The organism is Staphylococcus nepalensis (genome assembly GCF_014635045.1).
GTDB classification, from domain to species: Bacteria; Bacillota; Bacilli; order Staphylococcales; family Staphylococcaceae; genus Staphylococcus; species Staphylococcus nepalensis.
The window spans coordinates 115,344-173,014 of sequence record NZ_BMCF01000007.1; the positions used below are offsets into that span (position 1 = coordinate 115,344).

54 protein-coding genes and 3 pseudogenes (2 of these 57 cut by a window edge) are annotated in these 57,671 nt (G+C 32.1%); 21 read left to right on the forward strand and 36 right to left on the reverse strand.

Annotated elements, in window-relative coordinates; translation table 11 throughout:
• From IEU88_RS10655 to IEU88_RS10745, 16 genes are all read right to left on the reverse strand, one after another.
• Positions 1–165, reverse strand: partial view of an LLM class flavin-dependent oxidoreductase gene (locus tag IEU88_RS10655; RefSeq protein ID WP_103373486.1) — the beginning only. It extends 1,212 nt beyond the left edge of the window; 165 of the gene's 1,377 nt are visible here — the first part of the coding sequence; its start codon is at positions 163–165; the stop codon falls past the left edge of the window.
• 506 nt (positions 166–671) lie between these two features.
• On the reverse strand, positions 672–2,159 hold the full coding sequence (locus IEU88_RS10660; RefSeq protein ID WP_103373653.1) for an aldehyde dehydrogenase family protein: 1,488 nt from the start codon (positions 2,157–2,159) through the stop codon (positions 672–674).
• 117 nt (positions 2,160–2,276) lie between these two features.
• A complete protein-coding gene (locus tag IEU88_RS10665) occupies positions 2,277–3,923 on the reverse strand; it encodes an alpha-keto acid decarboxylase family protein (RefSeq protein ID WP_103373654.1) in 1,647 nt (548 codons plus the stop codon).
• A 153-nt stretch (positions 3,924–4,076) separates the two neighbouring features.
• Complete coding sequence (locus IEU88_RS10670) at positions 4,077–4,532, reverse strand: MarR family winged helix-turn-helix transcriptional regulator (RefSeq protein ID WP_096808075.1); 456 nt, start codon at positions 4,530–4,532, stop codon at positions 4,077–4,079.
• A 614-nt stretch (positions 4,533–5,146) separates the two neighbouring features.
• On the reverse strand, positions 5,147–6,328 hold the full coding sequence (locus IEU88_RS10675) for an NAD(P)-dependent malic enzyme (RefSeq protein ID WP_103373655.1): 1,182 nt from the start codon (positions 6,326–6,328) through the stop codon (positions 5,147–5,149).
• A gap of 29 nt (positions 6,329–6,357) precedes the next feature.
• Positions 6,358–7,710 carry a 2-hydroxycarboxylate transporter family protein gene (locus IEU88_RS10680; protein WP_103373656.1) on the reverse strand — a complete coding sequence of 451 codons (1,353 nt, stop codon included), beginning with the start codon at positions 7,708–7,710 and terminating at the stop codon, positions 6,358–6,360.
• A gap of 140 nt (positions 7,711–7,850) precedes the next feature.
• Positions 7,851–8,564: a response regulator gene (locus IEU88_RS10685; RefSeq protein WP_103373657.1), complete on the reverse strand. Its 714-nt coding sequence runs from the start codon at positions 8,562–8,564 to the stop codon at positions 7,851–7,853.
• Positions 8,558–10,165 carry a DcuS/MalK family sensor histidine kinase gene (gene dcuS / locus IEU88_RS10690; RefSeq protein ID WP_103373658.1) on the reverse strand — a complete coding sequence of 536 codons (1,608 nt, stop codon included), beginning with the start codon at positions 10,163–10,165 and terminating at the stop codon, positions 8,558–8,560. The genes IEU88_RS10685 and dcuS overlap by 7 nt, the downstream gene beginning before the upstream one ends.
• A gap of 488 nt (positions 10,166–10,653) precedes the next feature.
• The gene (locus IEU88_RS13715; protein ID WP_229719072.1) at positions 10,654–14,433 is read right to left on the reverse strand and encodes a Rib/alpha-like domain-containing protein; all 3,780 of its coding nucleotides are present in this window, start codon (positions 14,431–14,433) and stop codon (positions 10,654–10,656) included.
• Between the two features lie 212 nt (positions 14,434–14,645).
• A complete protein-coding gene (locus tag IEU88_RS10715; RefSeq protein WP_096808069.1) occupies positions 14,646–14,876 on the reverse strand; it encodes an HTH domain-containing protein in 231 nt (76 codons plus the stop codon).
• A gap of 438 nt (positions 14,877–15,314) precedes the next feature.
• Positions 15,315–16,745 carry an aldehyde dehydrogenase gene (aldA, locus tag IEU88_RS10720; RefSeq protein ID WP_103372675.1) on the reverse strand — a complete coding sequence of 477 codons (1,431 nt, stop codon included), beginning with the start codon at positions 16,743–16,745 and terminating at the stop codon, positions 15,315–15,317.
• 3 nt (positions 16,746–16,748) lie between these two features.
• The gene (locus tag IEU88_RS10725; RefSeq protein WP_069793342.1) at positions 16,749–18,086 is read right to left on the reverse strand and encodes an MFS transporter; all 1,338 of its coding nucleotides are present in this window, start codon (positions 18,084–18,086) and stop codon (positions 16,749–16,751) included.
• Positions 18,087–18,103: 17 nt separating this feature from the next.
• Positions 18,104–18,418: an L-rhamnose mutarotase gene (gene rhaM / locus IEU88_RS10730; protein WP_103372676.1), complete on the reverse strand. Its 315-nt coding sequence runs from the start codon at positions 18,416–18,418 to the stop codon at positions 18,104–18,106.
• A complete protein-coding gene (gene rhaD / locus IEU88_RS10735; protein ID WP_103372677.1) occupies positions 18,418–19,248 on the reverse strand; it encodes a rhamnulose-1-phosphate aldolase in 831 nt (276 codons plus the stop codon). Before rhaD ends, rhaM begins: the two co-directional genes overlap by 1 nt.
• Complete coding sequence (gene rhaA / locus IEU88_RS10740; protein ID WP_103372678.1) at positions 19,249–20,508, reverse strand: L-rhamnose isomerase; 1,260 nt, start codon at positions 20,506–20,508, stop codon at positions 19,249–19,251. It abuts the gene before it with no gap.
• The gene (locus IEU88_RS10745; protein WP_103372679.1) at positions 20,492–21,961 is read right to left on the reverse strand and encodes a rhamnulokinase; all 1,470 of its coding nucleotides are present in this window, start codon (positions 21,959–21,961) and stop codon (positions 20,492–20,494) included. Before IEU88_RS10745 ends, rhaA begins: the two co-directional genes overlap by 17 nt.
• A gap of 157 nt (positions 21,962–22,118) precedes the next feature.
• Here IEU88_RS10745 and IEU88_RS10750 point away from each other — a divergent pair, with 157 nt between their 5' ends.
• Positions 22,119–22,868, forward strand: a complete 750-nt coding sequence (locus IEU88_RS10750) for a DeoR/GlpR family DNA-binding transcription regulator (protein ID WP_096808063.1) — start codon at positions 22,119–22,121, stop codon at positions 22,866–22,868.
• Positions 22,869–23,379: 511 nt separating this feature from the next.
• Positions 23,380–23,472: a type I toxin-antitoxin system Fst family toxin gene (locus IEU88_RS10755; protein ID WP_107365508.1), complete on the forward strand. Its 93-nt coding sequence runs from the start codon at positions 23,380–23,382 to the stop codon at positions 23,470–23,472.
• 128 nt (positions 23,473–23,600) lie between these two features.
• On the opposite strand, the gene IEU88_RS10760 is transcribed toward IEU88_RS10755, so the two are convergent.
• From IEU88_RS10760 to IEU88_RS10780, 5 genes are all read right to left on the reverse strand, one after another.
• Positions 23,601–24,491 (reverse strand): reverse transcriptase family protein, encoded by an 891-nt coding sequence (locus IEU88_RS10760; protein WP_160148675.1) that lies wholly within the window; start codon positions 24,489–24,491, stop codon positions 23,601–23,603.
• Between the two features lies 1 nt (position 24,492).
• On the reverse strand, positions 24,493–24,792 hold the full coding sequence (locus IEU88_RS10765) for a helix-turn-helix domain-containing protein (RefSeq protein WP_103373675.1): 300 nt from the start codon (positions 24,790–24,792) through the stop codon (positions 24,493–24,495).
• Between the two features lie 756 nt (positions 24,793–25,548).
• Entirely contained in the window at positions 25,549–26,274 is a 726-nt protein-coding gene (locus IEU88_RS10770) for an alanyl-tRNA editing protein (RefSeq protein ID WP_115359548.1), read from the reverse strand.
• A gap of 26 nt (positions 26,275–26,300) precedes the next feature.
• Positions 26,301–27,326, reverse strand: coding sequence for a threonine aldolase family protein (locus IEU88_RS10775; RefSeq protein WP_115359547.1), 1,026 nt, complete (start codon positions 27,324–27,326; stop codon positions 26,301–26,303).
• Positions 27,327–27,770, reverse strand: coding sequence for a MarR family winged helix-turn-helix transcriptional regulator (locus IEU88_RS10780; protein ID WP_103373730.1), 444 nt, complete (start codon positions 27,768–27,770; stop codon positions 27,327–27,329).
• 265 nt (positions 27,771–28,035) lie between these two features.
• Here IEU88_RS10780 and IEU88_RS10785 point away from each other — a divergent pair, with 265 nt between their 5' ends.
• Positions 28,036–28,614 (forward strand): recombinase family protein, encoded by a 579-nt coding sequence (locus IEU88_RS10785; RefSeq protein ID WP_103373731.1) that lies wholly within the window; start codon positions 28,036–28,038, stop codon positions 28,612–28,614.
• A 436-nt stretch (positions 28,615–29,050) separates the two neighbouring features.
• Here the strand turns inward: IEU88_RS10785 and IEU88_RS10790 are convergent, their stop codons facing one another.
• Complete coding sequence (locus tag IEU88_RS10790; protein WP_107644483.1) at positions 29,051–29,986, reverse strand: helix-turn-helix transcriptional regulator; 936 nt, start codon at positions 29,984–29,986, stop codon at positions 29,051–29,053.
• Positions 29,987–30,066: 80 nt separating this feature from the next.
• Here IEU88_RS10790 and IEU88_RS10795 point away from each other — a divergent pair, with 80 nt between their 5' ends.
• Positions 30,067–30,708: an FMN-dependent NADH-azoreductase gene (locus IEU88_RS10795; protein WP_103373693.1), complete on the forward strand. Its 642-nt coding sequence runs from the start codon at positions 30,067–30,069 to the stop codon at positions 30,706–30,708.
• Between the two features lie 249 nt (positions 30,709–30,957).
• Here IEU88_RS10795 and IEU88_RS13785 read toward each other — a convergent pair whose 3' ends face one another.
• From IEU88_RS13785 to IEU88_RS10830, 8 genes are all read right to left on the reverse strand, one after another.
• Positions 30,958–31,083, reverse strand: coding sequence for a hypothetical protein (locus IEU88_RS13785; protein ID WP_255312510.1), 126 nt, complete (start codon positions 31,081–31,083; stop codon positions 30,958–30,960).
• Between the two features lie 23 nt (positions 31,084–31,106).
• The gene (locus tag IEU88_RS10800; RefSeq protein WP_103373694.1) at positions 31,107–31,304 is read right to left on the reverse strand and encodes a M23 family metallopeptidase; all 198 of its coding nucleotides are present in this window, start codon (positions 31,302–31,304) and stop codon (positions 31,107–31,109) included.
• Complete coding sequence (gene yidC, locus IEU88_RS10805; RefSeq protein ID WP_103373695.1) at positions 31,297–32,145, reverse strand: membrane protein insertase YidC; 849 nt, start codon at positions 32,143–32,145, stop codon at positions 31,297–31,299. Before yidC ends, IEU88_RS10800 begins: the two co-directional genes overlap by 8 nt.
• Positions 32,146–33,246, reverse strand: a complete 1,101-nt coding sequence (locus IEU88_RS10810) for a helix-turn-helix domain-containing protein (RefSeq protein WP_107644482.1) — start codon at positions 33,244–33,246, stop codon at positions 32,146–32,148.
• A 377-nt stretch (positions 33,247–33,623) separates the two neighbouring features.
• The gene (locus tag IEU88_RS10815) at positions 33,624–34,295 is read right to left on the reverse strand and encodes a hypothetical protein (protein WP_103373696.1); all 672 of its coding nucleotides are present in this window, start codon (positions 34,293–34,295) and stop codon (positions 33,624–33,626) included.
• 299 nt (positions 34,296–34,594) lie between these two features.
• The gene (locus IEU88_RS10820) at positions 34,595–35,140 is read right to left on the reverse strand and encodes a hypothetical protein (RefSeq protein ID WP_103373697.1); all 546 of its coding nucleotides are present in this window, start codon (positions 35,138–35,140) and stop codon (positions 34,595–34,597) included.
• 680 nt (positions 35,141–35,820) lie between these two features.
• On the reverse strand, positions 35,821–36,528 hold the full coding sequence (locus IEU88_RS10825; RefSeq protein ID WP_229719074.1) for a GntR family transcriptional regulator: 708 nt from the start codon (positions 36,526–36,528) through the stop codon (positions 35,821–35,823).
• Positions 36,529–36,599: 71 nt separating this feature from the next.
• On the reverse strand, positions 36,600–37,697 hold the full coding sequence (locus tag IEU88_RS10830) for a tartrate dehydrogenase (RefSeq protein WP_103373490.1): 1,098 nt from the start codon (positions 37,695–37,697) through the stop codon (positions 36,600–36,602).
• A 184-nt stretch (positions 37,698–37,881) separates the two neighbouring features.
• On the opposite strand from IEU88_RS10830, the gene IEU88_RS10835 reads away from it, so the two are divergent.
• Both IEU88_RS10835 and IEU88_RS10840 read left to right on the forward strand, forming a co-directional pair.
• On the forward strand, positions 37,882–39,156 hold the full coding sequence (locus tag IEU88_RS10835; protein ID WP_103373489.1) for an SLC13 family permease: 1,275 nt from the start codon (positions 37,882–37,884) through the stop codon (positions 39,154–39,156).
• 15 nt (positions 39,157–39,171) lie between these two features.
• Positions 39,172–40,311 carry a glycerate kinase gene (locus tag IEU88_RS10840; protein WP_103373488.1) on the forward strand — a complete coding sequence of 380 codons (1,140 nt, stop codon included), beginning with the start codon at positions 39,172–39,174 and terminating at the stop codon, positions 40,309–40,311.
• A 214-nt stretch (positions 40,312–40,525) separates the two neighbouring features.
• Here IEU88_RS10840 and IEU88_RS10845 read toward each other — a convergent pair.
• A pseudogene (locus tag IEU88_RS10845) lies at positions 40,526–41,195 on the reverse strand (RraA family protein).
• Between the two features lie 459 nt (positions 41,196–41,654).
• Between IEU88_RS10845 and IEU88_RS10850 the strand changes: the two are divergent.
• From IEU88_RS10850 to IEU88_RS10890, 9 genes are all read left to right on the forward strand, one after another.
• Positions 41,655–43,109: a BglG family transcription antiterminator gene (locus IEU88_RS10850; RefSeq protein ID WP_115359545.1), complete on the forward strand. Its 1,455-nt coding sequence runs from the start codon at positions 41,655–41,657 to the stop codon at positions 43,107–43,109.
• 30 nt (positions 43,110–43,139) lie between these two features.
• On the forward strand, positions 43,140–43,508 hold the full coding sequence (locus tag IEU88_RS10855) for a PTS sugar transporter subunit IIA (protein WP_229719076.1): 369 nt from the start codon (positions 43,140–43,142) through the stop codon (positions 43,506–43,508).
• A gap of 7 nt (positions 43,509–43,515) precedes the next feature.
• On the forward strand, positions 43,516–43,833 hold the full coding sequence (locus IEU88_RS10860) for a PTS fructose transporter subunit IIB (protein WP_103373513.1): 318 nt from the start codon (positions 43,516–43,518) through the stop codon (positions 43,831–43,833).
• 12 nt (positions 43,834–43,845) lie between these two features.
• The gene (locus IEU88_RS10865) at positions 43,846–44,292 is read left to right on the forward strand and encodes a PTS sugar transporter subunit IIA (protein ID WP_103373514.1); all 447 of its coding nucleotides are present in this window, start codon (positions 43,846–43,848) and stop codon (positions 44,290–44,292) included.
• A gap of 14 nt (positions 44,293–44,306) precedes the next feature.
• A complete protein-coding gene (locus IEU88_RS10870; protein WP_103373515.1) occupies positions 44,307–45,407 on the forward strand; it encodes a PTS fructose transporter subunit IIC in 1,101 nt (366 codons plus the stop codon).
• Positions 45,408–45,419: 12 nt separating this feature from the next.
• Entirely contained in the window at positions 45,420–46,106 is a 687-nt protein-coding gene (gene alsE / locus IEU88_RS10875; RefSeq protein WP_103373516.1) for a D-allulose 6-phosphate 3-epimerase, read from the forward strand.
• 212 nt (positions 46,107–46,318) lie between these two features.
• On the forward strand, positions 46,319–46,885 hold the full coding sequence (locus IEU88_RS10880; RefSeq protein ID WP_103373517.1) for a GNAT family N-acetyltransferase: 567 nt from the start codon (positions 46,319–46,321) through the stop codon (positions 46,883–46,885).
• 372 nt (positions 46,886–47,257) lie between these two features.
• Entirely contained in the window at positions 47,258–47,644 is a 387-nt protein-coding gene (locus IEU88_RS10885; RefSeq protein WP_229719077.1) for a hypothetical protein, read from the forward strand.
• Between the two features lie 21 nt (positions 47,645–47,665).
• The gene (locus IEU88_RS10890) at positions 47,666–47,863 is read left to right on the forward strand and encodes a hypothetical protein (protein WP_069802794.1); all 198 of its coding nucleotides are present in this window, start codon (positions 47,666–47,668) and stop codon (positions 47,861–47,863) included.
• Between the two features lie 126 nt (positions 47,864–47,989).
• Here IEU88_RS10890 and IEU88_RS13890 read toward each other — a convergent pair.
• A pseudogene (locus tag IEU88_RS13890) lies at positions 47,990–48,111 on the reverse strand (protein rep); the annotation flags it as partial.
• A 19-nt stretch (positions 48,112–48,130) separates the two neighbouring features.
• Positions 48,131–48,610 (reverse strand): annotated as a pseudogene (locus IEU88_RS10895) (replication initiator protein A); the annotation flags it as partial.
• A gap of 496 nt (positions 48,611–49,106) precedes the next feature.
• On the opposite strand from IEU88_RS10895, the gene IEU88_RS10900 reads away from it, so the two are divergent.
• Together IEU88_RS10900 and IEU88_RS10905 are read left to right on the forward strand one after the other, a co-directional pair.
• On the forward strand, positions 49,107–49,781 hold the full coding sequence (locus IEU88_RS10900) for an IS6-like element IS257 family transposase (RefSeq protein ID WP_001105987.1): 675 nt from the start codon (positions 49,107–49,109) through the stop codon (positions 49,779–49,781).
• Positions 49,782–49,980: 199 nt separating this feature from the next.
• A complete protein-coding gene (locus IEU88_RS10905; protein WP_103373051.1) occupies positions 49,981–50,880 on the forward strand; it encodes an Mph(C) family macrolide 2'-phosphotransferase in 900 nt (299 codons plus the stop codon).
• 391 nt (positions 50,881–51,271) lie between these two features.
• On the opposite strand, the gene IEU88_RS10910 is transcribed toward IEU88_RS10905, so the two are convergent.
• The 3 genes from IEU88_RS10910 to IEU88_RS10920 form a co-directional block, all read right to left on the reverse strand.
• Complete coding sequence (locus tag IEU88_RS10910) at positions 51,272–51,664, reverse strand: VOC family protein (RefSeq protein WP_103373050.1); 393 nt, start codon at positions 51,662–51,664, stop codon at positions 51,272–51,274.
• Positions 51,665–52,079: 415 nt separating this feature from the next.
• Positions 52,080–52,910 carry a nucleotidyltransferase domain-containing protein gene (locus IEU88_RS10915; RefSeq protein ID WP_103373404.1) on the reverse strand — a complete coding sequence of 277 codons (831 nt, stop codon included), beginning with the start codon at positions 52,908–52,910 and terminating at the stop codon, positions 52,080–52,082.
• A gap of 153 nt (positions 52,911–53,063) precedes the next feature.
• Positions 53,064–55,496 (reverse strand): ATP-binding cassette domain-containing protein, encoded by a 2,433-nt coding sequence (locus tag IEU88_RS10920; RefSeq protein WP_103373405.1) that lies wholly within the window; start codon positions 55,494–55,496, stop codon positions 53,064–53,066.
• A 148-nt stretch (positions 55,497–55,644) separates the two neighbouring features.
• On the opposite strand from IEU88_RS10920, the gene IEU88_RS10925 reads away from it, so the two are divergent.
• The 4 genes from IEU88_RS10925 to IEU88_RS10940 all read left to right on the forward strand — a co-directional run.
• Positions 55,645–56,331 carry a MerR family transcriptional regulator gene (locus IEU88_RS10925; protein WP_160148674.1) on the forward strand — a complete coding sequence of 229 codons (687 nt, stop codon included), beginning with the start codon at positions 55,645–55,647 and terminating at the stop codon, positions 56,329–56,331.
• Between the two features lie 184 nt (positions 56,332–56,515).
• Positions 56,516–56,962, forward strand: a complete 447-nt coding sequence (locus IEU88_RS10930; RefSeq protein ID WP_103373407.1) for a helix-turn-helix domain-containing protein — start codon at positions 56,516–56,518, stop codon at positions 56,960–56,962.
• 103 nt (positions 56,963–57,065) lie between these two features.
• Positions 57,066–57,422 (forward strand): nuclear transport factor 2 family protein, encoded by a 357-nt coding sequence (locus tag IEU88_RS10935; protein WP_103373408.1) that lies wholly within the window; start codon positions 57,066–57,068, stop codon positions 57,420–57,422.
• 82 nt (positions 57,423–57,504) lie between these two features.
• Positions 57,505–57,671: the 5' portion of an alpha/beta fold hydrolase gene (locus IEU88_RS10940; protein WP_103373409.1), read on the forward strand. It continues 799 nt past the right edge of the window; only the first 167 of its 966 coding nucleotides appear in the window; its start codon is at positions 57,505–57,507; its stop codon lies beyond the right edge, outside the window.

A 57,671-nucleotide genomic window follows, 5' to 3' on the forward strand; every position in this document is an offset into this window, starting at 1 on the left:
TATAGAATCAAATTTACCTCTTTCTAATGTTTGTGCAATATCTGTCCAATAATCTAATTGATTATGATTCGCGCCTTGATCTTTTTCATGTTTCCATAATCCAGATGAATGTGGAGACGGCGAGTTTTGCACGAATCCGTTAAAATGTATCTGCTTGTTTGGCATATGTTATTCCTCCTATATTGTAGTTGTTTTTATCATTTATACTCATTGTTGAGGGGATATAAAGATCAGGAATGACTTTATTCATTTTCTATAACAAATTTTTAATAAATAGAATTTTCTGAAAATATCTATGCTAGTTAATATAGCTAAAATTATATACGACGTCAATATTAAAATTATAATTTCTATAAGAATAGTCGGGTTTTATGGTATATGACTTTTATTTTAATAACAGATAATGAAAGTTAATAAGCGCATCATACTTACTGAAGCGATGCCCATTACAGGAAGTGATTCCTTGGTTGATAGCAACCATATATAAACATTAAAATTCGTGAAAATAAATTTTTAATTTGAAATGATGAGCGCCCGCTTTTATAAAAATTTTTAGCTATTAAAAAGGAGGGACCGCAATACGGCCCCTCCTTTTAATTGTATTTATCACAATAAACACCCATATTAAATTTATCTAGATATACATATGTGTGGTATAAGTTTTGGTCATTTTAATATAAGCCTTTAAGTTCATTGCTTGTATCAATAAATATATTTTTAACTTGTTGATAATTACTCAATGCTTCTTTATATGTTTCACGCCCGATTCCTGATTTTTTATAACCACCAAATGGTGCACCTTCAGGCACTTGGTTATACGTATTAATCCAGATTCGACCTGTTTTTACAGCTTTCGCAATATTTAATGCACGGTTAATATTTTGTGAAAACACGCCTCCTGCTAGACCGTAATCAGAATCGTTAGCGATTTTAATTGCTTCTTGGTCGTCTTTCACTTTGATAATCGTTAACACTGGTCCAAATATTTCTTCTTGTGCCAATTTATGATCATTATCGTTAACTGCTATTAATGTCGGTTCTAAGAAATAACCTTTATCTAAACCATTACGCGTTATACGTTTACCGCCAGTTAAAATGTCAGCGTTAGATTTTTCTGCATAGTCAATATAAGACTGGATTTTTTCCAATTGCTCTTGGCTCGTTTGACTGCCCATTTGCGTATTTTCATCTAATGGGTCGCCAACCTTAATATTTGAAAATGCTTCTTTCAGTCTTGAAATTAATTCATCATAGATGCCTTCTTGGACGAGTAAGCGTGATCCAGCACTACATACTTCTCCTTGGTTAAATAAAATGCCTAGTTGTATACCTTCAACCGCTAAATCTAAGTTTGCGTCATCCAGAATCATGTTGGCACTCTTACCACCGAGTTCTAACGTTGCAGGAACAATACGTTTTGCCCCAGCTTCAGCTACTTGATATCCCACATTGGTTGAGCCAGTAAATGATAATTTATCCACACCTTCATGGTTGAAAATGGCATTTCCTGATTCTGAACCTTTACCCGTTACGATATTAACGACGCCTTTAGGTAAAATCTCTTGGAAAATCTTACCTACCGCTAATAAGCTTAAAGGTGTAGAGGAAGACGGTTGAATCACAATTGTATTACCTGCTGCAATAGCTGGCGCAATCTTCCACGCTGCTAATAACATTGGGAAGTTCCAAGCTACAACGGCACCTACCACACCTATAGGTTCATGACGTACAATACTCATTGTATCTTTATCAATATCATTAACTGAACCTTCATGTGTCTCGATAACGCTTGCAAAGTAATTAAAATGTTTTGCAGCATACGGTATATCAATGCCTGCCGTTTCACGAATCGGTTTACCGTTATTTAACGTTTCAATCGTAGCAATTTTGTCTTTGTTTTCCATTATTTTATCGCTAATTTTTCTTAATAAATTAGCGCGTTCTGTTTTAGATGTTAAACGCCAAGATTCAAATGCTTCCTGTGCTGCTGCCACAGCTTTATCTATGTCTGCGTCATTAGCTTTTGCAATACTTGATAGTGTTTCCCCTGTGGCTGGATTTACAACTTCCAACGTTTCACCACTGTCACTATTAACAAACTCGCCATTTATAAATAAACCATAAGTCTCATCAATATAATCTTTACTATTTACTGTCATTAAAATCTCTCCTTTGTTTAAATGCTTTTTGCAGTAATACTTATTTAGACTACTATGATACTAATGATGTCATATTATTATAACTTAAAAGAAAGCGCTTATTAAATTTTTAAATTCTTAATTATTTTGGTTTGCAAAAGCTTTAGCAATTTCATTGAGTTTTGCTGGTGCATCGTGTACATCCATATGAACTTCTACAAAGTGCATAATATTCGGAGTGTCATCAATATCTTTTAATGTTTTTTCTAATTCAATACTTGTTGTTACATTGTGTATTTTGACATCATCTTCTTTCATACCAAATACAAATGGTAACATTTTATAATCCCACATATTTATATCATTGTATGATGCTGTTTCGCCATGAATTTTACGCTCAACGGTGTAACCATCATTATTCACTACAAATATAACTGGTTTTAAGCCTTCACGAATCATTGTTGATAATGCTTGAACCGTTAATTGTAACGAGCCATCACCAATTAACAACAAATTTCGGCGTTGTTTATCTGCAATTTGTGTACCGAGCGTTGCAGGCATTGTGTAACCAATTGATCCCCACAACGGTTGACCAATAAATTTATTTTCTTTATACAAGGCTAAATCATACGCACCAAAGAAAGATGTACCTTGCTCTGCAAGAATGATGTCCTTGGGTTTTATAAAACTTTGCATTAATTTGAAATAAGTTGATTGTGTTAATGGATGATCAATTAATTCAATTTCTTTATGTTCGGAAACGTGATAATGTGGATAATTTACATCACTGACATAATCCATTTCTAACAACCCTTCTAAGAGGTCTGTCAGTCTCACCTCTTCTGCATGTAATGCATCCACTTTGAAATTGTGATGGTTAATCATAATCACATCATCTAAATTAAATTGATATGAGAAACCTGCCGTTGCAGAGTCTGTGAGTTTAGCGCCAATATTTAAAATAACATCACTACCATTTACATATGATTTGATTGGATCGTCTGAAATCTCACCATCATATATGCCCATATAGTAATCATTTTGTTCGTTAAACGCACCTTTACCAAGGGATAATTGTGCGACTGGAATGTGCGTTTGATTAACAAATTGTTCAAGTGCTTCATGTAAATCAAAACTATTAATTTCATGTCCTGCAATAATTAATGGCTGTTTTGCAGTTTTCAATTTATCTTCTATTCTTTTAATATAGCTAGAAACATCTTGTTTTTCCGGCGTTACATAACAGTACGGCTTTTCTACTTCAATCTTTTGGGCTGCAACATCAATAGGTAGATGCATATGAACCGGGCGTTTTTCATTTAATGCTGCATCAATTAATCGTGGTATTTCAACTTGTGCATTTTCAGGTGTAATATATCCTTGGGCTGTTGTAATGTGTTTGTACATTTTACGATAATCGTCGAAAGTGCCTTCACCCAATGAATGGTGCACATATTTACCAGCTTTTTCGACTTCGCGAGTCGGTGCACCTGTAATTGCTATGACAGGCACACGCTCCGCATAAGCTCCTGCTATACCATTTACAGCGCTGAGTTCACCTACACCAAATGTTGTAACCATAGCGCTAATACCTTTCATTCTTGCGTAACCGTCTGCAGCATAACTCGCATTTAATTCATTTGTATTACCTACCCAATCCATGTCATCACGATGGATAATGTCATCTAAAAAGGTAAGGTTAAAATCTCCAGGTACTCCAAAAACTTTATCAACGCCTACAGCACTAATCGCGTCCATTAAATATTGTCCTACGCGTTTTTGCATTAATCATTTCCCCTTTTTCTCTTTATTTCTTACATTGCAAATATAACGCGGTTAATAATAAAGGTCAATAATGTTGACTTAATTATCGTGAATTTTCCTTTTCAAATAAAAAAACATAGTGACGCCCCACTATGTTTTAAAAATTAATTTTATTTATTTTTTTACATCATCTTTTAGATATTTTACTTCCTGAAATCCTGTACGATAAGAAGCAAATGCTTCCATAATTGCATACCAATCATTACCAACTTTTTTTTGAATATCTCTAAACAAATCGTTTTGTGCTTTATTTAATTCATGAACTAATTTCGTACCTTTTTCTGTAGGATAGAGTGCTTTAACACGCTTATCCGCTTCGGTTTGTTTTTCGATAATAAATGCTTCATCCTTCAATTTTTTCAATGTTGCATGGCTACCTTGTTTAGAAATTTCCATACTTTTCAAGAGATCTTTAATTGTAATACCCGGCGCTTTTTCGATAAAAAATAAAAATCTATGGTGTTGTCTATTCAAACCATATTCTTCGATTATTTCATCTGCTGTATTTACAAAGGTTTTATATGCAAAGTAAAACAACAAATTTTCATAATCGTTATTATTTTCTTCCATAATTCACATTCCTTTTTGATTGTTATTTATCTTTTAGTTATTTAAATCATAACGTAATAACTATGATTAAATGCACACGTACGATATGCGTCGCTCAGCTAATAATAGCCAAATGTGCTGATACGCTAAGATATAGCCTATAACTGTTACTGTTTTGGTCGATAAAATGATAACTGTCTATTTAGTATATGCTTAATTTTATCATAACTTATATTAACTGATAATAACTTTAAACAATCGTACATGTACGTTCAGACATCACGCCCAATCATTATACACGGCTATGATATGCTTTTTTAAATTTGAATTTCACTTATTTAGAAGGTGATTACAACTTGGATACGGCTCCCTCATTTATAAGTGACATCTTTTATAAGTTATTTCAATATCATCCGACCAATGGTACTATGCTTTTGCATATCATATGAGTGTTTTTACGATTAAATATAAAAGGTTAAGTGAACCATTATTTCTCTTAAAAAATTGTATGGAAGTTGAACAATTATAAAAGGAATGACTCATACTTAATTTCAGTAGCAACCATCCTTTCTTTGTGCAATTGTGGTGATTTATAAAAAGCAACCAACTCTAGCGTTTTTCATATCAACTTTACGTTATATCAATACTTTCTCTCCATTTTTCGCATGATGCTTAACCGCTCCTGCTACCTCATGAGCAACATGTGGATTTAATGCATGTGGAATGACAAAATCCGGTGTTAGTTGCTCCTCCCCTATGGTGTCAGCAATTGCCTTAGCCGCCGCTATTTTCATATCTGTGGTGATTTCATTTGCATGTGCGTCTAACACACCTCTAAAAATACCAGGAAAAGCTAATAAATTATTGATTTGATTCGGGTAATCTGAACGCCCTGTACCAACAATAGCCGCACCAGCTCCAACTGCTTCTTCTGGGTATATTTCTGGCGTTGGATTTGCTAATGCAAAAATAATCGGATCATCGTTCATCGATCTTACATGTGCTTGCGTTAAAGCTTTTGGACCTGACACACCAATAAATACATCTGCATTTTGTATAACATCATCCAATGTCCCCTTTTGGTCATCGGGGTTTGTACAACTTGCAATATTTTGTTGCGCTTTGTTCATCCATGTTTCTGCTTTGTTCAAGACGCCCTCTAGACTAACCAGCGTAATGTCTTTATACCCAGCTTCTAACAATAACTTAGCAATTGCGATACCCGCTGAACCTGCACCATTAATAATAATTTTTGCATAATCACTTTCTTTTTGAACAACTTTCAGTGCATTAATTAACGCTGCAAGTACAACGATAGCTGTGCCATGTTGATCATCATGAAACACTGGAATATCCAGCTCATCAATCAATCTTTTTTCAATTTCAAAACAACGTGGCGCAGCTATGTCTTCTAGATTAATCCCTGCAAAATTAGGCTGTAATGCTTTTATAATAGATATAATTGCTTCAGTATCTTTTGTATCTAAAGATATAGGAAATGCGTCTACATTTGCAAGTTGTTTAAATAAAATACTTTTACCTTCCATAACTGGTATAGCTGCTTTCGGACCAATGTCTCCTAATCCAAGTACAGCCGTGCCATCCGTAATTACGGCAATCATATTACCTCGTGCGGTCAATGTATTTGCTTTTTTTTCATCTTTGGTAATGGCTTTACATACTTCAGATACCCCTGGCGTATATACGACACTCAAATCTTGTTCAGTGTTAACCTCTACGCTACTTGTAATCCCTATTTTACCTGAATGTTCATGATGTAAAGTGATTGGATCTATATTTTCATTTCTCTCTGACATGTTAGTGACCCCTTATATATTATTATGATTTAACTTAAAATTTTCAATAAAAATGTTGCTATGATAACCGTTGAAACGCCACCTATCCTTGTTGCAACTTGTGCAAATGGCATGAGCGCCATACGTTTAGACGCTGATAATATGGCTACATCCCCGGTGCCGCCTAGACCACTATGACAACCTGTGACAATAGCAGCATCTACCGGGTACATTTTCATCAATTTACCTACAAAATAACCTGAAATAATCATCGTTAATACAACTGAAGCACATATCACCACGTATGCTGGCGTTACAATTTTAACAACGTCTTCTAAAGGTATGTACAACATCCCAAGACCTACCATTAATGGCCACGTCAAACTTGTAGAGACAAATTTATATAAATTATGTGCGCCATTTTCCATTTTATGAGGCATGACTTTCAAACATTTAATCAACGTTGCAAATAGAATCATAATAACTGGGCCCGGTATACCAATGAATTTTTGACCAAGTGTGCCAACAATAAAGAAACTACAAGCAATCAGCAACCCTGCTCCCATAAGTGAGAAATCAATTACTTTATCTTTTTCTTTTTTATTGTCTATACTTTCCTCAGTGCTTTCAGATTTTACTAGTTTTCCATTTCCAGAAAGTTTTGTATATTTTTCTCCTACGCGCATCATAACGCCTGCAGTAACAACTGCGAATATATTACCAATTACGGCTGCTGGAATCATTTGAGAAACGAATGATTCAGCTGAGTCTCCTAATATAGATGAATACGCAATGGATAAGGGTAGAATCCCTTCACCGATACCACCACCAATAATAGGAACAACGATATAAAATAATGTGTGTTTTATATCATAACCTAACAATAAACCAACAAATAAACCTGCAGTAACTGCTAGAACTGTTCCCGCTAGCAAAGGCACAAACATACGCGTAAATCCTTGAATTAATACTTTGCTATTCATACCTAAAATACTTCCAACTACTAAACAAGAAATATAGAAATATAAGAAGTTAGACGTCTTCATCAACGTCGTAACCGCTTCCATAGAAGTCGAATGAATCACATTCAAAAAGACTAAAATAGATGGGACAAGCAAGGCCAAAATAGCTGGCCCACCGATATCTTTTAAAATCGGTATTTTTTGGCCAAGGTCTCCTAGTAAAATACCTAAAATCATGATTACAGCAAATCCTCCAATCATGTCTGCAGGTAATGTATTATATATAGAAGCAACGAATATAATTGCAGCTAAAATTAAATAAAGTGGTAATGGCAATACACCTACTTTAATATTAATTAACTTTTTTGCTATACTTTTAAACTTATTATTTAGCGGCACTTCCTGATTAGTAAGCGCTTTCAAATTTGTTTTCGTGTCCATGACTACCCCCCTCATTATCGATAAACCCATTCTATTCATAAGAGGAGCAAATTTATAGTTTATGAAATTTTAATTATCTTTTTGTAATTAAAAAAACCGAATTAAGTGTATACCCCTTTTAATTCGGCAATTTTTTCACATCAATCCATATACGCTTTTAAATACTTCAAATGGTCCTGCTTTAATTTATACGAATAAATCGGACGACCGATACCATAATTTAAAGATTCCTCTAAGACTTCTATTTCCGTTAAAAATTTTAAATATTTTCTTACAGATACTCTCGAAATATCAACATGCTTTGAGATTTCGTCTGTAGAAAATTCATTGCCTTTAAAATCATTCATTTTCTTAACAATTACTTGTAATGTTTCTTTCGTGACACCTTTTGGTAATTTAAGCTCTGATTCATTCCCAGCGATTGTTTTATTAAGCAATTCACCATCAATATCAGATTGGTTGATATTCTCCGTTTTATTAAAAAATGTCTGCCCTTTTTTATAACGTAACAATGATTGCTTAAAGCGCTCAAATTCAAAGGGCTTGATTAAGTAATCAACAGCACCGTATCGAAATGCAGTTTGGATTTGCTCAACATCTGAAGCTGCTGTAATGAGTATAGCATCTATTTTATAACCTTGTTCTCTTATATATTTAAGAAATGTTAACCCATTTTCTTCAGGCATGTATATGTCTAATAATAATAAATCAACCACTTTATTTTCTATGATACTCATAGCTTCTTTAACATTTTTTGCGATATCTACTGAAGTTTGATTATCTATTTTTTCAATAAATTGCAGATTAATTTGTGCAACCATCGGATCATCTTCAACAATTAATATATTCACCATTTATGATCTTCCTTTTCTGAATAGCTTATAACGACTGAAAACGTCACGTTGCCTTCCACATTAGAAGCTATATTAATATCTCCATTGAGTTTCTCTACACTTTGTTGAACAAGGTATAGTCCATATCCTCTATGCTCGCCTTTAGAAGAATAGCCCTTTTCAAATATTTGATGAGCCAGCTCACTTTTTAAACCTAAGCCTGAATCTACGATATCTATAGTTAATGTACCGTTTGTATATTTCAAATGGACATCAATCGTTTTCTGTTTAATAGCAGATACCACTAAAGAATCTATACTATTATCTATTAAATTACCTATAATCGTAATCATTTCATGCGTGATATGCGAATGTTCCGGTTCAGGGATGGTGGTATGACTCACAATAGATAATTTAACATGCTCTTCTCTCGCTAAACTTAATTTGCCTATTAAAAAACCAGCCAATGCAGCATCTTTGATTTTCGAAGTAATATGACCATGCTCTTGGCTACCTAATTCAACAATATCATGTATATATTGTTTTAAATCCTCATAATGTTCCATTTGCAACATGCCAGAAATCACATGCAATCTATTACTGAACTCATGCGATTGTGCGCGTAAAGTATCTGCATATGTCTGCACACCTACTAATTGTTCGGAAAGCTTGTTTACCTCTGTCTTGTCCCTAAATGTTGAAATCGCACCAACAATTTCTTTATTTACAATAAGTGGCACTCTATTGACCAAAATCTTTACACCATTAATATTCTGCTCCTCATCTCGTTCCGGTTCACCTAATTCAAGTACTTTCGGTAGCTGTGTAGACGCCATATAATCGTCAATCTTCATACCGATAGGGTTACCTTTCAGATTTGCTTGTTTAAATATATCCATCGCTGATTTGTTCACTAAATTAATCTTACCTTCCTTATCAACAGCCACGACACCTTCATGAACAGATTGTAACATCGTATTTCTTTCTCCAAGTATCTTAGCAATCGTCGACGGTTCTAAACCCAGTAAAATTTTCTTAATATACCTAGAAAGCATGTATGCACCAATAGCTCCGACAATCAACCCAATGATTGAACCAACGATAATCTTCTTATTGCCATCTGCAAGGGCTTCATAAACACTTTTCATTGGCACACCAACAGCCACGACGCCAACCTGTTTTCCATTCGCATAAACAGGCGTAAATGACCTCAATGATTCACCCAGCGTTCCTTTAGAAATAGAAGCACTCACTTTACCATGAAGTGCTTCTTTTTCATCGCCACCTTTGAAATGTTTACCAATTAACTTTTCATTAGGGTGCGACTTTCGGATTCCCTTCATATCCATCACCACGATAAAACGCACATCCGTTGATTGTTGTATGTCAGATACGTAAGCTTGTATACTGTTATCATTGTTTTTCTTTTTCAAAGTAGATTGCACCACTTGAGACTGTGCCACCGTCTTGCCAATAACCTCAGCCTTTTCTTCAGTCGTTTGATGTATCGTATCCCTAATTGTATTACTAATCAATACGCTAGTGATAAGCAATGAAACCAATACGACAATACATACTACAATAATGATCAACGTGCTTAACTTTAACCTTTGTTTCTTCAAAGCCCAACCGCCTTTAATTTCTAGTTCTTAAAATGTTTTACATAAGTATTTAATTATTAAAAATATATCATACTTTTGAAAATCAATTTAAGTAAATATTAAATTAAAATTTGGAAGAAATAAAAGGGAAATTAATTTAATAATGATATGGCTATTACTTTTTTCTGATACATTCAAAATATAAATATCCATTTTCTCTTTATAAATGAAATTTGTTTAGTAATAGTAGAAGTTTGTTAAAATGTAGAGAACTATTAAATGAGATGAATACATTTTGAAAAAATAAACTGAAGTCGTAGGAGCCGTTATCTTCATGGAAAATAACGTATTATGTACGCAAAGAAACGAAAATATGAAGTTACCTCTTTTATTGAGCATTAATTTTTTCCATTTTTAATATGTCCTTGTTTTCAGTATCGGTATCATAGTAATGATATTGGGTTCTAATTAAAAAACTGGGCGTAAAGCCCAGCCTTTTAAGTGATTAATTATTTATTTTCATTGTGCTTGCTACGTCTTCTGAATAATAGTAATGAACCAAATGCTGCAAATAATGTTCCAAGCATTGTAGTATTATGAGTAGTTTCTCCAGTTTCTGGCAGTGCTTTCTCTTTAATGGCGTCTTGTTTACTGCTCTTACTTGAGTCTATATTTACACCTTTATGTTTTAATTCGCTATTTTTAACATCTGTTTGTTTACTGTTCTTCACTGCGGTATTTGTATGAGCTTCATAAGCTTTATTTCCAGACAAGTTTACGCTAGGTTCATTTTCTAGGATATTTTCATCTTTTGGCGTTTCAATTTTTTCTTTATCTGAACTATTATTAGGAGACATGTCACAGTTTTCACCTACAACGATATTCGTTGGACCAGATACGTTACCATCTTTATCTTTTTCAACAGCAATAATGATATCACCTTTATTTAGGCTTACTCCTTTAGGTACATCAACTTTCCAATTACCATTTTCATCAATTGTTCCTTCTGATGTACTACCATTTGGGAATGTGACTACAATAGTATTGCCTGGTGTACCATTTGAACCTGTGATTTCAGTATCATTATCATCTACAGGATTAACTGTTGGCGCTGGAAGTTGGATTATATTATCTACCGATACTTTGGATGGTACAGTTTCCGAAGAGCCATCTGGGTATGTTACTGTCACTTGAATTACTACTGATGTGCCAGTCATAGCATTTTTAGGTGGATTAACAGTTAATTCACCAGTATTAGCATTCACAGATACTTTCCATCCTGCAGGGACTTGATTAGTAGCTATATCATATTTAGAACCATCTGGCATTGTATTGTCACCAGTTTGCGGTACTTTAACTGTTTCACCTGGTTTAACAGTCGCATGAGCGTAACCTGGGTTGTTTATATTCGCTTGTGTATCTGCTCCAACGATTACTGGTACTTTAATGTGGTCTGTTGTGCCATCTGGATACGTCACCGTTACATCTACTTCGGTTTTACCTGGCGTCTTACCGTTCGGTAATTGTGTTGGGTCATCCACTGTAATAACCGGTTGGTCTCCTTGGCTTGGATAACCTGGTACGGTCACTGAATTTGTCACATCTTCCGCTGTTGTTGGTGTACCGTAGTCTTTTTTGATACCTTCTGTAGATGGCTCATACACTTCATTCTCTGCTTGAGCTCCAACAGTTACTGGTACTTTAATGTGGTCTGTTGTGCCATCTGGATACGTTACCGTTACATCTACTTCGGTTTTACCTGGCGTCTTACCGTCCGGTAATTGTGTTGGGTCATCCACTGTAATAACCGGTTGGTCTCCTTGACTTGGATAACCGGGTACCGTTACTGAACTTGTCACATCTTCCGCTGTTGTCGGTGTACCGTAATCTTTTTTGATACCTTCTGTAGAGGGTTCATACTTGCGTGCATCTGTTATTTTAATGATAAATGAATCTGCTGCAACGTCATTACCACCTACAACAAGATAAGCTGTATAAATATCACCATCTGTTGCTGTATCTGGTACTATAAATGTGGACTGTTTTTCGCCTTCTTTTAAAGATGTAATATCTGTTGTTTGTTGAACAATATTACCTTTTTTATCTCTCCACTCAATGTGTGTTGGAAGGGGTGATAACTTACTACCGGTCAAATCAATATTCACTACATCGCCTGGAACTGCTGGACTATTCGTATTATTAAGGTCAATAATTTCTAAATCAATCTTTGTAGTTGGTACTAATGCAAAATTCACGTTATACCACATTGGATTTGCAACCAAATTTTGTGCAGGTGCTGTTTGTGGTGTCCATGATAAGTTACTATTTGGTGTTCTAAATTGTGGACTCGTATAAGAAGAATAAGATTTTATCATATTACCTTCGGGGTCCATGACATAACCATAGATATATTGGTCATTCAGTGTGCCATCAGGGAATCTTAATGTGTATTTACCGCCTTCATCTGTTTCACCATAAACGGTTGCTGAAATATATTCAGGATGATCTGTTAATAAATTTTTAGCAGCGTCAGCTCTCTCACTTTCTGGTAAACTTTCCACTTGGGCTTCATAAGCTTGCGCACCTTCACTGGTTAAAGAAGACATAACTACTGTATAACCAACAGCTTGTGGGTCATTGCCGTTGTCATTAGGCCCTGTAGCAGAGTTAGCGTAATCTCCTGCACCCGTTTCTAACCAAACTTTCCCTGAAATACTATTTTTAGCATTTAAATCTACTGACGGTGCACTTATTGGCCCCAATTCATCATGTATCCATTCAGAACGATCTGCATCCATATATCCATTTGTAGAGTCAATAGCCATATAAATACCTGTACGTTGCATATTCGTACCAATTAATGGAAATTGGCCTAAGTTTGAACTACTTACAGAATTTACATATGAACCTGGAAAAAATCCACCCGCTTGTCGAAGCATAGATACATTATTACCATTTGGTGTTTGGAAATCTTCAATCCATAATCTATAATATTGTCCTGCAATTGCATGATATTTATGTTCTTTACCATTTGCATCTATCCATGCTTCTCTTAAATCAAACGCGTACGAACCTGGTCCAACTTGAGATCCATCAGCTGAGCTTAATTGATTTGTTGTACTTGCAACATAAGTAGGTGAGACAGCTCCGTCGCTATCAATCCATTGTAAATAAACTTTGGTACCTTCTGGAATTGGTGTTAAACCATTTGCCATAGTAGAGGGCGTACCATGATCAACTAACCACGCTCTACCCGACAGTGTATTTGGCGCATTTGTAGCGTCTGTTTGACTTTTTATGTAACCATTTGCAATTGCATCGGCTTCAATCACTTGTGAACCAGAATAAGGCATTAATGCACTTGGTACATCATTAGCACTAATATTTAAAGCTTCTGTATTTCTTGGTGAGACTGATCTTAACGCTGTTGCAAATCGTTTATTTGCGTTTTGTTCATTTGCTAATTGGTTGATTAACGCAAATTGTAATGCTTCAGTAGTCATATTTTGTGGATCTAAGTTTAATTGACCGATTATTTTCTCAGCTTCACTATCAGATACATTGGCTACTTTAGCGTAATCATTTTTTGCTGATTTCGTATCATTTATGTTCTTTATGTTAGCTGTTGCGCTTTCTTCTTTAATTGGCTCTGTTTGGGATGCTGCTTCTGCCACTTTTTCTTCAACTTTTTCTACTTCTGGATTTACTTGTGGCACTATTTCTGTTGTTTCGTTTTGAGCTTGCTCTGCTTTGGGTGCCACTTCTGCTGTTTTGTCTTGAGCTTGCTCTACTTTTGAATCCGCTTCTGTTGTTTTGTCTTTAACTTGTCCTGTTTGGGGTGCTGTTTCTGCTGCTTTTTCTTCAACTTGTTCTGCTTCTGGATTTACTTGTGGCACTATTTCTGTTGTTTCGTTTTGAACTTGCTCTGCTTTGGGTGCCACTTCTGCTGTTTTGTCTTGAGCTTGCTCTACTTTTGAATCCGCTTCTGTTGTTTTGTCTTTAACTTGTCCTGTTTGGGGTGCCGATTCTTCTTGTGTGCTTTCTTCTATATTTTTCTCTTGATTAGAACTATCCCGATTTGTGCTTTGATTCATAGTCGACTCATCAGAAAGTTCATCCGACGTCATTTCTTCCATTTTTTGTGTGTCTTCTGCTGCATTCGCTTCCTCATTTGCTACACCAAATATTAATGCTGCCCCTACTAGAATCGATGCTGTTCCTACTGTGAATTTACGAATAGAATACTTATTTAACCTATTAGATAAAAAATCTAATTTTTTACCAGTCATTCCTCTATATCTCTCCTTTATAAAAATTACCAAGAAGTAAAACTTGTATAGATCGTTAGGATTTTCATATGACACATAAGCTATATTTAAAGCTTCTCCCTAGTATCGATTCATAAAAAAATCCAAAATTACTAACTATGAATATTAGTATTTTGAAAGACATTTAGATGAAAACACACACACCAAATACAACAATTATTTAGATTTAAAAATTAACCACTCTTTTCATTTTTTATAGAATATTTATAGTTATGGTAGTCAAAATAAATCTCTTTCTTTTCAAACCATTCGTCATTGTCGTAAAAATAATTCCTGATTTCTTGAATATCTCTTTTGATAGTCCTTTCGCTTACTTTAAATTCAGCAGAAAGTTCCAATTTATCCAATTTTTTATGTTGTATAAACCGTGTGTATATACTCAAAAGCCGATGCGAACGATTCAACTAAGTCACCTTCTTTCTTGGTAAAGTTATTATACAACCCGAAAGGGACGAATATTGGCCCAACTATATGTTTTTTACATATTTTTCTCTTTTTTTTAAAATTAGCGCAACTTTGAAACAAAACGATTTAATTATGCGCATTTAGAAGTAAAATAAATAAATGAACGATCCATCCACTTTTATTTATTATCTTTGAGAAATCATTAACTTATGTAAAATTGAGAAAGGTATCCTTTTACTTAGTAAGCGTAAAGTTAGTAAATAGATACATTATTCAAAGCGCAAATCAGGCCAACTAATATTTAAGGAATAAGGAAAGTGTAGGATGAGCATTGATATAGTGGATTTTAAAAGGGATAAAAAGCGAGGCATTTTAAAAAGCTCTTCATCTTTAATTACGGATGAAGAGCTTTTAATCACATATTAATTACTATATGTTTATTCTATATTCATATATACGACATGTGTGCGTAAATATTCTTCTAAGCCATGCTTGCCGTCAGCACCGCCAATGCCTGAATGTTTAACACCTGCATGGAAACCTTGCATAGCTTCAAAATTTTCTCTATTAATATACGTTTCGCCAAATTCTAAGCGATCTACAGCTTTAAAGACTTGTTTCATATCGTTAGAGTAAATAGATGAAGTCAAACCAAACCTGCTATCATTTGCGAGCGCTATTGCTTCATCAATAGTTTCAAAACTCACGACGGGTAATACAGGTCCAAAAACTTCTTCTTGTATGATTTCCATGTCGTTATGACAATCTGTAATTACGGTTGCTGGATAAAAGTTACCTTTACCTTTAGGTAGAACGCCGCCACATGCTAAGTGTCCTCCTTGTTGAATAGCTTGTTCTACGTGATGATGCACATTTTTTTGGGCTTTTTTATTAATTAGTGGTCCCATATCATAATCACTATCTAACGTGTTACCGTACGTTACTTCAGCCATTTTTGCTACTAATTGATCTACAAATTGATCTTGTATGGATGATTGCACATAGACTCTTTCTGCGCAGTTACACACCTGACCGCTATTGATAATACGTGAATCAATAATATATTGTACTGCTTTGTCAATGTCAGCATCTTCTAAGACAATGGCTGGTGCTTTACCACCTAACTCTAAATTTACTTTTGTAACATTGCGGCTCGCCGCTTCCATGACTTTTTTCCCTGCACTTTCACTACCTGTAATCGATACGAGTTCAATTGCTTCATTGCGTGCGAGTTCATCACCAACAACTTCGCCGGCACCATTGACTAAGTTGAAAACCCCTGGCGGTAAGCCTACTGTATCTAAAATCTCAGTAAAAATTAAAGCGTTAATAGGCGTCTCTTCTGATGGTTTTACGACAATTGTATTACCAGTTACTAATGCTGGCGCCATTTTGCGTGCGATTAAAAAGAATGGGAAATTCCAAGGTAAAATACCTGATGTAACGCCAAGCGGTTTTTTATACAATAAAATATGCTCGTTTTTACGATCGCTTTGAATAATCTCACCTTCAAAACGACGCGCCCACTCCGCCATATAATCTAAATAGTCAGCAGTAAAAAATACTTCTGTACTGGCTAAATCACGCGTTTTTCCGCCTTCTTTGATAATGACTTCCGTTAACTCTTCGTTACGTTCGCGTATTCCCGTGGCTATTTTCTTTAAATATTGTGCTCTTTCAATAGCAGGCACTTCGCTCCAATCAATTTGTGCTTGTTGTGCACTATAAATTGCTTCTTGAGTATGCAATTGTGTACCTACATAGGTTTGTCCAATAATATCCTCTGTCGCTGGATTTATAACATCAATTACGGGTGCTCCTGGTCGCTCTACAAATTGGCCGTTTACATAATCTTTAATTTGATACATCACTTAACCCCTCACTTCTTTTAAATTATTTGCTTGCGCTGCTTCTTTTACTTGAATGTTTGCACTGTCGCCATAACGCTCTTTTTCAATTTGTGTTAATGTCTTGCCTTGCGTTTTCGGTGTTAATACTAAGCCTATTATAGTGTGAATGGCTAAGAAACTAATCATAATTATACCGGTAACTTTAAAACCTAACGTCGCCAAAATCGTCGGTAAGACAAAGGAATAAATTGAAATACCAGTACGTACAATAAAGTACATTAATCCTTGTGCCCCTGCGCGGTACCTTGTTGGGAAGAGTTCACTCGTCCATAGTGCATAAAAGGCTTGCGCTCCAATACCTGCAGATGAACCCCAAAGTACAACGAACAATATGAGTGAAACCCAGTTCATTGGCGCAAATGTTAAAATTAACCATGCCACGATACCCATAACTGCGCCAACGCCAAATAATAGTCGTTGATTAACTTTATCTCCTAACTTCATAAAGCCAAAGTATGTCGTCACTACTGTTAAGAACCACAACACGGCTTGTAAAATGTTCGCTTGAGCGCCAGATAAACCGCCAACGCTTTCATAAATAAATGGCATAAAATAACCCATAGCGCCAGAAGTTAAGTTCCAAAACAGGTAAATACCCATTAATAATAACATTGCTTTTAAATTCACAGGGTTGGTAAATAATTCTTTAATTACTGATGTTTTTTTAATATCATGAGCCGCTTCTGCTTTCTCTTTCGCTTTTTCTGCTTCCCAAATTTCAGATTCATTCATACCTTGACGGATCCACCAAGTTACACCTGCAATAATGAATAGATGTAAAAAAATCAAACGTGAACCTAACAAGCCCATGGGTGCAACAATAACTGCTAATAAAAAAGTGATTGCAGGGCCAATGGACCAAGCCAGTTGTGCTGTACCTACACGTTTCGCACGCTCATCTTCAGGTGCTTCTTCTGCAATATACGTCCACGCAACAGGCACGCCGATACCAACTGCAATACCGACAACAATAGTACCAATCAATAGCATTGAGAAGTTAAATGATAAAATAATTGCTAGTATGCCTAACATATATAGAATTAAATCATATTTGAAAATAAATTTACGTCCCAATTTATCTGTAATTGGACCGCCTATCAATGCACCAATTGCTGCTCCCAAAGCATTTGCACTCAATGCACTCAACAAACCAATTTGCATGTTATCAATATTTAAATACGCTTGCCACAGTGATAAACTACTCGCTGCGGCAATGATGGAACCAGCTTCGATATAGTTCGCCATTGCAATCGCAATCGTTGCCACCCATCCTGTTGTTTTTTTAGGTTTTAAGTTCATTTTTCCATCCCCTTTTTTTATTCTAGGAAAAACACTTCTGTTAACTCGATTGACTTCGGACTATTATCATCATTCACATTCATAATATCTGCCATATAATCCCACCACTGACGACATATCGTTTGTTGCGCAATTTCAGCGTGTAGTGTTTCATCTTCTATTGTTAAGACCGAAAATAATTCACCGGTATGCTCATTTAAATAAATATGATAATCACTCACACCATGGTCTTTTAATAGTTGTTTCATTTCAGGCCATATCTCATCATGGCGACGTTTGTACTCTGCGTGACATCCTTCTTTCACATACATGACTGAGGCTAGCTGTGGCATTACTTCACACCTACCTCTAAATAGCCGGCTTTTGGTTCTACATTAAACCCTTGTGCCAGTGCGCTAAGTTGTTCATCACTAATTTCTTGCTTCGTGCCACCTTGCGCTTGAACATACGTATAAACTTCTGCTGATTTTTCAATTGTTTCAATCAAACCAAATGTTTCATCTAAGTCTTGTCCAGCACCAAAAACTCCGTGAAATGGCCATAATACACTTCGACAATGTGTCATTTTCTCTGCCGTTAATTGTCCGATTTCTTCTGTTCCAGGCACTACCCAAGGAATAACACCGATACCATCTGGGAATACAACTAAACACTCTGTACACATCTTCCATAACGTTTTGGTCAATGCTTTTTCATCTAATTCATGTGCAAACGTCATCGCAATCGTATGCGTCGCATGGCAGTGCATGATGACTCTATGATTTTCATCAACTGCTAAGCGTTGAATATGATTCATTAAATGCGTGGGCAATTCACTTGTCGCATGTGCCCCGTTCACAAACCCCCATAAAATGTCATAACTTTTACCATCAGCAGCGATTTGAATTAAACCAAGTGTGTCTTGAGGGTCGGCTTTAATATTTTTAAAATATTTTCCTGTTCCTGTAACTAATAAATAGCGTTGTGCTAACGCCTCAACAGTAAACGGCAAGGCAATATTACGTGTGTTTCCCGTGAAACCATCTAAGAAAGGCGCTACTTTATCATCATCAATAATCCACGAAATATTACCTCCGTTACGTTCATCCCAGCCTTTGTTGTACATCACATTAGTAATATTGCATAATGATTTAACCATAGGCGAATCGATAAATTTTTCCATTTATATCCCTCTTTCTGCCAATACATTTTGTTCATAATCTTTAATAGCTCCATACCAATTTAAACCTGGCTCTACATCATTTCTAAGACAAAATTCATCCCAAATAGCACCAAATAAATAAGTTTTCATTTCTTCTTGTAATGCTAAACGTTGCGTAAAATCTCCAGTTAGTTCAGCTTCTTTTAATTGTGTCACCGGGTCTAATAGTGCTTTTAATAACGCTTTTTGCATATTTCTAGTACCAATAACCCATGCAGCTACACGGTTGATAGAAGCATCAAAGAAATCCAGGCCTACAGTTGTCGTATCTATTAAGTCGTTATAAATTAATTCTTTAGCTATTTCATTTAATTCATCATCTAACGTTACGACATGGTCGCTATCCCATCGCACCGGTCGTGACACATGTAAACTTAAACCTTTAGTAAATAATGACAAAGCTGATAATTTGTTAGACACAACTTCAGTTGGATGATAATGACCAGCGTCTAATAGAATTTGTTTATTGCGTGTTAAGCCATAACCCATATAAAATTCATGAGATCCTACTACATAACTTTCTGAGCCGATACCAAATAATTTACTTTCCAAAGTATCTACGTTATAGGCTTCATCAATGTCTTCGCTGAAAATTTCATCCAAACTATTCATTAAACGTTTCCGCGGTGTCAGACGATCTACAGGTGTATCTTTGTACCCATCAGGTACCCATATATTAGTAATTGACGCTTGGCCTAATTCTTGACCAAAATAAGCACCGATTTGGCGTGCACGTTTACAATGTTCAATCCAAAAATCACGAATTTCTTGTTGTGGGTGTGCTAATGTTAAGCCGTCTGCTGCTTTTTCGTGACTGAAGCACGTTGGATTAAAATCTAACCCTAAACTGTGTTGTTTCGCCCATTCTACCCAATTTCTAAAGTGCTTAGGCTCAATCTCATCTAAATCAATCGTTTCTTCTGTTTCAGCATAAATACTGTGTAAGTTAATTTTATGATTTCCTGGGATATGTTTAAGCGCTTCTTCTAAGTCACTGCGTAGTTCTGCACCATTACGTGCTTTACCAGGATAATTACCTGTTACCGAAATACCACCTGATAGTTCCTGATTAAATAAAAAGCCTTCGATATCATCCCCTTGCCAACAATGAATAGAAATTTTAATATCCTTTAGTTTATCTAATGCGGCTTCTACGTTAACTCCTATTGATTCATATTGTTGTTTTGCTAACGCAAATGCTTCTTTATAATTTGTGTGCATATTGTGTTGCCTCCTTAAATAAATTAATATCAGTGATTCTGTCTGTTGTATCTTTAGGTGTCATGATATGTTGCAGCATGTTTGACTGTGCAATCGCTTGTCTCGCTTCTGCTATATCTTTAAATTGTTCTGTCGTGATCATTGTGGCTGCTAAGTTACCAAAAACTGTAGCTTCTACAGGGCCTACAATAATATCGCAGTTCGTATAATAAGCTGTAAGTTCATTTAAATATTCATTATTAGAGCCACCGCCTACAATATTAATAACTTCAATCGTCGACCCTGTTATCTCATTCAATGCCTCTATAGAAACTGCATAAATGATAGCTAAATTTAAATACACTGTTTGTGCTAATTCTCCTATAGTTTGTGGAACGGATTGTCCAGTCTCAATGCAATAGGTTTGAATAGCTTCAACCATGTTATTTGGATTTATAAAGCGTGCATCATTAAAATCAACGAACACTTTAAAATCAGTATGTTGTTGTGCCTGTTTTACCATTTCGGGAAATGTATAATTCTTGGGCCAATCTTTACGGACTCTTTGGATAATCCACATACCTATAATATTTTTCAAAAACCTATAAGTTCCTTGAATCCCTCTTTCATTGGAATAGCCCTGATTAAAAGCATTTTCAGAGACAATAGGCTCTGATAATTCTTGACCAATTAATGACCACGTCCCACTGGATAAAAATGCCCAATCTTTCCCACTATGACCTACTGACCCTAATACTGCAGAAGCAGTATCATGCGACGCGGTCGCATAAACACACGTTTCTGGTAAATTATGCAACTTATGAATATCGGGTCTCACATCTCCAAGATATGTGCCAGGTTCAACCACTTCTGCAAACTGTTGAGGCTTGATATCGACTATTTCTAACAATTCGTTATTTAAGTTATAGCCATATAAGTCTAATAATTGTGTAGTACTTAAATTAGTAACTTCGTTAGTTAATCGCCCAGTTAAGCGAAAGTTTAAATAATCCGGAACTAATAAAATATATTCTGCTTGTTGTTTTACCGATTTACATTCTTCATATAACTGAAATAACGTATTAAATTGTAAAAATTGAATACCCGTCTTGTTATAAATATCGTGCTTATTTATTAATTGAAATACTTTCTCCATTGTATGGTTCGTACGCGTGTCTCTATATGACACCGCTTCTTGCAAGCGCTTACTTTTATCATCTAAAAAAATATAGTCTACACCCCAGGTATCTATACTTAAATAACATGAACGGACGCCTAGTGTTTTGGCTCGTTCGAGTGATATTATAATCTCATCAAACAAATAATCAATATCCCACACTTCTTGTTGATTTTGTGTGGTGAATCCATTAGCAAAACGATTAATTTCTTGTATTTTGATATCTCCGTCTTCTACATGCGCTAGGACTGCTCTTCCACTTGACGCACCAATATCAACTGCGATGTAATTTTTCATTTCTTCACCTCTTTGGTTTACATTATAGAGCTATAGTTATCATAAATCAACAATAAACCACACATTTTGTTGTTTGTTGTTGTTTATAATGGTGATATGTGAGGTTTTAGGCTAGGTTATGCTATACTAGAGAAAAACAAATTAGGAGCAATGACAGATGAAGCCTTTTGAACGGAGAAAAAATTTACTGAATGAGTTATACGTAAACAACGTTGTTTACGTAAGTAAATTAGCAGAAACATTTAATGTCTCTGAAGAAACTATCCGCAGAGACTTAGAAAAATTAGAAAAAGAAGGCATTGCTGAACGTAATTACGGTGGAGCTAAATTATTAAAGTCTGAAGAACTACCTTATTCTGTTCGCCACACACGGAATAAAGAAGCCAAGCTTAAGATTGCTAAAAAAATCAATCACTTTATTGAGGACGATACTAGCTTATTTTCAGACTCAAGCTCAACAGTTATCGAAACGTTAAAACAATTCGCAATTACTGATAAAAAAATCCATATTATTACAAACGCAGTCAATGCCTTATATGAGTTAAACCAGTCATCACTCGAAATTAATTCGACTGGAGGTAAACTCTTAAAACACTCATCAGCATTAGTTGGGCCGCAAACAATTGAATCCATTCATAAATTTAATCCTGACTATGCTATTTTAAGTTGTAAGTCCTTAACTAAAGATGGCATGATTACTGATTCGAATGAGTATGAAGCGCACATCAAAGAGTTAATGATTAGCAAAGCCAATAAAGTTATTTTAGCGGTCGACACCTCAAAATTCGATAAGACCAGTCTTATTACATTCGCGCAATTATCTGATATTGACTACATTGTCACTGATACAGAACTCGACCACACATGGCAGAACATATTCGCTAAAGCGTCAACGATTGTGTTATAACCAATGTTTGGCTACACCCACGCCAGACTTACTAACAACATAAAACACCCACTACTTATGCTGTACACAAAAGTAGTGGGTGTCTGTCTTTATTAAAAATATTGTAGTGTTTCTTTGTTTATCGGTGATAGAGCATTTTAAATTGGTTGATGCTTTCATGATATTCATGTGCTTTTTTAGTAATACGCTAGTTTCTCCAGCTGAAAAAGTTGTTTCAAATATTGACACTTTTTCCAAGATTGTTTAGCGTTATACCTCAAGATAATTAATTTATATAATGGTATAATTATATAAAAAGGAAGAGGGTTTATGAATCATTAGAATTTTTCATAAAAGTTTAAATATTAAATCGAGACATATAAAATATGGAATTTTAATAAGGCGATATGCTTTCTATTCAACATAATTTAACTTATCGGAAGTGCATATGATTCAAAGGGTACAGATGATATAATAGCAGAGTCGCCTTAACTTCCATAGGCGAAATTACTATGGAAGGAGGTGAGCATCTGTGGACTTTCTATTCGTAACGGTTATTGCACCTGTGATAACTGGATGTATTGTAGCTTGGTTTACCCATTGGTTAAACCAACGCAATAAATAGGCGACTATCCATATCACATAAAGAGCCCCAACCTATTGCAGTAGGTTGGGGCTCGGTGTATATCTATGGACTTTCTATTCGTTATTTGTATTATAACATCATAATGAGGAAGAATGCAAAAGACTAATTTAAAGGTTTTTCACATATGAATTAGTACCATTAAAATGGTTTGGTTCGATTAACCTAGCAGCATTAATTTTCCCTTTTAACGACATTACTTGGTGCTTTAGTTTTTGGTTATTTTTTATATTTTCAAAATCTTTTAAAATACTAATTCTTAAACTATTTGGAATTTTCAACTCATAATTTTTTAATATAACTCCTGTGATTTTCGCACCTTTTTTGGCCGATTTATAATTTGTTTTTTTGTATTTTAAAGAGTGATCGAATTTTCGAGCTTCTATATCAATGTGGTTAATCAAGTTTTGATAGTTAAAAGAGCTATCTTTGGAAAAGGTTAAATCATCTACATATAAAGTCATTTTACAATTGAATTTTTGGCTGACATTAAACATATTAATGAACATTTCTTCATACGCAAAATAAGCGAGAATTTGGCTGCTTGGAGATCCAGTGGGTATATATTTTAAAGTAGTTATATCAGATAGTAATTTTGCAACATCTGGAGAAGTTAATAATTTTTTTGCAAAAAATTGATACACTCTATCGCGGGAACAATTATTATAAAAACTACGAATATCTGTTGTACAGACATATTGTGCCCCCATATGATAATGAGCATTATCTAGATATGATTTTTCTTTGGTAGATGATATGACCCAATCGGGTTTTTCTATTTTATTGAGTAAACTGAGCACTCTTTTTTGTATAGCTTTCAGTTCCTTTTTAGGTGCTGTAATTTGTCTTTTTTTATTGAAAGTATAGTATTCTTTTTCAATAGATTTTGAAAGTCTTTTTAGATTTTTTAAATCAGTTTTAAGTAAACTAGCTAACTTTTTCTTGGATCTACATTTATATAAAGCACATTGATGGATTGGATATTTTTTTAATTGTTTCAAATCAATTTTCCTCCAACTCATCAGTGTGTTTATTTAAAATTTTGATTAATCGTTTCTGTATAAACATCTCAGGTTTACTTTTACGTTTATTTTCACTATAGTCTTCTGCCATTAACATAATTGTAGAAACTTTTATTTCAAATATTTGAGAATATTTATTTAACAATTCTAAAGAAGGAGTCTTTTTGCTGTTTTCTATTTCAGAAAGATAGCTAGGAGATATATTGATGTCATGAGCTAAATCTTTTGCTGAAACGGAGTACAGTAGCCTTATTTTTTTTAAAACTTCTCCTATTTTCATAATAATTCACCTCTTTATTAAAAGAATCAGGAAGGAACTAACATATTACTTAAATAGTTCAGTAATAGAATTAAGTAGCTTAATAGATAAATGGATAATCTCCAGTAAATTTTTGTAAAACTGAAATTTCCATGTGCTACTATTCTTAGTTAGTTTTACTTTTTTTGAAGAACTTTTATATTTTCTCATAGTTTATACTCCTTCTGTGTCTACTGTATTATATAAAAAATATAGACACCCCTCAGAAGAAACGGTACAAAAAAAGTTCAGCCTTCCCAATAAATTTCGTGTTCGGAGGTCCCCTCCGAAGAACACGAGGCGCTTGTAGCGCCGAGGCATTCTCGGGCTACGCAATCTCGTGCAGCGCCTTAAAAGGTAGAATGAATAGTTTGAATTCATTCCTCGAGCAAATTGCTCCAGTGTATAGGGGATTACCATTAAAAGTTCTTGTATACAATATAGCACAAAGAAAGCAATTTAGCAAATTAAATTCGCTAATAGCGAATTTAATTATATTATATATATTTATTCAAAGGGTTTTATCATGTTTAAGAGCATATTACAAATCAAATATTTTATTGATAAATTCAATGATTGTTTGTTTACAGTACACCCTAATCATACAAAAAAAGTTGTTGAAATTACCGTAACTGTTACTTTACTTGATATATGAGAATGATTTTACTTAATAAATGAGAAAGCACAGTACTTATATTGTGTACTGTGCTTTAAAATAAACTAATATTTATTTATAATTTAAGTAATAGCCACTTTAATACGTTTCTTTAGACGGCCTTTGTTTTTTAATTGTTCTACCTGAAAAGAACCTATTTCTTTGATATTAGATACATGAGTTCCAGCACAAGCTTGTTTGTCTATACCTTTAATTTTTATTAATCTTATAGTGTTAATTTGTTCTGGAATTAAATTAGTATACGTTCTTATTAATTCATTATTCTCATAAATATCTTTACGTTTAGCGTATTCGATATTTACTGGAATTTCATGAGTAATTAAATCTTCTATTTTATTTTTTAATTGTTCTTTATCTAATTGTTCCGGCAAACAATCTTCTGAAAATGCTATTTCTAAGCGAGCATAGTCTTTTTCAATTTGACTACTAGTTGCTAATGCTCCATATGTTGAATAAAAATAACCAGATATTAAATGTAGTAACGTATGATAACGCATATTTTTATATCTATGCTCCCAATCTATATGCATGGTCAATTGACTATTATCTTTAGGTAAAGGATGACTTAGCTTGTAAATATATTGGTTGTTTTGATCTAATTCTATATTTTCAATTACATATTGATTACCTTTGTGTGCAATGTATCCGATATCTTTAGGTTGACCACCACCACCAGGATAAAAAATAGTTTTATCTATAATTATACTTCTTCTATCTTTACTTATAGAAATTATATTAATATTACAGTTAGTTTGATAGCTTTTTGAAATATAAAGTTCTTCGGTCATTTGTATTCCTTCTTTTTAATCATTTTTTATAATAAATCTATTAATAAATCTACATTTTCTTCTTTAGTTGCCCAACTAGTAGCAAAACGTATAACTGTATTCTCATCATCGTACTTTTCCCAAAAAGAAAATTTAATTTTCTCTTGTAGTTGTTTCAATTTGCTATTGTTAACAACAATAAATTGCTGATTTGTTGGAGAATCAAAATAAAGCTTATACCCTTTTTCTAATAACGCATTTTTTATTTTTAATGCCATATTTACCGCATGTCGGCTAATTTCAAAATATAGATTGTTATTAAACAACTCTAGAAATTGAATACTAACTAATCTCCCTTTAGCTAAAAGTGCTCCATGTTGTTTTATTAGAGTTGTAAAATGATTAGGTTCATTATTATTTGTAAATACAACAGCTTCACCACATAAGCCGCCAATTTTAGTTCCACCAATATAGAAAACATCACAATATTTAGCAATATCTTTTATAGTCAAATCACTTTCATGACTGGCTAAACCGTAACCTAAGCGTGCCCCATCTAGATATAATGGTATATCATGTTTTTTACACATATTAGATAATGCTATTAATTCTTCACGGCTGTATAATGTACCATATTCTGTAGGATAAGAAATATAAACCATACCTGGAAAAACCCTGTGCTCATAATTTTTATCGTTATAAAAATCTCTTATTAGATTATCAACATTTTTAGCTGTAATTTTCCCTTCGTTAGACGGTATACTCAATATCTTATGACCTGTAAATTCAATCGCACCTGCTTCATGTGTACTGATATGTCCGGTGTCTGCAGCAATAACACCTTCATAAGAATTCAAGATAGAATTAATAACAATTTGATTTGTCTGCGTACCCCCCACTAAAAATTTAACGGTAGCTTCAGGACAATCAATCACATCTTTAATTTTTTCTTTTGCTCTATCAGTGAAATTATCCATGCCATATCCAGATTCTTGTATCATATTTGTTTTTACTAATTGTGCTAAAACATTATCATGTGCGCCTTCAAGATAATCATTTTCAAATGAAATCATCTATTTTCCCTCCTGTTCAGTAATTACGACTTGATTTAAAATACTCTTAATAGATACCATTGATCTTTTTAGTTCTTGTATTTCATCATCTTTTAGAGGTTTTAAAAGTTCGACTACTTTTTCATCAGATTCTTTTTCAACATACTGATTTAGTTCTTCTCCCTCATTAGTAAGAAACAAGTGATAAACTCGATTATCTCTTTCATTTTTTTCCTTAAAAATAAGTTGGTTTTTAATAAGTTTATTTAGAATACGGCTTAAATATCCTTTATCAATATTTAAATATTTGCTTAGTGAATTTCCAGTGATTCCTTTATTCCTACCTATTTCACCTAACGTTCTCATTTCAAGTAGTGAATAGTTTAATTTAAATACACTTTCATCAAATACACCTAACACACGTGTATAAAATCTGTTGAATTTTCTAATATCATTAACTTCCAAATCAAGCACCTCCTAATAGTTGACAAAAGCAACTATATATATAAAAGTTGCTTTTGTCAACTATAATACATTGATAAGATTATAGTTATATTTAACAAGAGTGTGTGCAGAAAATAACCATTTTCTGCACACGCTCTTTTTATGTCTAAATAAGTAAGTATTACATAGAATTATATGTTCAAAAACCCAACAAAAAATCTATGTTCATAAAAGACCTTGTAATTAAGTTATGGTACACTGAAGGTGTATATAGGAGGTTTGTATTTTGAAAATAGGTTATGCAAGAGTTTCAACTGGATTACAGAACTTGAATTTACAGGAAGATCGATTAAATGCATATGGTTGTGAAAAGATATTTAACGACCATATTAGTGGTTCAAAAAGTAAGCGACCTGGTTTAGATAAAGCAATTGAATTTGCGAGGTCAGGAGATACGATTGTTGTTTGGAGACTAGATAGACTAGGACGTAATATGGAGGATTTAATCACATTAGTTAATGAACTTAACGAACGAGGCGTGAGTTTTCATAGTTTAGAAGAAAATATAACGATGGATAAATCAAGTTCTACAGGACAATTATTATTTCATTTATTCGCAGCATTTGCTGAATTTGAACGCAACTTAATTTTAGAGCGTTCTTCTGCTGGTCGAATTGCAGCTCGCGCTAGAGGACGTTATGGAGGTAGACCAGAAAAATTAAACCAAAAAGATTTAAACTTACTTAAGACACTTTATGATAATGGGACACCAATTAAGACAATTGCAGAGCAGTGGCAAGTTTCACGTACAACTATTTATCGTTACCTCAATAAATTAGAGAGAAAAGAGAATAAAAACAAGTAGAGCGACTAATCAATTTTACTAAAATGAATCTACTAAATAATTTTATATATCATTAACAAATACCTTGATTCAATGTTACTCGATGCAAATGAAAGCTTCTCACAGCGTCTAAAATCTCATAATATTTGACTGTTATGAGATTTTAATAATAACACAAGAAAAAAGCGTACGAATTCGTACGCTTTTTCTATATAATAATCATTTCACTAATGAAGGTTTTAAGTATGATTATCAGAAATCAATATTTTAATTTAATTTCGCATCTCCTCACCAACACGGTTTACTCAATATCTAAAAAATTGAAACAATTGCATTTAAGTATCAGACAGCTGCTGCGAATTCTCTAATATACACTCATCAAAGTAAAGTTCTTTATTTATGTTTCAGACTCTACAACAGTAAAAATATAGGAGATAATAGCTCCCCTAGCAAACGTTTAATATTTATATTTATTTAAAATACCTTTCAATTTGTCTATATAATTTTCTTTAAGCTGATTAGGGTAAATAATCTCTATATGCTCACCTAGAGAAATTAAATAGTCAGTCATATAACCCAATTCTTCAATATTGTACCCACCTGTGATATAGGGAACGCCTTCTATATATTCTAATTTCATATTCGGATAATTTTTCTTTAAAAAAAGTTCTATACCAAACGTAGTTAATTTACATTTAAACGGTATATCATTAAACGTCTGATCATGAAGTTGCTTTATGTCTTCTAGTTCTTTTCTAGAAAGAGACTGTTTCCCCTTACTTATAATTAACTTCATTATATAGTCACATCGATAAGTCCTCCATGATTTCTTACTGAAATCATAAGCGCTACAAAACCAAATACCATTTCTATAAAATAAATCATAAATTTGAATTTCAGTTTCTTCATATTCATATTGCGTATATGTGATATAAACCCTTTCTTCATCCATAATAGATGTTAAAATCCTCTCTAAATTATCTGCACTATTAATTGGTGCAACATTATAATAATGAATATATTTTAGCACCTTAGCGATATCTTGCTGCTTTTCATTAGGTAAACTTGCAAATAATTTTTCTTTAATTTGCTCATAGGATTTTTCAAAAGGTGTATTTGATAATATATCTAAAGCCTTTAATGCAAAGAATATAGCTAATATTTCATTGTTATTAAAATAAATGGGGGTTAATAAATTTTGCGAAATTAACTTATATCCTCCATATCGGCCATTTTCAACGTATAGAGCCAATCCCAGCGCTTCAAGTTCTTGAATATCTCTTAGTGCCGTTCGTTTGGAAATACTAAAAGCTTGCATAATATCTTTTAAATGAAATGTAGATTTATTACTTAAGAAAATGAGTTCTTGGTTTAATCGTTCTGACTTTTTCATAATACCTCCTTCAAAGGTGCCTTATTTAGACACCTTTGCATATTATACTTATTTTATCAAAGAAATAAGGAGTATATGCTATGAAAACTTTAATTATTAATGCACATCCAAATTTTAACAACGAGAATAGTTTTTCTCACAAACTACAAGAAATGTTCCTAAGAAAATATAAAGGTGTTTTTCCAAATGATACACCGGAAATTTTAAATCTATATGCTTTTGATTTGCCCCGTATTGACGCAACTCAGTTATTAAGTGTTTGGGACAAGCAACATACTGGTAAAACAATGACAGAAGAAGAACAACGCATGTCTAAAATCACTACAAATTTACTTTTACAATTTAAATCATATCATCGAATTGTGATTGTCTCTCCACTTCACAATTTTAATGTAACTTCTCAATTAAAGGACTATATAGATAATATTTTGGTTGCGCGTCAAACCTTTAAATATACTTCTGAAGGTTCAGTAGGATTAATGACTGATAATTATAAAGCTTTATATTTACAAGCCAGTGGCTCAATATATACCAATGATGATCGATATAAGCCTTTAGATTTTTCATACAGTTATTTAAGAGCAATGTTTGAAGATATCATGGCATTTGATGCATTTTATATTGCTCGTGCCCAAGGTACAGCAATATTAACTGAAGAAGCAGTTTTACAAAATGCAGAGAACGACTTAGATCAAGCCTTTAACGCTTTTTACAGTTTATAATACAAAGATAATGAGTTTGGGAGATAAATATCTTATTTTCCGGTTTTGAAAATGCATGATTAACTGGGCTTCGTCTTTTACTCACACCGTTTCCCTAGGCGGCCCCCTTTACAAAATCTACAGTTCTCAGAAGACATATTAAAAGAGACTTCCTAGAAAAAGGAAGTCTCTTAATTGTTTCAAAATCAAAGCTTGTTTTAATAACGAACAAATCTAACACAAAATTTAAGTTCACACTTTATTAAAATATTATTTTTTTCTTTTTTTCTTTATATCTCTTTTTTCTTTTAATTTCGCTAAATATTTCGAAGACTCATCTGTAAAAGTAGATACAATTGCAACGATTATATCTATTATTTTAATTAAAATTTCCATCGATTAGTACCTCCTTTAAAATTTTATATGCTATCTCCTTTTATAGGTGATCTTCCGTTAGAAAATTTAATTTTTAAAGAAACACATTCGTCTATTTTAGATGAGTTCATAACTTGAAATTGTAAATGTGGTTCGGAAGAGTTCCCAGAATTTCCACATTTACCAATCAAATCTCCTTGGCGTATTTTTTCACCGATTGCAACGTTTAACAAACTACGCATTTTCAGACAAAGTTCGCTTACTTTCGTTATTCTGGGTATGATTACTTTGAATTTTTTTCTCTAACTGATTGGCTTCTTCCGTCGCTAATTTAGAATAATATTTATTCGAAAAGAACATTTGAACTATTAAAAATGCAGCGTTAATTGTCCAATACAATCCCAAAGCTGAAGCTGATGTTATTGAAATGTATATGATAAATATTGGAGAAATAATAGTCATCAGATAACCCATAGAACGTTGTTCTTTAGGCATATTTTCTAAGTTTATTAACGGTTGTATGATATATAAAATACCAGCGATTACAGTAACCCAAATATTGGGTTGCGTTAAATTAAACCAAAGAAAATGGGCATGGTCTGTTAACCCCCCACTAGAAGGCCATTTCAGTGAAACGTATAGCCCATATAAGACTGGCATTTGTACAAGAAGTGGCAAACACCCTAGCATCGTCTTCATAGGATTCATACCGTATGCTTTATATTTCTCCATCATTTCTTGGTTCGCAGCCATTTTCTCTTCTTGCGTATTTGAATTTTTAATTTTGTCTTGTATTTTTGTAATTTCTGGCTTAACGATGCTCATCTTTTTACGCATAAAGTGTCCATTTTTAGATTGAGATAACATGAACGGTAACATGATAATCCTAACGATCAATACGATTGCAATGATTGCTAAGCCGTAGTTATTATCAAATATCGACCCTAACCAATGTAAGAGATAATCCATTGGTGCTGCAAAAGTATTATAGAAAAAACCACTTTTATTTTGGGGGGTTGAATAATCACAGCCAGATAAAAATGCAACAGTTATTATAATGAGAAAACTATACTTTCTAAACAACTATTTTCTCTCCTTTTTTAAATAGATCTGTTTAATTTTAGTTTTAATATTTTCAAAACCTTCAATATTATTAAAAGATTTATGATTTAAAACGCTTGAATAAAGCATTTCTAATAGATTTTCATAATTAAGTGGCAATCTTTGACCAAATGGGAGTTGTTTAAACCATTCGTCTATATCATTAAAGAATTCATCAGTATGATAACTAAAATCGCTTATTAAATAATCAAATGACTGACAAAATTTTTCTAGATTTTCTATAGCTTTTAATGGGTATTTATCAGCATGATACTGAGCAAACTGATAATAAATAGTAATTGTTAAATATGGATATAAATAATCAATATTAAAAGCCTTGTTCAAGTGAAAAATTCTATGTTCTAGATTATCTATTGATAAAGTATGTAAATCATAAGTTAGACTGAGCGTGAAATTTTGTAAATATATTATCAAAGATTGATACATATCTGTCTGAATGACACTATTAGCCTTCCTTTTTTCGCCACTTAAAATATATGCTTGAGCTAACATAAAGCTTTGACCTAATTTCATATCGTAATCTGGAACATTATTAATAATATCAATGTATTTACCCTCATATATTTGAAAGGCTAATTTATAGCCTTTAGCATGCTTTTTTATCTCGTCTATATCACAATTATCTTCGATAAGATGAATCATTTTATAAGCTAGTTCTATTGTTTCATTATATTGCTCCTCATTTTGACAATAGGATATATGATTCATTAAAAGTCCTAAGAGTGAACTAAGTAATGAAAATTCGTTACAGTTACTAACATAATAATCTCTCACAGTCGATAAATATTCATCATAATTTCTACGGTTAAGCATTTTAGATAATGATATAGATATTTTTGTAATTTCTTCATCTGTCATAGTCACACTGTAATTTAGCAAGTCATCTACTGAAATATTAAATACTTTTGCTAATTTAGGAAGCATTGTAATATCAGGATAAAGGGATGTATTTTCCCATTTTGAAATAGTTGCTTTCGTTGTATTAAGGTATTCAGCTAATGATTCTTGGGTCATTCCACATCTTAATCGTTCTTTTTTTATTGTCTTTGCTATTTGGATCATTAATAACACCTCTTGTATTTAATGATACTAGAAAATTCATAGAAGGTATATTTCCTATGTGACAACTTAAATAAACAAAGTTTCCTAATAAGAAACCATAATAAAAACCACTTCCTTTAAAAGAAGTGGCTTAAACGTTTCAAAATCAAAACGTGTCTTAATAACAATCATTTTTAACCACCTAATCATACATACAGAAATACTGTTTTACTAGCCTCGATAATTGTTCGATTAGGGTAGGCTTTAAACATACACAAACACACTTTCTCAATTGATTAAGAAAGTGTGTTTTATAAACGAATGTTTAAGATAGATAATGGTCAATGTGAGTACATATATATTTTTTTATTTATGACAAATAACTTTTAATTTAGAAATTAATTCTTTACACGTTCTGTAATATCTTCAATCAATTTTTTGCTTGTTTCTCTTAATAATTCAATGAAAACATCATATGCTTCATACATTTCTTCTATTTTACTTTGTGATTCAATCGGGAGTTTTGAGTCAGCAAGGATTATACTATAAACATCTCCTATATCTGTGATTCTCATACTTTGATTTATAGCATTATTTAAGTTGTTTATTTTATCTGTGATTTTTTCTAGTGAGCGTAAATTTAAATTCACATGATTATTGTTTAAAATTTCTTTCATTGTTTCTAGATAATCATTTAATTCTTTTTCTATATCATTATAGTAAAAATATTCAGCTCTTTCTCCTAATATAAACGCGTGTTTATTCTTCGAATTAATTGTTAATGAAAAGGGAGATAAAATTTCGTAATTCTCCCTATCTTCAAATTCTTTTAATTTCTCAAGTTCTATTACAAAATTCCCGATGTTTTTTCGTTGCTTCTGTGTAACAAGATCAATCATCTTTAAAGTTTTATCATTCTTCTTTATCTCATCTGAATACATCTTCTTATTCGTATTCGTGATATTCCAAAAGGTAAATATAAAAGCTGCTAGTGTGACCAGTGCTGATAGCAATTCAACGCCGTGATCATACCAAAAACTATGTTTAGCAATTTGTAATCCAATAACCATTTAAACTATCCTCTCCATACTATTTTAATGTATTAATAATAACACCAAAAAGCATAAACATATTAAAATAAAAATGGATAGCGAATACAGTAATGTTTCTGATATGCGGTTGTATATTTTATGTAAACCTTAAACATACACAAACACACTTTCTCAATTAATTAAGAAAGTGTGTTTTATAAACTATTGTTTAAATTTTCACTATAGATTATTATATTTCAGTCATTAACCTAAACGTCTGATATACTATCTCTTTCATCTATAAAATCCTAAAAACCAAAATTATATAAAAGTTAAATTTAAACTCCACCTTTCGGGTTGCCTTGAGCCATACATTTACCAGCAGTCCATGCTAAATTACCTGCAATTCCAGCTGCTCCTCCTTTAACACCGAGTTTAATGAGGCTTCCAGATGCTGCAGCATAATTCCCCGCATTTAAGGCTTGGATTACTTCTCCAGCTGCAGTGGCACCTATAGCATCTAACCAATTCACTGAATTCACTATGCATTCAGTATTATTACTTGCATTTTTGCATGCTTCAGCAGATGGACATGCTTCATTAGTTACTTCTGAGTCCTGATCCTCTTCAATTTTTTCTAGTTGTTTCTGTTTTTCTTTAGGAAATTTTGATTTAATAATATCATAATTATAATCAACTATTTCTCCTTCGTCATTATGTATCTCAGCATCCTTAAAATAATATTCAAGTTCTTCAGTCAATTCATCAACTTGTTGTTTTTCTTCCTGCTTTTGTTCTTGAGCAGAGGTTACCGGTGAAATAATGATACTTAATACAAAAATGATAGATACAAAACTAAAGATAATTCTACTATTGGGTTTCATTTATTATTTTCCTCCTTTATACTACAAATTATCACAATATATTTTGAAAGGAAAGTTTAGATTTGAAAAAAGTTTATAAAAAAACATTTATATTTATAATATATTATATAATAGCTGCTTTTGTTTTTAATGCTATTATTTATTTGTTTAATGGAGAGTTTGATTTAATGAAATCTTTAATTTTACCTCTTATAGTAGTCATCATATCTTTTCTTTTTATAAATAAAGAAAAAAAATATAAATAATAAAAAGAAAGAGAAAATTATAAAAGAATATATAAAAAAGACTCCTTGTTCAATAAGGAGTCTTTTTAATCGTTTCAAAATCAAATACTGTTTAAATAAAGAACCAATTTAAGACCTATAAATATAATTTTACCAATGCCTAATTTGGTATTTCGTTTTCTCGTGTCTACTAATAAGCTTAAAAAACTATAATTCGTTTTCTATTTTGACAATGTTTGTTACTTTTTTATAATTCATAACGAAAAATACAATGCTAGTTAATGAATAATCGATAAAATGCCAAATAGTTCTATACTGTTGATAATTTTGTCTAACAGTATTCTTCTGATAAGTAGCGCTAAAAGTCACCTATTTTTATAGATCTACTAGTGAGTAGCATTTGAGAATTTCCACTGCTCTGTTTATCAATAGTATATTATAACTTTTATTCATAAATTATTTTAGTACTTCCTTTATTTCTTTCCATGCTCTTTTTCTATGAGATTCCATTAATTGTCTTGCCGCTTTTCCATCACCAATTTTCATACAAGTTAACATTGCTTCATGCTCTTCAATTGAAAATTCAGGTATCGGCCTTGCATTAATAGTGTATAAACGAACTCTAAAAAGTTGATCAGCATGTATATTTCTCATATTAATCAGTTTAGAATTATCAGCTAATTGAGTAATCTTTTCATGAAACTCATCATCTTTTTTTGACCATTGGTATAAATCATCCTGTGCTAAATACTTCTTTTGGTCTATAATTATTTTATTTAAATCTTGTAATGCTTGGTCTGTAATTTTTTCTGTAGCAATTTCTATAGCTAAACCATCTAAGCTTTCTGTAACTTCGTATATTTCTTTAATATCTTTTTCTACAATGGGATTTACTATAAATCCCTTTCTTGGTATTAATGTAATAATATCAGCAGATTGTAGTCTGATTAATGCCTCACGCACAGGAGTACGGCTCATCTCTAATACATCAGCAATTTCTCGTTCTAAAAATGTTTTTCCTGGTTTAAGAATTAAGTTTTTAATAGCAATACGGATGATATGGTAAGCTTTTTCTGGTAATCGTAAATCTCCAATTTGGCTTGATATATCTCCAATATTTGAACTTAATAATTTTAAAGAATTATCATTATTTGGCATATTCATTATATTTCCTCCAACAAAAAACACGATTTACTATAAGTATAGCAAATCGCGCCGATACATATTAACTGTTCTTAAGCATTTACTTTAATATTTGCTAATTCATTTATAATTGCGTCTGTCATTTCGCTTGTTTGAGTATTCCCCCCAATGTCAGCAGTTAAATAACCTTTGGAAGTCGCATTTTTAATAGCTTGATTAACTAATTGCGCTTCTTCTTTCAAACCTAATTCTTCTAACATTAATGCTGCACTTCCTATAGCTCCTATTGGGTTAGCTATGCCTTTTCCCGCAATATCAGGAGCTGAACCATGGACTGATTCAAACATACTTGGGTAACGCTGATCTGGGTTCAAATTGGCACTTGCAGCTATACCTAAACTACCAGCTAACGCGCTTCCTAAATCAGACAAAATATCTGCTAGTAAATTTGAAGCAACAACGACTTCTAACTCTTCAGGATGTAGTACAAATTGGGCAGCCATAGCATCAATTAACCATTTATCGGTTTCTACATCTGGATATTCTTTACTTACTCGTTCAAACACTTCATCCCAAAGCACCATGCCATATTGTTGTGCATTACTTTTAGTTACGCTTGTTACTTTTTTACGCTTTCTTTGACGTGCAGTTTCAAAAGCGTAGCGAATCACTCGTTCGCAACCTTTTTCAGAAAATAAGGAAGATTGAACTGCTACTTCGTTACCTGGGCCGCGGCCAGTAAAGTTTCTTCCCCCAATTCCTGAATACTCTCCTTCTGAGTTTTCCCGTATTAGTACCCAATTTAAGTCTTTTATATTGGGATGATTTAATTTACTTTCAACATTAGGTAAAAATTCAACAGGTCTAATATTTGCCCATTGATCAAAACCTTGGCAAATAGCTATGCGTAACCCCCACAGGCTAATATGATCTGGTACGCCTGGAAAGCCAACTGCTCCAAAATAAATAGCATCGTGATCTTTAATTTGTTCTAACCCGTCTTTTGCCATCATTTCTCCATGTTCTAAATAGTATTCACACCCCCATGGGAAATAATCAGTTTCAAAATCAAATCTATCGTTTGAATGATCGGCTAAATATCTTAAAACTTTTAAACCTGAATCTACCACTTCAATACCAATCCCATCTCCAGGTATTACTGCTAATTTATATGTTTTTTTCTCTGTCATATTAAATCGCTCCTTTTTTATTTATTACTTACATTTTAATAACGTATACATAAAAGTCAAGAAAAAATGTAAAAATACTTAAATAAACCTATATTATTTTATTTATTGACTTTTATGTATACATTAATGTAACATGATGAAAAATGTAAACGCTAACATTTTTATCGCTAAGGGGGGATAAGAAATGGACGAATCCATTATTACGCTATTATTTTTAATATTTGCAATTGTGATGTTCACCTTAGAAATTATACCTTTATCTATTTCAGCGATGATCGTCGCCGTGGGTTTATCTTTGACGGGTGTGCTAAATGCAAAAGAAGCTTTTGCAGGTTTTGTTGATCCTAACGTTTTATTATTTATGGCAATGTTTATAGTAGGATGTGCATTTTTTGAAACAGGTATGGCTCAAAAAATTGGAGAAGGGATTACCCATTTTGCTAAAACACCCAAAAAATTATTAGTGGTAGTCATGGGCATTACTGGTGTAATGTCAGGGTTTTTATCTAATACGGGGACTGCAGCTGTTATTATTCCAGTTGTCATAGGTATTGCTGCAAGATCGTCCCTTTCAAGAACCTCATTGTTAATACCCGTAGCATTAGCGGCAGCAATGGGAGGGAATTTAACTCTAATTGGTGCCCCAGGTAATATGATTGCACAATCTACATTAAATATTACTAATCAAAGTTTTGGTTTTTTTGAATATGCATTAATTGGTCTGCCTATTCTTATAATTGGGACATTATATTTTGGATTGGTCGGTCATAAACTATTACCAAAAAATAACGGTGTAAAGGAAAATACAAATTCAGTGTTTGATAAACAAGTGGATGGAAATTCTGTCCCTAAATGGAAAAAAGTTATGGCACTGTTGGTTCTATTTTTCACAATATTAGCTATGATTTTCGAAGATATTATTCATGTTCCATTATTTATTTCGGCGTGGGCTGGTGCTCTAATACTTGTTGCCACAAGAGTTATTACAGAAAAAACTGCGATGAAATCTATAGATATGAATACGATTCTTTTGTTTGTAGGTTCTTTATCATTAGCAAATGCTATACAAAAATCTGGCGCTGGAGATTTAATAGCTAAAACGATTATCAATATATTGGGTACGAATCCATCTCCATATATTTTGTTATTAGTTATATTAGTCATTTCTTCCATTATGACTAACTTTATTAGTAACACTGCAGCTACAGCGTTATTAGCTCCTATAAGTTTATCCATTGCTAACAGTATAGGGGCAGATCCAAGGGCTGTCATTATGGCGACAGTGATTGGCGCGTCAATGGCTTTTGCAACACCCATTGGTATGCCAGCCAATACAATGGTTTATGGATTATCTAATATTACGTTTATGCAATATGTCAAAGTAGGTTTACCGTTAATCGTTATTTCAATAATTGTTTGTATGGTATTATTACCGCTACTTTTCCCATTTTATCCATAAGGAGGATATATATTTATGAATATATTAATTGCACCAGATTCTTTTAAAGAAAGTTTGTCAGCAATGGAGGTTTCTATTGCTATTGAAAAAGGTATTAAAACAGTTAACCCTTCAATTGACACTTTGAACATCCCATTAGCAGATGGTGGCGAAGGAACAATGGAAGCTATTATAGATGCAACGCAAGGGCATACATTTACCGTAAATACTGTAGATGCATTAGGTAGAAAAACTCTGGCTAAATATGGAATCACTGGAGACAATAAAACAGCTATTATAGAATTAGCTTCTGCTTCAGGTATTGATAAGATTAAAAAGCAAGAACTTGATCCTTCTAATGCATCGACATACGGTACTGGTATCCTAATTAAATATGCAATACAAAAAGGTATAAGAGAATTCATTATTTGTTTAGGAGGAAGTGCTACAAATGATGGAGGGACAGGTTTATTAAAAGCATTAGGCTTTAAATTTAAAGATAAGCAAGGAAATTTAATTAATGAAGGTGGGTTATCCTTAAAGGACCTATATGAAATTGATGATTCGGAAACGCTCGAAGAATTGAAAGATTGCCAATTCAATATTGCTTGTGATGTAACAAGCCCCTTTGTTGGTAGTAAAGGGGCCAGTACTATTTTTGGTCCACAAAAAGGTGCTTCGCCGTATTTAGTTCAAGAATTAGATCATGCTTTAAACCATTTTGCTAATATAATACAAAAAAAATACCATGTTAGAGTTCATGATATAGAAGGAGCAGGTGCAGCTGGTGGAACTTCGGGAGGTCTTTATGGTTGTTTGAACGCACAAATATACTCAGGTTTTGATTTAATAGCTTCAACGCTAAATTTAAACAAAATATTGTCTGATAATAATATTGGTTTAATTATAACGGGGGAAGGTCAATTAGATTCTCAAACCGAGAATGGTAAAGTGATATCAGGTATTTCACATTTAGGTGACAGTTATCATATACCTACAATTGCTTTAGTTGGCGGTATCCAAAACATTTCAGAAACATTATATAAAAGAGGGCTAATTGCAGTTTTCAGTATAGTTAACCAACCGATGTCCTTATCAAAGTCAATGGATTTTGCCGCAGATTTAATTACGAAACAAACTGAACAAGTTATGCGTTTATATTTATCCAAACTATAAAAATGTAACTTTATATTTATTATAAAGCTGCTCTACTTGTACAAAAACTAGTGTTACAAAATTTAAGCAAGTTTTAATAAGCACCTTGAAAAGTATTGTTTTCAAGGTGCTCTTTATTAATAGATTAAAAGATTATTAGATAGCTAAAATGTATAATTTAATTAAAAAGTTTTTGCTTGTTCATTCTATTTTTTCTATCTATGATGCTTTAAACTCACTCATATTCACAGCCTATTTCGCTTAATACTTTGTTGACCCAAGGTCGTTCATAGATGCCATCTTCTTTTATTTTTTTCATTAATAAATGCTCTTTTTTTGTAACACCTTTCGCTAATTTCGCAATTTTTTCAGCATTCTCAGGTTGTATAATAACTAAACCGTCTTGGTCACCTACAACTATATCTCCAGGTGATACTACCTTTCCTCCTATTGATATAGGTGTATTAATTTCACCTGGTCCGTTTTTAAATGGACCATTTGGTGTAATGCCTTTTGTATATATAGGAAATACTTTATCTTTTAAAGCATCAGCGTCTCTTATACTTCCATTAACCACTATTCCGCCAATCCCCCTAGATTCACAATATGAAACCATAAGTTCTCCTAATATAGCCCTTTCTGTATGTCCTCCAGCATCTATCATGATTATATCGCCAGGGTTTATCCATAGCTTTATGAAACATCAAATTATCTCCTTCAGGGACTTTAACTGTAAAAGCAGTGCCTAATAAAAAGTTAGTATTCAGAGGGCGTATTTTTTGGCTAATAGCACCTGTACGATTCATACAATCATCAATATTAGCTACTGGTATATTTTCAAATAATTTTATTAGTTCAATATCAGGTCTACCGAAATCTTGAACAATTCTACATCCTATATTCATTATGGTTACCCTCCTATTTAAATCTAATTTTATTTTGTAATTTAACAACCTCTTTATTTGCCACAAAATTTTTATTTAATGATTTAGTTACTAATTTCAATGCCCAATCTAATTGTTTTCTTTTAGATGGTTTATTGTTAACTATAATATTACAACTACGAGCAATAAATCTATTAATGATGTTTAACGTGGAAAAGTATTAAATGTACGAATGTGTAAACTTACTTTAAATTACGAAAGTAAGATGTTTTCTCTGTTTAAAATCTACTATACAAATTCAATATTATATTTCTAATGACTTAGCTTATCTTGATATTACCATCATGTTATAACTATATAATCATATTAAAATATTGAAATATATAGTCTATAAAAAATTGTCCAATGAAATAGACATTTCTTAGTAAAACGTTTACAAAAAGAAATACTATAATGAACTTACAGGGGAGGAGATAAGTTTTGAATAAGGAGGATAAAAAAAGAGTAATCATAAACCATTTAATTAATAACTCGGGTTACATCAAAGCTAACGAACTTTCAGAATTATTATCTGTCTCTTCAAAAAGTATTTATCGATTAATTAATGAGATTAACGACAATACAAAGATAAGATATATATTTTCTGAAAGAGGAAAAGGTTTTTATATCAATCCCGAACTTAGTAATTTAACGACATATGAAGCTATATTTTCACAGAATAAAGGTTTATCAATGTCTCCTATTGAGAGAAGAAATGAAATAGTAAAAGACTTGCTGATAAATTCCCCGTATTCAATAAGTGTAAATCACATTATTAATAAATTTTTTATTAGTGAAAGTATGTTAGGTGTTGATGAAAAGCATATTATAGAGAGTCTTCATGAATTTAATTTACAACTAATCCGCAAGGATCGCACTTTGGCAATAACAGGCGAAGAATCAAATATTAGAATGGCCCTAATGGAATACATGGATACGCTATATATAGATATAGAAAAAACAATAAACATACCTAAAAATAGAGAAGAAAAGGATATGGATTTTGTTAATAAACAAATAAATATTATAGAAAAAACACTTAATGTTAATATTCCATACCCCTATAATGTTAATATTATTTCTCATTTATATATACTAATCTTACGTTTTAGAAAGCATGGTAAACATGTCGAAAAAGAGCATAAATTATTTGATTATAGCGATCCTCAAATAGAACAAAGCTATTATAGAGTTTGTGATATTATAATTAAAAATTTTGAGACGTATTTATCTTCAAGTTTGCCAAACATTGAAAAAAATTATCTATATAGATATTTAACTTCATATCGAATTGAGCATGTTAACAAATTAGATGAAAGACCAGAAATTAATTTTTCAAATGATATTGTAAAGTTATCAAACAAACTAATAGAAACGATGGAATCGAATTTGAACTATGACTTTTCTAACAATCAATTTCGAATAGATTTAATGAAACATATTAAACCTATGAGTAACCGTTTGAAAAATAATATTATCGTTAAGAATAAGTTGTTAGATCAAATAAAATTTGAATATCCAGAAATACACTCTCAAACGTCTATTGCTACTAAAACTATAATCCCTTCAATATCAGAAGATGAAATAGGTTTTTTAACACTTTATTTTGCACGGGAAATTGAGAGGAATCCTAGGAAAATTAAAACGCTAATAACTTGTACCACTGGTATAGGAACCTCAGAATTGTTACGCGTTAAAATTGAAAAAAATATACCCGAAATCGAAGTTGTAGATGTAATATCTTCAGATGTTATTGAAAGTAAGGTTATAAATGATATTGATTTAATTGTTTCTACTATCGCTTTACCAAATTTTAATATGAAACCAGTTATTGTTATAAGTGCAATGTTTAATAAAAATGATCAAGAAAAATTAAAAAATTTTATACAAAGATAGGCGTTAAATATGAATGAACTAATATTTGAAATGATAACAAATCAAAATAATAAAAAAACTATATTAAAAGATATAGAAAATCAATTAATTAAAGAACAAATTATCACTAAAGAGAATACTATATTGAGAGATATCGTTTTTAGAGAATTAAAAGGGAGTTTAGAAATTTTTCCTAAAGTCTTATTACCACATATTAAGGAAACATATGTTAAACAGACACGTATCATATTAGTGAAAAATAATGCGTCTTCTATGGAATGGGAAAACAAATTCTTGGACTTAATTATTTTAATATTGTTACCTGAGACGCCTAAGCCTGATGATAAAAAAGCAATTAGAACATTTATGAGAAATTTAGCAGATGAGAAATATATTAAAAAACTAATACAGAAGGAGTAATATAATCATGAAAATTGTAAGCGTTTGCGCATGTACAGTAGGTATTGCACACACATATATTGCAGCAGAAAAATTAGAACAGGCAGCAAAAAAACATGGTCATACAATACAAATTGAAACTCAAGGAACAATTGGTGCTGAAAATGAATTAACAGACGAAGAAATAAATAGTGCAGATGTCGTATTACTCGCAATAGATGTAAAAATATCGAACAAAGAACGTTTTGAAGGAAAAACCACAATTGAAGTCCCAACCGATTTGGCTATAAAATCATCAAATAAATTGATGGAAAAAATTGAAGAAATAAATAAAAGTAAAAATTAATGAGGTGAAATTATGGAACTTTCCGATATTCTAGACGAAAATATTATATTTCCAAAAGCAAATTATACAAGTAAGGAAGAAGTATTAAATGGATTGGCTGATTTATTAAAAAAAGAAGGTTATATCAGAGATACACAAGAATTCTTACAAGCCGTATATAATCGGGAAAACGAAGGAGTTACCGGTATTGGTAATTTATTAGCTATTCCTCATGGAAAAAGTGAAAGTGTTGAAAGTCCAGGAGTTGCAATCACTACATTAAATAGCAAAGTAGACTGGGAATCATTAGATGATGAAGGAGCGCAAATTGTATTTTTAATTGCAATCGGTACAGAAAATTCAAAAGATCATCTAACACTATTATCTCAAATAGCTAGAAAATTAGGAAACGATGAAGTTAATACTAAGCTACTAAGCGCTCAAAATAAAAAAGAAATTGTACAAATACTTACATCTTAAAGGGGAGAGCGTTCATGAAATCTATTTTTGGTAATCTCAATCTAAAAACACATTTATTAACTGCTATTTCTTACCTTATCCCCGTAGTTTGTGGCGCTGGGTTTCTAATAGCAATTGGAATGGCATTTGGTGGAGATAGCTCAACTGATTTAACAAAAGCAGGATATTCATTTTGGGATGTTTTAGCAGTAATTGGAGGGCAAGGACTAAACCTATTACCTGTTATTATTGCAACTGGTATAGCTTATTCTATCGCTGATAAACCTGGTATAGCCCCTGGTGTAATTATAGGTTTAACATCTAACGCTGTTGGAGCAGATTTTATAGGTGGACTTATCGGCGGGTTCATAGCAGGGTACCTTGTGTTGCTTATTATTCAATTTGTCAAATTACCAAATTGGGCTAAAGGTCTTATGCCAATGTTAGTCATTCCATTTCTTGCTTCACTAATAGGTGGGCTTATCATGGTATATATTATTGGTGTGCCTATAGGTGCATTTACACATTGGTTAACAGAATATTTACAGTCGTTAAGTGGTACTTCTAAATTATTATATGGTCTATTAATTGGTGTTCTGGCCAGTATAGATTTTGGAGGGCCGATTAATAAAACTGTGTTTGCTTTTGTATTGACACTACAGGCGCAAGGTATTCACGAACCTATTACTGCGTTAATTGTTGTTAATACTGCTACACCATTAGGCTTTGCTTTAGCTTACTGGATGGCAAAATTATTTAAAAAACACATTTATAAACAAGCAGAAGTAGAAACACTAAAAACTGCATTTCCTATGGGACTCGTTGAAATTGTTGAAGGAGTCTTGCCATTGGCCTTAAATGATATTATACGCAGTGTTATTGCTACAGGGATAGGTGGTGCTGTAGGTGGTGCCCTTTCAATGGTATTAGGTGGAGATGCGCAAGTTCCATTTGGAGGCTTTCTCGTATTACCTACAATGTCTCAACCACTCACTTTTGTTATAGCTGTAGTAGCTAATGTGATTATTACTGCTATAGTTTTAACTATATTAAAACGACCAATTAATGAAACTGAAGAATTACAAAGTGAAACAGAAGAAGAAGATATCGATTTAAATGACATAAAAATTTCTTAAGGAGGAACAATTTTGAATACAGCAAAATTCTCCCCATCATTAATGACGATGGATCTAGACAAATTTAAAGAACAAATAACGTTTTTAAATAATCATGTAGACTCTTATCATATTGATATTATGGATGGACATTATGTACCTAACATTACTTTATCACCATGGTTTATAGAACAAGTTAAAAAAATTTCTAATGTGCCGATTTCAACACACTTAATGGTAACTAACCCATCTCAATGGGTAGATCAATTAATTGAAATTGGTAGTGAATATATTTGTGTACACGCAGAAGTAATGAATGGCATTGCTTATCGTTTGATTAATAAGGTTCATGATGCAGGTCTCAAATTTGGAGTGGTATTAAATCCAGAAACGAAAATAGACGTAATAACACCTTATATAAGTTTAGTAGATAAAATAACTATCATGACAGTAGACCCTGGATTTGCAGGAGAGAAATTTATTGATAGCACATTAGATAAAATAAGACACTTACGTGATTTAAGGTATACTAATAATTTTAATTACTTGATAGAAATGGATGGATCTTCTAATAAAAAAACATTTGATAAAATTCAAAAAGTGGCACCTGATATTTACATTTTAGGAAGGAGTGGTCTTTTTGGTTTGAATGAAAATATTGAAGAAGCATGGAATGAAATGTTAGAAGATTTTAATAACACAAAACAACAAACTTTATAAAACAATAATGTACAAATTAGATTACCTAGCATAGTTACCTCCTTATTTGAAATAAGGAGGTCTATTTAACTTTTATTACAGTTCATAATCAAAATTCGTCTTAATAACGAACATTTTGAGTACTAAAGCTAATAGAATTGATTATGTGTAATTAATTCAGTAAAAAGTATATACTAGCAATAAATTCTGAACGATATAGGGGTAGGTTAAAGTTGAAAAATACAAATAAGAAGGCGCTTCTAGAAGAACTAAATGAAGAAGATTTAAACATTTATTATTATTGGAAATATTTAGAACCCTTACAAAAAGCTAAGGAATGGAATGGGCCATATATCGAAGAAGAAAAAATTACGTTTACTGAATTCGAAAATAAATATAGAGAACATAAATATCTTTATAAAAACACGTTATCTACCTTAGCAATAAAGTATGAAAATGATTTCTTAGGTGTAGTCACATCATATTGGAAAGATAAGAAATCCAAATGGTTAGAATGTGGTATTGTCATATACAAAAATAATAATTGGGAACAGGGCTTAGGTTCTCAAGTATTCAAAGAATGGATTGATTATCTTTTTAAAGAAACAAATGCTAATAGAATAGGTATTTCAACATGGTCTGGTAATATTAGAATGATGAAAGTAGCAAGTAAATCTGGGATGATAGAAGAAGCTCGTATACGTAGAGGGAGAGTAGTTAAAGGTGATTTCTATGACGCCATACAAATGGGTATTCTAAGGGAAGAGTGGCAAAATTTTAATAGTATTTCTTCTAAATAACTAACATTCTAATTATATGTGTTAAAAAGACCCCTTATTCAATAAGGGGTCTTTTTATCATTTCAAAATCAAATTTCGTCTTAATAACGATGGTTATAAATAATGAAGTTGATATGATTTCTGAAGAATAATATTCTAAAAATTATAAGAATTTTAAGAAAGTCCTTTTTATTTCCAGATATTTCTGATAGCGTTGTATCTAAGTTGCAATGAAATTGTAATATAACTGCAACATAATAAAGAGGGATTTTATTTATCAATTTAGCAATATCTGGAAAAAGTAAAAGTTTAGTAGGGATTATTATTGCGGCTTTAATTGTATCATTATTAGGTATTTTTAATAATGCTAATGCTGCTGAAAGTAAAGATAAAGTGAAATTAAGTCAACCTAACGAAAGTACATTACATATTGAAGAACGTGATGGTGTCACAAGTACTCAAGATGATAAAGGTGTGGTAACTTTAAAGGATCAAAAAGGCAAAACTGAAAAGTTACCTACTGAAGCAAAAGATAAAGATGATAAAGACGTAGTATTAAAATATAAAGAAACAAAAGATGGTTATGACATACAAGTTTTAGATAAGTATCAAAAAGAAGGCTGGGCTAAATGTACTCTAGGAACTGCTGGCGGAACAGGAACTGGCGGTTTAGGTGGAGCAGGAGTCGGTTCAGCAGTACCTGGTATTGGTACAGTAGCTGGTGGAATAGTAGGTGGCGTTTCTGGAGCTGCTACTGGAGCTGCTGCTTCTTGCTTTTAAAAATTGATTAGGAGAATTGATATGGAAAATTCAATATTATGGTCAAGAAAATTCATACCAGTTTATTTTATTGTTGCCTTTTTAAGCTTTGCTTTATTTAAGTTTTATATACAAACAGATAATTATTCAGTATATATTCTTGTAATCTTAGTGCTTGGCTTAGGTATTGCATCTTGCATGTATAATTTAAAAAAAAATAAAAATCAACATTCTAAATAAATAGTCATAATTGGCACTTATATTAATTTATAAGTGCTTTTATATGTGAATCGGCTACACTTATTTTGTATAGAGTTAAATGCTAATGGGTTATAAAAAACCATTAATGATGTAAAATAGTTGCTCTATAACCAACTTTTTATATATTTTATTACTACCTTTAAAATCATTTACGATTTCTTGATTTTTTCGTCGTCATTAGTTAAAAAATCAGATGACTTAACCGAATATTTTGAGGTTTCTTTGATTGTTATAAAATCATATGAATTATTGATTAAAGATATTGTGTTGTTTCATATTTTGACGTCGCATATTAAGTGCGTGTATTTCTTCAAGTTGAGCTTTAATCGATTGCATTAAATAGCCTTGCATTGCTTCAAAGGTTTCATTTTTCTGTAGCAGCATCGCTTTAAAACGTTTCAACACACTTACAATTTCAAACTCAACATCTTCTAAACGGTAATAGGTATCATGTGCATTATTAAATGATTTTTTCCCTTTGAGTAATACACTTTTAATAATACGAATTTCTCTAATTTCAAATTTACTTAAATGATCTTGAAATTGTTGTGGCAATTCTTCGAGTACTTGGAACTTAAGTGCATCATTATTAAACTCGGTTTGTTGGTGATTTGTATGATCCGAATGATTAGGGTTTGTTGAATTGTTATAAATATCCTTCAAATCATTCGTATCATTATTCGCAGTATCAATATAATCAGTATTATTTAAATTAGTATCATTGTTTTAGTAACATTTTTAATTCTTATACCTCAACCAAAACTCGAAAATTCAATCGCTTATAACAACAAAAATTTTAAAACTTTAGTTCAAGAAGAAAAAGTGAAATTCAACCCTTTTTTTGAAGAAATAAAGTCTAATGGCCTTAATTATGAAGTTAATACGAAAAAATATGAATTAGTTATCGTAAACAATAGAAAACTAAAATTGCAAAGAAAAGATATATTTGGAGATGCTAAACATAAAGTAACAAAAAATATTGAGATCCCAATAATGGCTGTTAATTGATAAATCTTTAAGTTGTATTTTCACAAAGAAAGAAGGCAAATTATGAAAAAATTATATTAGCAATTAGTATAGTAGGCGTATTAATAATTAATATGGTAGGTTAAAAAAATACCTAGCGAGAAAAAATGTAATGTCAAATGCTGAGTTATAAAATAAGTGGTTCTGTTGCAAAGTTGAATTTATAATATAATTTTAACAAAAAGGAGTCTTCTGTATGAACTATTTCAGATATAAACAATTTAACAAGGATGTTATCACTGTAGCCGTTGGCTACTATCTAAGATATGCATTGAGTTATCGTGATATATCTGAAATATTAAGGGAACGTGGTGTAAACGTTCATCATTCAACGGTCTACCGTTGGGTTCAAGAATATGCCCCAATTTTATATCAAATTTGGAAGAAAAAGCATAAAAAAGCTTATTACAAATGGCGTATTGATGAGACGTACATCAAAATAAAAGGAAAATGGAGTTATTTATATCGTGCCATTGATGCAGAGGGACATACATTAGATATTTGGTTGCGTAAGCAACGAGATAATCATTCAGCATATGCGTTTATCAAACGTCTCATTAAACAATTTGGTAAACCTCAAAAGGTAATTACAGATCAGGCACCTTCAACGAAGGTAGCAATGGCTAAAGTAATTAAAGCTTTTAAACTTAAACCTGACTGTCATTGTACATCGAAATATCTGAATAACCTCATTGAGCAAGATCACCGTCATATTAAAGTAAGAAAGACAAGGTATCAAAGTATCAATACAGCAAAGAATACTTTAAAAGGTATTGAATGTATTTACGCTCTATATAAAAAGAACCGCAGGTCTCTTCAGATCTACGGATTTTCGCCATGCCACGAAATTAGCATCATGCTAGCAAGTTAAGCGAACACTGACATGATAAATTAGTGGTTAGCTATATTTTTTTACTTTGCAACAGAACCTATAATAGTATAATGTAAATTACTTTCATACATTATATCCGAAGTCTTACAATTAGTTATCATTTGCAGATTAGCTTCATTTATATCAATATAAAAATAAGTTCTTAAGAAAAATATAATAAAAATAAGGAGCCAATAAAATGACTCAACATAGTGAAATTATTAAATGTGCAGAAAAACATCAATTACACATCCAACCTCGAACAATTTCATTGAATAAATCGGGCCTTGATTTCCAAGTTGCATTTGGAAAAGATGAACATGGTATACAATGGGTTTTAAGACTACCAAGAAGACCTGATGTTTATAAACGAACAAAAGCCGAAAAACAAATGGTAGACTTTTTACAAAATAATGTTTTATTTGAAATACCGAAGTGGAAAGTACATGCAAAAGACCTTATTGCTTACCCAAAACTTACAGGCAAACCTGCAGCCACAATAGACCCAGAAATACAAAATTATGTCTGGGAAATTGAACACAAACCAGTATCAGAAAACTTTATTAATACATTAGCCGAAACGCTCGTAGATTTACACAATATACCAGAAGAAAACATTACCTCAGAGCATATAAAAATTAAAACTATACAAGAAATAAAAATTGACTTTCAAAGAAGAATGAATAAAGTTAAAGAAACTTATGGCGTAGCATATGAATTATGGAACAGATGGAAACAATGGTTAGAAAACGACGAACTATGGCCTCGTCATGCGACCATGATACATGGAGATTTACATCCAGGACATATAATGGTAGATAACCAAGAAAACGTCACAGGTCTCATAGACTGGACTGAAGCAACCCACTCCGATCCATCCATGGACTTTATGGGGCACTACCGTGTATTCGACGACGAAGGGTTAGAGCAACTCATAACAGCGTATGGTAAAGCTGGAGGTGAAACATGGCCACGAATGAAAGAGCATATAATAGAACTTAATGCAGTATTTCCAATGTTTATTGCTGAATTTGCTATGAAATCAGGAGAGTCAGCATTTGAGAAAATGGCATTGAAAGAGTTAGGCATGGAAGAATAGGAATTTTGAAATAAAATATCTACTTGGGAGGGAGCATATCATCCTATAGCATAAAATTTTTTCGATATTTTGTCGTTGTATTTTTTTATAAACACTATTCCTCTTGTATCATAATTAGCCTTTTAGATTATATATAAAAATTGACAACAAACTAGCCATTTCCTAATATGTGAAGTATCCAAAACTGATTTTATAAGCTGTATCAAATTTGTTAAAATAGCGTAATAGACGATTATAAGAAGTTCTATTCATAAAAAAAGCACGACAAGTTTATAAACTTGTCGTGCTGTTTTATTACAGTTAGTTTCCCAATAAACAACGCCAAAATCTTTTTAGGTTTTTCTTCTTTCTCTTTAACTATATCTCTTTAATTTAATACCCAAACATACACCTAGGAACCCAAAGAAGTGGCAATGTACCAATGGTTACCAGATTCATCTTTCACGCCTCCACTTCGTTCTCCATAAGGCATATCTTGTGGTTCATACAAAGAAGTAGCACCAGCTTCAAGAGCACGTTTATAGCAACTATCAGTATCTTCGACGAATACATGAAGCGCACTTTGCATAGAAGGAAATCTTTCTCTTGCCTCAGATAATTCTATTATTGAGTCACCAACGCAAATCTCGACATGTTGAATCACTCCGTCTGAACTTGTAAAACGTTCAGTCTCCTCTTTAGCCTCAAAAGTGTGCTTAAGAAAATCAATGAACTTGTCAGCTTCTTCGACTATCAAATAAGGTGTCACAGTGCGATGTCCATCAGGTATTCGTTTAGTACTCATAATTTCATTCCTCCCTTTATTAATGAAACATAATTCACTTCTATTACTTTTATCTTTATATAAAATAGATATTTATATTTAAATCTTATTGTAAACGTTAACATAACTCATAACAAGTTATTTTCTAAATGCATGCAAAAATTAAGCGTAAATTATTGAATGTATTATAGTATAATTAATATGATTGAAAATATAAAGTTTTATTATAAATTCAAGTTTTATAAGTTTTTATTGGGATTATGTTTTTTGATAGAATTAATAAAGAGAATCCATTAACGCCACCAAATGGAGCTAATGCTCTTTATTAACAGTATAGCCCTAACATTTTTATTATACATTTAACAAAGCCACTTACAGTACTGAACTGACCCCAAATAGTGGGAATAAAATAAAGTTTTGTCTTAATAACAATAGGTTATAATATATTGGTTTCCTCAATTATTTTTCTTAATTCTTCAATAGATTGCTTCGTTTTATATTCATCCATTGAAAGAGAAGACACAATATTATCGATTCGATTTTTATAATTTTTAGGTTTTATTGGGAATTCATTGATCATAGCTACAGATTTCTTTTCATTAATACAATAAATTTCATTTTTCGCAAAAATAACTTGATTTAAGCAAGAAATGCATCGAAATAAATGCCCCATTATATACGAAATATCATTCTTATTAATGTTGTCTTCGATAAACATAAAGGAAAATGAAGCTTCAAAAGCAAAGAATTGAGTTATTGATTGTTTAACTTTAGGAGGGTACGGAAAAGTCTTATTTTTAAGCTCGCTTAATTTATTTTGTGGATCAGCTAAAATTTTACAAATATTTAACTCACCCATATACATAACGTTCAAAAAACCATGAGGATGACCGGTTTGATAATGAATAGTTACTTTACCTAACAAACAATCTTTTATTACTTCATTCACTTTTTTAATATCACGGAAAATTAAGTCTACATGATAACCATCCACAAGCAGCCATCCACCGCCGTTGATCCATTCTCCCCAATCTCCTAAGGATGTAATTAAGTCATCTTTTTTCTCATCGTTAATTTTTAATGCTGCTTTTTCAATATTGTCTGTATTAAATCCTTGTGTTTCATCATAATAGATGCCTATATCTATATCAGAATCCGGTCTATGATTACCTTTTGCTCGAGAACCACCTAACACAACTCCTACAACTCCGGGCAATCCACTTATTTCTTCTACTATTTTTTGAATTGTATGATCTACAGCATTCATTTATCTCGCTCCTTTATTATTTTGAATTCTATATTCTACTATATTAACAAAATTTATAAAAAGGGATTTCTTTTTCAATAAGGAACGTATTAAAAGGCTAACACAATAACCCTTTTGAATCGGAGTCTCTTAATTATAAATAAGTCATTTCCTTCAAATAAAATAATTAGAAGTAATAGTATTAGATTGGAAAAATTCTGAGATATTACCACTAAATATAATTTCCCCTCCTTTATTCCCCCCATTAGGGCCTAGTTCAATGACGTAATCCGCTTGTTTTATAACATCCGTATTATGTTCAATAAAGAAGAATGTGTTCCCATCTTCTACAAGCTGTTGAATTAACACCATAAAGTGGTATATATCAATCTTATGCATACCTATTGTTGGCTCATCTAAAATAAATACATATTTATTGCTCTTTTGTTTTGAAATTACACTTGCAAGACTTAATCTTTGCATTTCACCACCTGATAAAGTATCTGTTGCTTGACCTAGTGAAATATAGTTTAAGTTAGTCTTTTTTAACAGCGTTAAGGGCGTACTATCTAAATTATGATTTTTAAAAAATTGTATCGCTCCGTTGATTGATAAATTTAATATATCTGATATAGATTGATTGTTAATTTTCACATTCAATACTTCTTCTTTATATCGCTTACCCAAACAACTTTGGCAAGTTAGTGTTGTGTTCTCAAAAAATAAATTATTGCTTTCAATAACACCTAAACCTAGGCACTCAGAACATCTTCCGTGACCAGAATTAAAAGAAAAATCAGTAGCTGAAAATGGTAATTTTAATTCTTTTGCTTTTTTACCAAACAACACTCTAATTTCTTTGAATATATCTAAATAAGTAGCTATAACTGATCTCTTATTTCTTGTAGGTCTTTTTTGATTAATCACAATGATATCTTTAAAATTATTTTTCCATTGAACTACTTGATTATCTTTTAATTGACTAGCTGCAATTTCATCAAAAAGTAAACTTGATTTGCCAGAACCAGAAACGCCAGTTATCACTGTGAGACAATTTGCTGGCAAAGTGAGTGTTACTTTTTTTAAATTATTCTTATTAGCGTCTTTTATTTTTACAGCGTCATCCGTTATATCACGAAAATAACTAGTTTGTTTAAAATTTGGAAGTTTTGATTGAAACAGCAATGATTTGGAATCATTTAGTAATTCATTATAGGTACCAGAAGAAATGATTTCTCCTCCGAACGCTCCAGATTCTGGACCAATTTCAATAATATAGTCTGCTTGTTTAACCAACATTTCATCATGTTCAATTATCAAAACTGTATTATTACGTTTTTTTATAGCATTAATCATTAACAGTAAACCTTCTATATCTGAGGGATGTAAACCAATGCTAGGTTCATCTAAAATTATAATTAATTCTGTCATTTTAGAATCTAATACTGCAGCTAATTTAATTCTTTGAGCTTCTCCTCCTGAAAGTGTTCCATATTCTCGATTTAACGATAAATAGCTAAGCCCAAGTTGGTTGAGACGAGTTATTTTCGTTTCAATATCAAGAATATAGTTACTAACTAAAGAGGTGATTTTATTATCACTCTTTTTAATTTTTGGTATCCAATTTAAAATTTGTTTTAAATCCCATTCATCAATTTCTGGTAGTCTAAAGCCTTGAACTTTTACTGATCTACTCAAATGGTTTAATTTTTCCCCCTTACAATCTAAACATACATCTTCTTGAACAAAATTTTTAAATTTTTGAGGCACCGTTTTTTCTTCTGCAATTTTTTCCCATACTTTTGTTTCAACACCTTCAAATCTACCTTCAGCTACTTTTGAGGGCAAATGATTCTTTAGGTCTGTTGGGATTTGTTCAGAATGAATACCATGCTTTAATATATCAAATTGTTCATCAGTGAATTCTCTTAACACTATATTCTGGGGGATTGATATATCTAAATAATCTAAAAGCGCATTAAAAGATTTCAATTGATACTCAGCATAATTACTTGGCCAAATAACTACCCCGCCTTTAAGAATTGTTTTATCTTTTTGATATAGATTACTTTTAATGACTAACTGCTTTCCTATACCTTTACAAGTTGGGCAAGCACCTACTTTAGTATTAAAAGAAAAATGTGCTCTTGTTAACTTTTCCATTCTATAATCACACTGGGGACAATACATATATACTTTAAACTTGTCATTAACTTTTTCTGTTTCTTCTATAGAATCGCTAGAACAAATTTCTGCTCGGCAATTAGGACAAGTTCGTTGGTGTAGTTTTTCAAATAACATTCTTAAATCTGTGTAAATGTCTGTTTGAGTCCCAAGAGTTGAACGTGGGTTATCATTCTTATCTTCTTGATCAATCAATATAGCTGGTGATAAATTTTTAATTTCTTCTACTTTAGGTTTTGGAATACCTTGGTAATTCATGGTTTCTAGATATTGTCTTTGGGCTTCGGTATAAATAACATCTTTTAATAAAGTTGTTTTACCTGATCCTGATAAACCAGTAATGACACTCAACTTATTTCTTGGAATATTTAAATCTACATGCTTCAAATTTTTCTCATAAGCGTCTTTTATTTTAATCTCCATTTTTACCACCTCATTTTTAAGTTTATCAGGTTAAAGCAACCTTTCAGTTTATAGGAAGTTAACAGCATATATACTGATTTTATATTACAATAAACGGAACAAGGAGTTTAAAGTTTAATTTAAAGGTTGTGAGTATATGTCTTACACTATGAAAGAAATGGTTGGTTATATTAACGTGAGTAATACAACTTTGAAAAAATATGAAAAGTTTGGATTAATCCCATCAGTTCCGTACACAAAAGGCCGACATAGAAGATATGAAGATATTCATCTAATGGCTTTTAGAACAATTCGACAACTCTTAAACGGATTTGATATTAAAACCGCATACAAATTAATGACTTTAGCAATTGAGAAGAGATTTACCGAAGCGCATTGGCTAATTACAGATACCCAAAAGAAATTAGCCAATAAAAAAGAGACATTGAAAATACACAAAGACTTTCTTCTCACTTTTCATCAAAATCCAATTAAGCAAAAAGAAATGCGTATTGGACAATTAGCTGCTTTTGCCAACCTACAATCTTCTACCATACGTTATTGGGAAAAAAGAGACCTCATTCAAAGTAGAAGATCTCAATCAAGTGGCTATCGCTTTTATGATAAAAATGAGGTGCGTAAAACTATTATTATTTCCTACTTACGGAAAAATATTTATAGTCTTGAAGAAATTAAAAAGATTACTAATACAATATACGAAGAAGATTTTAATAGTATTAGAAAGCATTACAATACAACCAATAGAGAACTAGATGCTCATCTTAACAAGCAATTAAATTCTATTGCTTGTTATATAAATTATTGTAAGGAGTTAGGATCTATTTGTAACTATTAATATCATACAAACTTATATTGCCTATACGAAATATATTCATTTCAGCAGTTTTTAAAGGACTGCTTTAAACCTTTAATTTACCATCTATATTCGATGCAACTTTAAAGTTACATATTGCTACCACTGGATTCTTAACATAATAAAAAGAAAAAACTATATTTACTTTAATGGGAGGTAACCTAATATGCAATTCCACGAAAAATTGAAAAAAGAGAGAAAAAGACTGAATTTATCTCAAGAAGACTTAGCAAAAGAAATCAATATAGGTAGACAATCGATTTCTAAGTGGGAACGAAACAAAGGTTATCCCAATATAGAAACACTTATCCATTTAAGTGAAATATTTAATATCACTGTTGATGAGCTGTTAAAAGGAGATGATTACTTGAAAGATAAAATTGTAGATGATGGAAAAAAGCTAAAGCATCCTATCCTTTTTAACTTAGGTGAAGTTATAGGTTTATTAGGGCTAATCCTTTTAATAACCAACTTCGTATTAAGAGCCATTAGATTAGCAACAAATCAAGAAGTTTTACCTTTTTTACAAGGGAATTTAATAACAACTATAGCGGTTATATTTTTACTACTCAGTTGGTTTACTTATGAAACATTTGGGAAAAGTTACAAATAATATACTCATCTCATGGGGCACCCATACCTGCGTGTTTTTATATCATTTTGGTATCTATTAGAAAATAGTAATTATTGAAAATCAAAATATAGGAGGAATTATTATGTTTGTAAATGAATTTATTAACGAGTGGATTAATGCAGAAAAAAACGAAGACGTTCAATTACTAACCGACTTATTGAATGAAGATTTTATAGGTGTGGGACCAGTCGGCTTTATTTTATCTAAACAACAATGGATAGACCGCTATAAAAACGGTTTAAAAAATGAAGATTTCAATTTTGAAATAATTAGTGAGAGATCACATGACAATTCTACTATTATTATTGGGACACAATCGCAAAAAGGAAACTTTAAAGGTCACAATATCGATGGCACATTTAGAGTTACACTTATTCTAAATAATAATCAGGAAAACCTATCATTGCTTGGCGTTCATTTATGTTCAGTAAATGACTAAATATATGAAAGGTGTAAAACATTTATTTAAATTAAAGGGTATGTCAAATACCAAATTACAATTTATTTAGGAGACGATTTAAATGTCTAATATTTTAGAATACAATGTGGACGTTAACGATATAAGTATTCATATCGTGGAAATGGGAAAAGGTAAACCTGTTCTTTTTTTACATGGATTCCCTGAACTATGGTATTCATGGCGACATCAAATGGCATATTTAGCCCAAAATGGTTACAGAGCAATAGC

What these genes read in the sequence shown, in the direction of transcription:
- rhaD (WP_103372677.1), bottom strand. Translation starts at nt 19,248, where the DNA reads ATGGAAAAATTTATCGATTCGCCTATGGTTAAATCATTATGCAATATT.
- IEU88_RS10725 (WP_069793342.1), bottom strand. Translation starts at nt 18,086, where the DNA reads ATGAACTTAAAACCTAAAAAAACAACAGGATGGGTGGCAACGATTGCG.
- IEU88_RS10905 (WP_103373051.1), top strand. Translation starts at nt 49,981, where the DNA reads ATGACTCAACATAGTGAAATTATTAAATGTGCAGAAAAACATCAATTA.
- IEU88_RS10815 (WP_103373696.1), bottom strand. Translation starts at nt 34,295, where the DNA reads ATGGTTATTGGATTACAAATTGCTAAACATAGTTTTTGGTATGATCAC.
- IEU88_RS13715 (WP_229719072.1), bottom strand. Translation starts at nt 14,433, where the DNA reads ATGACTGGTAAAAAATTAGATTTTTTATCTAATAGGTTAAATAAGTAT.
- IEU88_RS10660 (WP_103373653.1), bottom strand. Translation starts at nt 2,159, where the DNA reads ATGACAGTAAATAGTAAAGATTATATTGATGAGACTTATGGTTTATTT.
- IEU88_RS10870 (WP_103373515.1), top strand. Translation starts at nt 44,307, where the DNA reads ATGAAATCTATTTTTGGTAATCTCAATCTAAAAACACATTTATTAACT.
- IEU88_RS10890 (WP_069802794.1), top strand. Translation starts at nt 47,666, where the DNA reads ATGGAAAATTCAATATTATGGTCAAGAAAATTCATACCAGTTTATTTT.
- IEU88_RS10810 (WP_107644482.1), bottom strand. Translation starts at nt 33,246, where the DNA reads ATGATCCAAATAGCAAAGACAATAAAAAAAGAACGATTAAGATGTGGA.
- IEU88_RS10915 (WP_103373404.1), bottom strand. Translation starts at nt 52,910, where the DNA reads ATGAATGCTGTAGATCATACAATTCAAAAAATAGTAGAAGAAATAAGT.
- rhaM (WP_103372676.1), bottom strand. Translation starts at nt 18,418, where the DNA reads ATGCCACAGCTAGCCTCAGTCATGTATGTGAAAGAAGGATGTCACGCA.
- IEU88_RS10820 (WP_103373697.1), bottom strand. Translation starts at nt 35,140, where the DNA reads ATGAAACCCAATAGTAGAATTATCTTTAGTTTTGTATCTATCATTTTT.
- IEU88_RS10900 (WP_001105987.1), top strand. Translation starts at nt 49,107, where the DNA reads ATGAACTATTTCAGATATAAACAATTTAACAAGGATGTTATCACTGTA.
- IEU88_RS10790 (WP_107644483.1), bottom strand. Translation starts at nt 29,986, where the DNA reads ATGAAAAAGTCAGAACGATTAAACCAAGAACTCATTTTCTTAAGTAAT.
- IEU88_RS10910 (WP_103373050.1), bottom strand. Translation starts at nt 51,664, where the DNA reads ATGAGTACTAAACGAATACCTGATGGACATCGCACTGTGACACCTTAT.
- IEU88_RS10665 (WP_103373654.1), bottom strand. Translation starts at nt 3,923, where the DNA reads ATGCAAAAACGCGTAGGACAATATTTAATGGACGCGATTAGTGCTGTA.
- IEU88_RS10925 (WP_160148674.1), top strand. Translation starts at nt 55,645, where the DNA reads ATGAAAGAAATGGTTGGTTATATTAACGTGAGTAATACAACTTTGAAA.
- aldA (WP_103372675.1), bottom strand. Translation starts at nt 16,745, where the DNA reads ATGTATCAAATTAAAGATTATGTAAACGGCCAATTTGTAGAGCGACCA.
- IEU88_RS10935 (WP_103373408.1), top strand. Translation starts at nt 57,066, where the DNA reads ATGTTTGTAAATGAATTTATTAACGAGTGGATTAATGCAGAAAAAAAC.
- IEU88_RS10930 (WP_103373407.1), top strand. Translation starts at nt 56,516, where the DNA reads ATGCAATTCCACGAAAAATTGAAAAAAGAGAGAAAAAGACTGAATTTA.
- IEU88_RS10800 (WP_103373694.1), bottom strand. Translation starts at nt 31,304, where the DNA reads ATGCGTAGTTTGTTAAACGTTGCAATCGGTGAAAAAATACGCCAAGGA.
- IEU88_RS10750 (WP_096808063.1), top strand. Translation starts at nt 22,119, where the DNA reads ATGAAGCCTTTTGAACGGAGAAAAAATTTACTGAATGAGTTATACGTA.
- IEU88_RS10865 (WP_103373514.1), top strand. Translation starts at nt 43,846, where the DNA reads ATGGAACTTTCCGATATTCTAGACGAAAATATTATATTTCCAAAAGCA.
- IEU88_RS10765 (WP_103373675.1), bottom strand. Translation starts at nt 24,792, where the DNA reads ATGAAAATAGGAGAAGTTTTAAAAAAAATAAGGCTACTGTACTCCGTT.
- IEU88_RS10830 (WP_103373490.1), bottom strand. Translation starts at nt 37,697, where the DNA reads ATGACAGAGAAAAAAACATATAAATTAGCAGTAATACCTGGAGATGGG.
- IEU88_RS10745 (WP_103372679.1), bottom strand. Translation starts at nt 21,961, where the DNA reads ATGAAAAATTACATCGCAGTTGATATTGGTGCGTCAAGTGGAAGAGCA.
- IEU88_RS10775 (WP_115359547.1), bottom strand. Translation starts at nt 27,326, where the DNA reads ATGATTTCATTTGAAAATGATTATCTTGAAGGCGCACATGATAATGTT.
- rhaA (WP_103372678.1), bottom strand. Translation starts at nt 20,508, where the DNA reads ATGCACACAAATTATAAAGAAGCATTTGCGTTAGCAAAACAACAATAT.
- IEU88_RS10860 (WP_103373513.1), top strand. Translation starts at nt 43,516, where the DNA reads ATGAAAATTGTAAGCGTTTGCGCATGTACAGTAGGTATTGCACACACA.
- IEU88_RS10835 (WP_103373489.1), top strand. Translation starts at nt 37,882, where the DNA reads ATGGACGAATCCATTATTACGCTATTATTTTTAATATTTGCAATTGTG.
- IEU88_RS10680 (WP_103373656.1), bottom strand. Translation starts at nt 7,710, where the DNA reads ATGGACACGAAAACAAATTTGAAAGCGCTTACTAATCAGGAAGTGCCG.
- IEU88_RS10685 (WP_103373657.1), bottom strand. Translation starts at nt 8,564, where the DNA reads ATGGTGAATATATTAATTGTTGAAGATGATCCGATGGTTGCACAAATT.
- IEU88_RS10855 (WP_229719076.1), top strand. Translation starts at nt 43,140, where the DNA reads ATGATAACAAATCAAAATAATAAAAAAACTATATTAAAAGATATAGAA.
- IEU88_RS10920 (WP_103373405.1), bottom strand. Translation starts at nt 55,496, where the DNA reads ATGGAGATTAAAATAAAAGACGCTTATGAGAAAAATTTGAAGCATGTA.
- IEU88_RS10840 (WP_103373488.1), top strand. Translation starts at nt 39,172, where the DNA reads ATGAATATATTAATTGCACCAGATTCTTTTAAAGAAAGTTTGTCAGCA.
- IEU88_RS10675 (WP_103373655.1), bottom strand. Translation starts at nt 6,328, where the DNA reads ATGTCAGAGAGAAATGAAAATATAGATCCAATCACTTTACATCATGAA.
- IEU88_RS13785 (WP_255312510.1), bottom strand. Translation starts at nt 31,083, where the DNA reads ATGGAAATTTTAATTAAAATAATAGATATAATCGTTGCAATTGTATCT.
- IEU88_RS10670 (WP_096808075.1), bottom strand. Translation starts at nt 4,532, where the DNA reads ATGGAAGAAAATAATAACGATTATGAAAATTTGTTGTTTTACTTTGCA.
- IEU88_RS10825 (WP_229719074.1), bottom strand. Translation starts at nt 36,528, where the DNA reads ATGAATATGCCAAATAATGATAATTCTTTAAAATTATTAAGTTCAAAT.
- IEU88_RS10795 (WP_103373693.1), top strand. Translation starts at nt 30,067, where the DNA reads ATGAAAACTTTAATTATTAATGCACATCCAAATTTTAACAACGAGAAT.
- IEU88_RS10770 (WP_115359548.1), bottom strand. Translation starts at nt 26,274, where the DNA reads ATGACCGAAGAACTTTATATTTCAAAAAGCTATCAAACTAACTGTAAT.